Origin of the sequence: Geobacillus sp. DSP4a, from assembly GCF_013096875.1 — a bacterium.
Classification (GTDB): Bacteria; Bacillota; Bacilli; order Bacillales; family Anoxybacillaceae; genus Geobacillus; species Geobacillus thermophilus.
Genome location: NZ_SDLD01000006.1, coordinates 1 through 54847, shown reverse-complemented (window position 1 = coordinate 54847; position 54847 = coordinate 1). Strand labels below are relative to the sequence as shown.

The 54847-nt window shown below is 54.1% G+C and carries 60 protein-coding genes, 1 pseudogene and 1 riboswitch; of the genes and pseudogenes, 17 read left to right on the top strand and 44 right to left on the bottom strand.

The genetic code is table 11. The annotated features are described in order from the left end of the window. Nucleotides 1-89: 89 nt before the first annotated feature. Nucleotides 90-620 carry a YqhR family membrane protein gene (locus ETC02_RS03630; protein WP_050367544.1) on the bottom strand — a complete coding sequence of 177 codons (531 nt, stop codon included), beginning with the start codon at nucleotides 618-620 and terminating at the stop codon, nucleotides 90-92. A gap of 187 nt (nucleotides 621-807) precedes the next feature. Here ETC02_RS03630 and ETC02_RS03625 point away from each other — a divergent pair, with 187 nt between their 5' ends. Next, the gene (locus ETC02_RS03625) at nucleotides 808-1737 is read left to right on the top strand and encodes a DUF1385 domain-containing protein (protein WP_033027765.1); all 930 of its coding nucleotides are present in this window, start codon (nucleotides 808-810) and stop codon (nucleotides 1735-1737) included. Nucleotides 1738-1757: 20 nt separating this feature from the next. After that, nucleotides 1758-2114, top strand: coding sequence for an SA1362 family protein (locus ETC02_RS03620; protein WP_033009672.1), 357 nt, complete (start codon nucleotides 1758-1760; stop codon nucleotides 2112-2114). 25 nt (nucleotides 2115-2139) lie between these two features. Here the strand turns inward: ETC02_RS03620 and ETC02_RS03615 are convergent, their stop codons facing one another. The 3 genes and pseudogenes from ETC02_RS03615 to ETC02_RS03605 form a co-directional block, all read right to left on the bottom strand. Then, nucleotides 2140-3024 carry a patatin-like phospholipase family protein gene (locus ETC02_RS03615; RefSeq protein WP_050367545.1) on the bottom strand — a complete coding sequence of 295 codons (885 nt, stop codon included), beginning with the start codon at nucleotides 3022-3024 and terminating at the stop codon, nucleotides 2140-2142. An 87-nt stretch (nucleotides 3025-3111) separates the two neighbouring features. Further along, nucleotides 3112-3537 (bottom strand): transcriptional regulator MntR, encoded by a 426-nt coding sequence (gene mntR, locus ETC02_RS03610; RefSeq protein ID WP_033009676.1) that lies wholly within the window; start codon nucleotides 3535-3537, stop codon nucleotides 3112-3114. Nucleotides 3538-3664: 127 nt separating this feature from the next. Beyond that, nucleotides 3665-3921 (bottom strand): annotated as a pseudogene (locus ETC02_RS03605) (spore photoproduct lyase family protein); the annotation flags it as partial. A gap of 85 nt (nucleotides 3922-4006) precedes the next feature. Between ETC02_RS03605 and ETC02_RS03600 the strand changes: the two are divergent. Continuing rightward, a complete protein-coding gene (locus ETC02_RS03600; RefSeq protein ID WP_033016412.1) occupies nucleotides 4007-4384 on the top strand; it encodes a coiled-coil domain-containing protein in 378 nt (125 codons plus the stop codon). Between the two features lie 44 nt (nucleotides 4385-4428). On the opposite strand, the gene ETC02_RS03595 is transcribed toward ETC02_RS03600, so the two are convergent. The 3 genes from ETC02_RS03595 to ETC02_RS03585 all read right to left on the bottom strand — a co-directional run bounded on the left by ETC02_RS03595 (nucleotide 4429) and on the right by ETC02_RS03585 (nucleotide 9634). Further along, nucleotides 4429-5841 (bottom strand): glycoside hydrolase family 18 protein, encoded by a 1413-nt coding sequence (locus ETC02_RS03595; RefSeq protein ID WP_050368693.1) that lies wholly within the window; start codon nucleotides 5839-5841, stop codon nucleotides 4429-4431. A gap of 126 nt (nucleotides 5842-5967) precedes the next feature. Continuing rightward, complete coding sequence (locus ETC02_RS03590) at nucleotides 5968-8541, bottom strand: vitamin B12-dependent ribonucleotide reductase (protein ID WP_033009680.1); 2574 nt, start codon at nucleotides 8539-8541, stop codon at nucleotides 5968-5970. 253 nt (nucleotides 8542-8794) lie between these two features. Then, nucleotides 8795-9634 (bottom strand): lipoate--protein ligase family protein, encoded by an 840-nt coding sequence (locus tag ETC02_RS03585; RefSeq protein WP_033010185.1) that lies wholly within the window; start codon nucleotides 9632-9634, stop codon nucleotides 8795-8797. A gap of 149 nt (nucleotides 9635-9783) precedes the next feature. On the opposite strand from ETC02_RS03585, the gene ETC02_RS03580 reads away from it, so the two are divergent. Beyond that, nucleotides 9784-10158: a rhodanese-like domain-containing protein gene (locus ETC02_RS03580; protein ID WP_033016410.1), complete on the top strand. Its 375-nt coding sequence runs from the start codon at nucleotides 9784-9786 to the stop codon at nucleotides 10156-10158. A 298-nt stretch (nucleotides 10159-10456) separates the two neighbouring features. On the opposite strand, the gene ETC02_RS03575 is transcribed toward ETC02_RS03580, so the two are convergent. The 4 genes from ETC02_RS03575 to gcvT form a co-directional block, all read right to left on the bottom strand. Beyond that, nucleotides 10457-11647 carry an ROK family transcriptional regulator gene (locus tag ETC02_RS03575; protein WP_171698061.1) on the bottom strand — a complete coding sequence of 397 codons (1191 nt, stop codon included), beginning with the start codon at nucleotides 11645-11647 and terminating at the stop codon, nucleotides 10457-10459. Nucleotides 11648-11829: 182 nt separating this feature from the next. Continuing rightward, on the bottom strand, nucleotides 11830-13296 hold the full coding sequence (gene gcvPB / locus ETC02_RS03570; RefSeq protein WP_033010187.1) for an aminomethyl-transferring glycine dehydrogenase subunit GcvPB: 1467 nt from the start codon (nucleotides 13294-13296) through the stop codon (nucleotides 11830-11832). After that, nucleotides 13289-14635 carry an aminomethyl-transferring glycine dehydrogenase subunit GcvPA gene (gene gcvPA / locus ETC02_RS03565; RefSeq protein WP_033010188.1) on the bottom strand — a complete coding sequence of 449 codons (1347 nt, stop codon included), beginning with the start codon at nucleotides 14633-14635 and terminating at the stop codon, nucleotides 13289-13291. The genes gcvPB and gcvPA overlap by 8 nt, the downstream gene beginning before the upstream one ends. Before the next feature lie 17 nt (nucleotides 14636-14652). Further along, a complete protein-coding gene (gene gcvT / locus ETC02_RS03560) occupies nucleotides 14653-15750 on the bottom strand; it encodes a glycine cleavage system aminomethyltransferase GcvT (protein ID WP_033010240.1) in 1098 nt (365 codons plus the stop codon). A 189-nt stretch (nucleotides 15751-15939) separates the two neighbouring features. Continuing rightward, nucleotides 15940-16028: riboswitch (glycine riboswitch) on the bottom strand. Between the two features lie 218 nt (nucleotides 16029-16246). Between gcvT and ETC02_RS03555 the strand changes: the two genes are divergently transcribed. Further along, nucleotides 16247-17911 (top strand): DEAD/DEAH box helicase, encoded by a 1665-nt coding sequence (locus tag ETC02_RS03555; protein ID WP_033010189.1) that lies wholly within the window; start codon nucleotides 16247-16249, stop codon nucleotides 17909-17911. Continuing rightward, on the top strand, nucleotides 17898-18692 hold the full coding sequence (locus ETC02_RS03550; RefSeq protein WP_033016406.1) for a YqhG family protein: 795 nt from the start codon (nucleotides 17898-17900) through the stop codon (nucleotides 18690-18692). The genes ETC02_RS03555 and ETC02_RS03550 overlap by 14 nt, the downstream gene beginning before the upstream one ends. A 96-nt stretch (nucleotides 18693-18788) precedes the next feature. On the opposite strand, the gene ETC02_RS03545 is transcribed toward ETC02_RS03550, so the two are convergent. The 8 genes from ETC02_RS03545 to comGA all read right to left on the bottom strand — a co-directional run bounded on the left by ETC02_RS03545 (nucleotide 18789) and on the right by comGA (nucleotide 23204). After that, nucleotides 18789-18968 (bottom strand): YqzE family protein, encoded by a 180-nt coding sequence (locus tag ETC02_RS03545; RefSeq protein ID WP_044743170.1) that lies wholly within the window; start codon nucleotides 18966-18968, stop codon nucleotides 18789-18791. Nucleotides 18969-19107: 139 nt separating this feature from the next. Beyond that, nucleotides 19108-19497 (bottom strand): competence type IV pilus minor pilin ComGG, encoded by a 390-nt coding sequence (gene comGG, locus ETC02_RS03540; protein ID WP_044743169.1) that lies wholly within the window; start codon nucleotides 19495-19497, stop codon nucleotides 19108-19110. Between the two features lie 108 nt (nucleotides 19498-19605). Further along, nucleotides 19606-20007, bottom strand: coding sequence for a competence type IV pilus minor pilin ComGF (gene comGF / locus ETC02_RS03535; protein ID WP_230581369.1), 402 nt, complete (start codon nucleotides 20005-20007; stop codon nucleotides 19606-19608). Nucleotides 20008-20030: 23 nt separating this feature from the next. Next, nucleotides 20031-20357, bottom strand: coding sequence for a hypothetical protein (locus tag ETC02_RS03530; RefSeq protein ID WP_047818694.1), 327 nt, complete (start codon nucleotides 20355-20357; stop codon nucleotides 20031-20033). After that, nucleotides 20341-20784 (bottom strand): competence type IV pilus minor pilin ComGD, encoded by a 444-nt coding sequence (gene comGD, locus ETC02_RS03525; RefSeq protein WP_232721966.1) that lies wholly within the window; start codon nucleotides 20782-20784, stop codon nucleotides 20341-20343. The genes ETC02_RS03530 and comGD overlap by 17 nt, the downstream gene beginning before the upstream one ends. Further along, complete coding sequence (comGC, locus tag ETC02_RS03520; protein WP_100659103.1) at nucleotides 20768-21064, bottom strand: competence type IV pilus major pilin ComGC; 297 nt, start codon at nucleotides 21062-21064, stop codon at nucleotides 20768-20770. The genes comGD and comGC overlap by 17 nt, the downstream gene beginning before the upstream one ends. 41 nt (nucleotides 21065-21105) lie before the next feature. Next, entirely contained in the window at nucleotides 21106-22134 is a 1029-nt protein-coding gene (comGB, locus tag ETC02_RS03515) for a competence type IV pilus assembly protein ComGB (protein WP_063211706.1), read from the bottom strand. Beyond that, nucleotides 22131-23204, bottom strand: a complete 1074-nt coding sequence (gene comGA, locus ETC02_RS03510) for a competence type IV pilus ATPase ComGA (RefSeq protein WP_011231917.1) — start codon at nucleotides 23202-23204, stop codon at nucleotides 22131-22133. Before comGA ends, comGB begins: the two co-directional genes overlap by 4 nt. 192 nt (nucleotides 23205-23396) lie before the next feature. On the opposite strand from comGA, the gene ETC02_RS03505 reads away from it, so the two are divergent. Continuing rightward, a complete protein-coding gene (locus ETC02_RS03505) occupies nucleotides 23397-24095 on the top strand; it encodes a helix-turn-helix transcriptional regulator (RefSeq protein WP_011231918.1) in 699 nt (232 codons plus the stop codon). A 156-nt stretch (nucleotides 24096-24251) separates the two neighbouring features. Continuing rightward, nucleotides 24252-24494: a DUF2626 domain-containing protein gene (locus ETC02_RS03500; protein WP_033010198.1), complete on the top strand. Its 243-nt coding sequence runs from the start codon at nucleotides 24252-24254 to the stop codon at nucleotides 24492-24494. A gap of 34 nt (nucleotides 24495-24528) precedes the next feature. Here the strand turns inward: ETC02_RS03500 and ETC02_RS03495 are convergent, their stop codons facing one another. Together ETC02_RS03495 and ETC02_RS03490 are read right to left on the bottom strand one after the other, a co-directional pair. After that, complete coding sequence (locus ETC02_RS03495; RefSeq protein WP_033010199.1) at nucleotides 24529-25656, bottom strand: class I SAM-dependent methyltransferase; 1128 nt, start codon at nucleotides 25654-25656, stop codon at nucleotides 24529-24531. A 268-nt stretch (nucleotides 25657-25924) separates the two neighbouring features. Continuing rightward, a complete protein-coding gene (locus ETC02_RS03490) occupies nucleotides 25925-26557 on the bottom strand; it encodes an MBL fold metallo-hydrolase (protein ID WP_011231920.1) in 633 nt (210 codons plus the stop codon). A 169-nt stretch (nucleotides 26558-26726) separates the two neighbouring features. Between ETC02_RS03490 and ETC02_RS03485 the strand changes: the two genes are divergently transcribed. Next, nucleotides 26727-26903 (top strand): DUF2759 domain-containing protein, encoded by a 177-nt coding sequence (locus ETC02_RS03485; protein WP_033010201.1) that lies wholly within the window; start codon nucleotides 26727-26729, stop codon nucleotides 26901-26903. Between the two features lie 101 nt (nucleotides 26904-27004). Here ETC02_RS03485 and ETC02_RS03480 read toward each other — a convergent pair whose 3' ends face one another. From ETC02_RS03480 to ETC02_RS03465, 4 genes are all read right to left on the bottom strand, one after another. After that, the gene (locus ETC02_RS03480; RefSeq protein ID WP_050367548.1) at nucleotides 27005-28165 is read right to left on the bottom strand and encodes a M14 family metallopeptidase; all 1161 of its coding nucleotides are present in this window, start codon (nucleotides 28163-28165) and stop codon (nucleotides 27005-27007) included. 183 nt (nucleotides 28166-28348) lie between these two features. Further along, nucleotides 28349-29302, bottom strand: a complete 954-nt coding sequence (locus tag ETC02_RS03475; protein WP_171698060.1) for an ROK family glucokinase — start codon at nucleotides 29300-29302, stop codon at nucleotides 28349-28351. 10 nt (nucleotides 29303-29312) lie between these two features. Further along, entirely contained in the window at nucleotides 29313-29525 is a 213-nt protein-coding gene (locus tag ETC02_RS03470; protein WP_033010242.1) for a YqgQ family protein, read from the bottom strand. A 96-nt stretch (nucleotides 29526-29621) separates the two neighbouring features. After that, nucleotides 29622-31085: a spore germination protein gene (locus ETC02_RS03465; protein ID WP_033010203.1), complete on the bottom strand. Its 1464-nt coding sequence runs from the start codon at nucleotides 31083-31085 to the stop codon at nucleotides 29622-29624. A 125-nt stretch (nucleotides 31086-31210) separates the two neighbouring features. Between ETC02_RS03465 and ETC02_RS03460 the strand changes: the two genes are divergently transcribed. Beyond that, nucleotides 31211-32080 (top strand): hypothetical protein, encoded by an 870-nt coding sequence (locus ETC02_RS03460; protein ID WP_033010205.1) that lies wholly within the window; start codon nucleotides 31211-31213, stop codon nucleotides 32078-32080. On the opposite strand, the gene ETC02_RS03455 is transcribed toward ETC02_RS03460, so the two are convergent. From ETC02_RS03455 to rpmG, 5 genes are all read right to left on the bottom strand, one after another. Further along, complete coding sequence (locus ETC02_RS03455; protein WP_063211702.1) at nucleotides 32077-33249, bottom strand: rhomboid family intramembrane serine protease; 1173 nt, start codon at nucleotides 33247-33249, stop codon at nucleotides 32077-32079. The genes ETC02_RS03460 and ETC02_RS03455 overlap by 4 nt on opposite strands. 204 nt (nucleotides 33250-33453) lie before the next feature. Continuing rightward, nucleotides 33454-33630 (bottom strand): hypothetical protein, encoded by a 177-nt coding sequence (locus ETC02_RS03450; protein WP_167438915.1) that lies wholly within the window; start codon nucleotides 33628-33630, stop codon nucleotides 33454-33456. 75 nt (nucleotides 33631-33705) lie between these two features. After that, nucleotides 33706-34482: a DUF92 domain-containing protein gene (locus ETC02_RS03445; protein ID WP_033010209.1), complete on the bottom strand. Its 777-nt coding sequence runs from the start codon at nucleotides 34480-34482 to the stop codon at nucleotides 33706-33708. Next, nucleotides 34472-35041, bottom strand: a complete 570-nt coding sequence (locus ETC02_RS03440; protein WP_033010210.1) for a 5-formyltetrahydrofolate cyclo-ligase — start codon at nucleotides 35039-35041, stop codon at nucleotides 34472-34474. Before ETC02_RS03440 ends, ETC02_RS03445 begins: the two co-directional genes overlap by 11 nt. A gap of 58 nt (nucleotides 35042-35099) precedes the next feature. Continuing rightward, nucleotides 35100-35249, bottom strand: a complete 150-nt coding sequence (gene rpmG, locus ETC02_RS03435; protein ID WP_011231931.1) for a 50S ribosomal protein L33 — start codon at nucleotides 35247-35249, stop codon at nucleotides 35100-35102. 166 nt (nucleotides 35250-35415) lie between these two features. Here rpmG and ETC02_RS03430 point away from each other — a divergent pair, with 166 nt between their 5' ends. Then, on the top strand, nucleotides 35416-35757 hold the full coding sequence (locus ETC02_RS03430; RefSeq protein WP_033010212.1) for a hypothetical protein: 342 nt from the start codon (nucleotides 35416-35418) through the stop codon (nucleotides 35755-35757). Next, nucleotides 35754-36188: an MltG/YceG/YrrL family protein gene (locus tag ETC02_RS03425; protein ID WP_050367550.1), complete on the top strand. Its 435-nt coding sequence runs from the start codon at nucleotides 35754-35756 to the stop codon at nucleotides 36186-36188. Before ETC02_RS03430 ends, ETC02_RS03425 begins: the two co-directional genes overlap by 4 nt. 144 nt (nucleotides 36189-36332) lie before the next feature. Here the strand turns inward: ETC02_RS03425 and pstB are convergent, their stop codons facing one another. From pstB to sodA, 4 genes are all read right to left on the bottom strand, one after another. Beyond that, nucleotides 36333-37142: a phosphate ABC transporter ATP-binding protein PstB gene (gene pstB, locus ETC02_RS03420; protein ID WP_119878022.1), complete on the bottom strand. Its 810-nt coding sequence runs from the start codon at nucleotides 37140-37142 to the stop codon at nucleotides 36333-36335. Between the two features lie 330 nt (nucleotides 37143-37472). Further along, the gene (locus tag ETC02_RS03415) at nucleotides 37473-39584 is read right to left on the bottom strand and encodes a peptidoglycan D,D-transpeptidase FtsI family protein (protein WP_171698059.1); all 2112 of its coding nucleotides are present in this window, start codon (nucleotides 39582-39584) and stop codon (nucleotides 37473-37475) included. A 72-nt stretch (nucleotides 39585-39656) separates the two neighbouring features. Then, a complete protein-coding gene (locus tag ETC02_RS03410) occupies nucleotides 39657-40949 on the bottom strand; it encodes an MFS transporter (RefSeq protein ID WP_050367552.1) in 1293 nt (430 codons plus the stop codon). 141 nt (nucleotides 40950-41090) lie between these two features. Next, a complete protein-coding gene (gene sodA, locus ETC02_RS03405; protein ID WP_171698058.1) occupies nucleotides 41091-41705 on the bottom strand; it encodes a superoxide dismutase SodA in 615 nt (204 codons plus the stop codon). Between the two features lie 355 nt (nucleotides 41706-42060). Here sodA and ETC02_RS03400 point away from each other — a divergent pair, with 355 nt between their 5' ends. Continuing rightward, entirely contained in the window at nucleotides 42061-42834 is a 774-nt protein-coding gene (locus tag ETC02_RS03400; protein WP_011231940.1) for a DUF1189 domain-containing protein, read from the top strand. Between the two features lie 38 nt (nucleotides 42835-42872). On the opposite strand, the gene pstA is transcribed toward ETC02_RS03400, so the two are convergent. The 3 genes from pstA to ETC02_RS03385 form a co-directional block, all read right to left on the bottom strand. Beyond that, on the bottom strand, nucleotides 42873-43796 hold the full coding sequence (gene pstA / locus ETC02_RS03395) for a phosphate ABC transporter permease PstA (protein WP_011231941.1): 924 nt from the start codon (nucleotides 43794-43796) through the stop codon (nucleotides 42873-42875). 1 nt (nucleotide 43797) lies between these two features. Further along, nucleotides 43798-44685 carry a phosphate ABC transporter permease subunit PstC gene (pstC, locus tag ETC02_RS03390; protein ID WP_020278347.1) on the bottom strand — a complete coding sequence of 296 codons (888 nt, stop codon included), beginning with the start codon at nucleotides 44683-44685 and terminating at the stop codon, nucleotides 43798-43800. A gap of 65 nt (nucleotides 44686-44750) precedes the next feature. Then, on the bottom strand, nucleotides 44751-45641 hold the full coding sequence (locus ETC02_RS03385) for a phosphate ABC transporter substrate-binding protein PstS family protein (protein WP_011231943.1): 891 nt from the start codon (nucleotides 45639-45641) through the stop codon (nucleotides 44751-44753). Between the two features lie 299 nt (nucleotides 45642-45940). On the opposite strand from ETC02_RS03385, the gene ETC02_RS03380 reads away from it, so the two are divergent. Together ETC02_RS03380 and ispG are read left to right on the top strand one after the other, a co-directional pair. Continuing rightward, nucleotides 45941-46255 carry a LysM peptidoglycan-binding domain-containing protein gene (locus ETC02_RS03380; RefSeq protein ID WP_050367553.1) on the top strand — a complete coding sequence of 105 codons (315 nt, stop codon included), beginning with the start codon at nucleotides 45941-45943 and terminating at the stop codon, nucleotides 46253-46255. A gap of 82 nt (nucleotides 46256-46337) precedes the next feature. Further along, on the top strand, nucleotides 46338-47462 hold the full coding sequence (ispG, locus tag ETC02_RS03375; protein ID WP_050367554.1) for a flavodoxin-dependent (E)-4-hydroxy-3-methylbut-2-enyl-diphosphate synthase: 1125 nt from the start codon (nucleotides 46338-46340) through the stop codon (nucleotides 47460-47462). Nucleotides 47463-47529: 67 nt separating this feature from the next. Here the strand turns inward: ispG and ETC02_RS03370 are convergent, their stop codons facing one another. Then, nucleotides 47530-47877, bottom strand: a complete 348-nt coding sequence (locus ETC02_RS03370) for a hypothetical protein (RefSeq protein WP_033010230.1) — start codon at nucleotides 47875-47877, stop codon at nucleotides 47530-47532. A 97-nt stretch (nucleotides 47878-47974) separates the two neighbouring features. On the opposite strand from ETC02_RS03370, the gene ETC02_RS03365 reads away from it, so the two are divergent. Next, nucleotides 47975-48541, top strand: coding sequence for a nucleotidase (locus tag ETC02_RS03365; protein WP_033010231.1), 567 nt, complete (start codon nucleotides 47975-47977; stop codon nucleotides 48539-48541). A gap of 17 nt (nucleotides 48542-48558) precedes the next feature. Here ETC02_RS03365 and ETC02_RS03360 read toward each other — a convergent pair whose 3' ends face one another. From ETC02_RS03360 to ETC02_RS03345, 4 genes are all read right to left on the bottom strand, one after another. Further along, nucleotides 48559-48984 carry a Fur family transcriptional regulator gene (locus tag ETC02_RS03360; RefSeq protein WP_033010232.1) on the bottom strand — a complete coding sequence of 142 codons (426 nt, stop codon included), beginning with the start codon at nucleotides 48982-48984 and terminating at the stop codon, nucleotides 48559-48561. After that, nucleotides 48981-49823, bottom strand: coding sequence for a metal ABC transporter permease (locus ETC02_RS03355; RefSeq protein ID WP_033010233.1), 843 nt, complete (start codon nucleotides 49821-49823; stop codon nucleotides 48981-48983). Before ETC02_RS03355 ends, ETC02_RS03360 begins: the two co-directional genes overlap by 4 nt. A 38-nt stretch (nucleotides 49824-49861) precedes the next feature. Next, nucleotides 49862-50617 (bottom strand): metal ABC transporter ATP-binding protein, encoded by a 756-nt coding sequence (locus tag ETC02_RS03350; protein ID WP_171698057.1) that lies wholly within the window; start codon nucleotides 50615-50617, stop codon nucleotides 49862-49864. 82 nt (nucleotides 50618-50699) lie between these two features. After that, entirely contained in the window at nucleotides 50700-51581 is an 882-nt protein-coding gene (locus ETC02_RS03345) for a YitT family protein (protein ID WP_171698056.1), read from the bottom strand. 98 nt (nucleotides 51582-51679) lie between these two features. On the opposite strand from ETC02_RS03345, the gene ETC02_RS03340 reads away from it, so the two are divergent. Continuing rightward, a complete protein-coding gene (locus tag ETC02_RS03340; RefSeq protein WP_047818712.1) occupies nucleotides 51680-51940 on the top strand; it encodes a DUF2624 domain-containing protein in 261 nt (86 codons plus the stop codon). 21 nt (nucleotides 51941-51961) lie between these two features. Here ETC02_RS03340 and ETC02_RS03335 read toward each other — a convergent pair whose 3' ends face one another. Together ETC02_RS03335 and ETC02_RS03330 are read right to left on the bottom strand one after the other, a co-directional pair. Further along, nucleotides 51962-52861 (bottom strand): deoxyribonuclease IV, encoded by a 900-nt coding sequence (locus ETC02_RS03335; RefSeq protein ID WP_095859673.1) that lies wholly within the window; start codon nucleotides 52859-52861, stop codon nucleotides 51962-51964. Between the two features lie 438 nt (nucleotides 52862-53299). Then, on the bottom strand, nucleotides 53300-54610 hold the full coding sequence (locus ETC02_RS03330; protein ID WP_171698055.1) for a DEAD/DEAH box helicase: 1311 nt from the start codon (nucleotides 54608-54610) through the stop codon (nucleotides 53300-53302). Nucleotides 54611-54847 lie beyond the last annotated feature (237 nt).

Genomic DNA, 54847 nt, shown 5'->3' with positions numbered 1-54847 from the left:
ATCGGCTGCGCCTAAAAAATATGGAAACCTTCTTTATTTTACCATGATCGCAGCAGTTTCCGCCATATGCGCCTGCTTTGGCCGACAGCTTAGCTTCCTTCCTTGGCCGCCTGCGGTTCAGCGCTTGGCGACGGCCGGTTCATTTCCTGCGCCTCGAAAGAAACCGAATACCCGACAAACACGCCGTACAAAATGTACAAGCAGAGCGTTGTAATGACCGTATTCGTCTCTAAATCCGCAACCGGCTTCACGTTCGGAAACAGCGGATTGAGCAAATAAAACACCACTACCCAAAGCGCAGCGCCATACAACATTCCCGCCCACATGCCGCGGATGTTCCTTAGCATTGCATAGTAAAGAAGCGCCGCCGCAATGGAAATGATGCCGATCAACACAATAGCCGCATAATTGCCGGCTCTGCCGTATTTCCAATCGCCGGCGACCCACGGGATGAGAACCATGTTCGGACTGATTTCGCTGAAGTTGAAAAAGTAAGCCAAATAGCCCATCAAGCTCCAAAACACCCCGCCGACAAATCCGGTGATAATCGTTTTTTGCACGAGCGTCATCGGCCGTTCCGTTTTTTCTTGCTCCAGTTTTCCTTTCTGTTCCGCCATCATGCTGCACCTCCTTGTCTGTTAGTATGACCTGCAATTTGCCGCCCCATGAATCAAGCAAAAAAATGACCGCCTCTGTGTAAATAATGGATTTTTTGGAAATCATAACAGTAACATCAACCTAGAGGTTTCCGGACGTTTCTTGTAGAATAAAATAATAAACATAAAAAAATAGGTTGGTGTTTGCCCGATGAAACAAGAGAAACCGTTATACGGCGGCCAGGCGGTTGTCGAAGGGGTCATGTTTGCCGGCAAAACGCATTCTGTCACCGCCATTCGCCGCACCGATGGAACGATCGAGTACTTTTCCGCACCGCGCCGCGCCAATCCGACGCTGGCCGCCTTCAAAAAAATCCCGTTTGTCCGCGGCATCGTCGCCATTATTGAAGCGAGCGCAACCGGGGCCAAACATTTGCAGTTTGCAAGCGAACGGTATGACGTCGCCCCAGGGGAAGAACAGACGGAGGCCGAAAGCAGTTCCAACCTGACGCTGATTCTCGGCGCCGCCGCGATCGGCGTGCTCTCGTTTTTGTTCGCCAAAACGGTGTTCACGCTCATCCCAGCGTTGCTCGCCGCCGCTTTCAAGCCGCTCATCCCGGGAAAAACGGGGCAAATTTTGCTTGAAGGGGCTTTTAAGCTCGCCTTATTGCTCGGCTACATTTACTTTATTTCCTTGACGCCGCTTGTAAAACGCGTCTTTCAATACCACGGGGCGGAACATAAAGTGATCAACGCCTATGAAGCGGGCTGGCCGCTCACTGTCGAACATGTCCAACGCGCCTCGCGCCTTCACTACCGGTGCGGCAGCAGCTTCATTTTATTTACCGTCATCGTCGGCTTGTTTCTGTATTTGTTCGTGCCGACCGATCCGCTTTGGCTGCGGATTGTGAACCGGCTCGCCTTAATTCCGGTCGTGCTCGGCGTTTCGTTTGAGGTGCTGCAGTTTACAAATAAATGGAGGGACATTCCGTTGCTGCGCTGGCTGGGCTATCCCGGTCTATGGCTGCAGCGGCTGACGACAAAAGAGCCGGACGACGACCAAGTGGAAGTGGCCATCGCTTCGTTCCAGCAGCTTCTTCGTTTAGAGGCGGAAGCGGAAGCGAAAAAAGCGGTGCAGTAATCGTAAAGGGGGTGGATTCATTGCGGCGCAGGGCTGTTCACCCGCTCGCCGGACTTATGATTTTGCTTGGGACGCTTGGCATTGTGTATACCCTTTTTGCCCATCCGACGGTGCTGTTTCGCCAGCTGTTGTTTGTTGCGCTGTTTGCAGCCGCGATTTATCTCTTTTACCGTTTCGTCTACCAACGCCGCACTAACAAAGAACGATTGTCGTATCTAAAAGCGGTGCGGCAGTCGAAAAAGCTTCATCCCCGCTCCGCGCGCAAGCAGCCGAAGCCGGCGAAACTAAAACGGCCGTTGAAAAAGCGAACGGCGACTCCGCATTTGACCGTCATCGAGGGCAAAAAAGGCAAAAAAAAGAATCGGGCTTCCTTTTAGCTTGATTCTTTTTTGTTTTGGGCGCTCAAAACGCCCACCGCCGCAAAAACTGCCGCGCCCGCTCGCGCCCATAGTCAATGAGACGCCGGCGCGCTTCCAGGTCGATGGAAAACTCGGTCGCAAGAACGTTTTCCACCGGCAAAAAGATGATGTTTTTTTCATGGCGGCGCGAAATATAGCGGGCGTCATGCGCCTCTTTCATCGCCGCAAACAACGCTTCGTACAAATCAAGCGCGTTGGCAATGCGCCGTTTCGGCCGTTGGCCGGGCTTGGCGCTCAATTGAACGCCGAGCACCGGCCGTTTTTTCGTTTCTTTTTCTTCATCAAAGAGAAACAGCGGAAAGTTGCTGAGCACCCCGCCGTCAACGATGAGGGAGGTGCCGTCCCGTCCGTGAAGGCGGACCGGCTCGAAAAAGTACGGAATGCTCGTGCTCATCCGCACCGCCTTGGCGATCGAAAACGAGCCGGGGTCAATGCCGTATATCGCCAAATCATCCGGCAGCACGACGATGCGCCCGTTCGTCACATCGGAGGCAACGATATACAAACTGTCGGCTGGTACATCCCGAAACGTACGCACTCCGCGGGCAGCGAGCGCCGATTCGATCCACTGTTCAAACACGTTTCCCTTATAAACTCCTAAATGCCAATATAGGCGCACCCACTTCCAAACAGAAAACGGAACCCACGACGCCCGTTCATCCAAAAACTGCTCCAGCCTAAGCTCCTCGAGCAACTGCGTCATCTCACGGGCGGTGTATCCAGCCGCCAGTAGCGCAGCAAGCAGCGCCCCGGCGCTCGTCCCGGCAAGCCGCTTCCAGCGCAGCCCTTTTTCTTCAATGGCCTCATACGCCCCCAGCAACGCAAACCCTTTCACTCCGCCGCCGGAAAAGACGAGATCAATGTTCATCGCCGCCTCCCCTTTCTCGCTGTTTATATATATGTAAGAGAAAGAAAAGGCGTTTAGTACGAAAAACAAAAAAGAGCAAGCAGTCGCTTACTCCCCTTGCTCATTGCGCTTTTGCACGTCGCGCAGCGCCTCAAGACGGCGTTCGTCCTCTTGAAAATATTGCACCAAATCGCCAATCCGGTCGATGGCGTTCCAACTCAAATGGTGTTCAATCCCTTCCACATCGCGGTAAATGTTTTCTTCGTTGACGCCAATGAGGCGAAGAAACTGCTCAAGCAGCTCATGGCGGTACACAAGCCGTTGGCCGATTTTTTTTCCTTTCGGCGTCAAGACAAGGCCGCGGTACTTTTCATACACCAAATATTCATCTTTATCGAGCTTTTGCACCATTTTCGTCACTGAAGAAGGGTGAACGGACAACGCTTCCGCGATGTCCGAAACGCGGGCATAGCCTTTTTCTTCAATCAACATGTAAATTTGCTCAATATAATCTTCCATGCTCGGTGTCGGCAACGTTTGTCCCCTCCTGCAACGTTTGCCTGCCGCCAGCAAATCCCCCGGCCTATACCGTCACTCCGATGCGTCGGCCCTTTTGGCAGACAAAAATAGCAATCATTTCTATTGTACCATAAAAGGGGCATTACGTAAAATACTGCACCTCAGCCGCCGGGAAAAGCGGGCAATGTACGAATGCATCGTTTCCTCCAGCTCCTGCGCCTCCTCGTCACGATACACGTATTTGCCGATGCCGTACCGCCCCCACTTATACTTGCGCTTCGATTCGTCCAAATCGAGCTTGGTTTTCGGGTAACGCTGCTCGATGACCCGCTTGGCCGGCTTGGTAAACCGATGCTGGATGAGCTCAAACGTCAAACTAGATAAATCCACTCCTTTCAAAACATTCGTACTCCTTTGCGATTTGCCATGACAGCTCATAAACGCAATGATACAATAAAACTAAGCTGAAAGGGGGGGATGCAGAATGTCTCACGAGCTTGTCGAATTGCTTCGCTCAGTGCTGAAAGAGGAGTTGCAGCCGATTCATGAACGCCTCGACCGACTAGAAGCCGGACAACAGCGCCTCGAAGAACGGCAACAGCGCCTCGAAGAACGGCAACAACGCCTCGAAGAACGACAACAGCGCCTCGAGGAAAAGTTGGACCATTTCATCATCGAAACGCGCAGCCATTTCAAAAAAATCGAGGACGAGCTGGCTGAGCATCGGCGTATGTTCGAGATACTGTCACATGATTGGCGTAACGCGAACATTGCGATTGAATATTTAAATCATAAGATCGGCCAGCACGATCTGGAAATGTATCAACTCAAAAAGCGGCTCGAACTCCAAGAAACAAAATAAAAGCGCATGCCCGATGACCGGCGCATACGCTCTAACTGCTTAGCTTACCCACGCTTGCGAATGCGGAAATTGTCTTCCAACAGCACCCAGTTTTCCGGATACGGATACCCGAGCACCCAGTAGCTGATTCCGCGCAATCCGTATTCTTTCACCAAGTCAAATTTCGCCAACGCGCTGCGGGCGTCTTCAAACCATACTTCGTGCTGGCGGCCTTGCTCGTCCGTGTACCGGTAAAACGGCGAGGCGGCCGCCGCATCGTATTGGATGGACGCCCCGTAACGAATGGCGCGCTCCACGGCTTCTTTCGGGCTGAACGTTTCCGCCTCTTGCCCTGGCACGTGCGGCAGCACCCAGTCGCGGGCATAAATTTGAAATCCCATCATGATTTTCTCCCGCGGAATCACGGTCACGGCATAATCAAGCACGCGCCGAATTTGGTTCACCGGCGAAATGGCTTGCGGCGGCCCAAACCGATAGCCCCACTCGTACGTCATAAGCACGACGAAATCGGCGATGCGCCCATGGGCTGGATAGTCGTGCGCTTCATACAGCAATCCTTTTTGTTCCGCGCTGATTTTGGGAGCGAGCGATGTCGATAACCAATATCCTTCCGCGTGAAGCCGAGCCGCCGCCCGCCGCAAAAACGCATTGTACCGCTCGCGGTCGGACGGGTAGACATTTTCAAAATCGACATTCAACGCGCGGTACCCTTTTGCTCGCATCACTTGAATGACGTTGTCAAGCAATCGCGTTTGCAGCGCAACGTCGGCCAGAATCGTCTGCGCCAATCTTGAACCCGGATCCTGATACGTAAAGTTGGTGATCGTCATCATCGGCACGACACGGGCGGCAAAAGCGGCCTGAATGATCGCCACATCATTGATGGGATTCAGTCCGCCATCAGCGCGGATCGTATAGGCGAACGGGGCGGCGTACGTCAAATGGCGGCCGACTTCGCGCACTTGCTCCGCCCCTTTCTCCCCTTGGTCCACCGTAAATGCGTTCACCTCGATGAGCGGTTTGGCCGGCGGAATGACGAGCCGCTGTCCGGGAGTGATGACATTCGGATCAGCGATGGGATTGAACTCGATGATTTGCTGGACGCTGACTTGATAAGCGGCAGCAATTTGCCCTAACGTTTCCCCGGTGCGCACCGTATGAATGCGAGCCGGAATCAACAACAGCGCGCCGGGATAAATGAGCGCCGGGTTGGCGATCCGGTTCGCCTGCACGATGGCTTCGACCGTCACTCCATACGCGCGGGCGATCTGCCATAACGTTTCCCCTGCACGGACGGTATGATAGCGATACGGCACCGGAATGACAACCGCCTGCCCGATGGCTAGCCGGTTCGGGTCGCTCAGTTCATTGGCGGCGACAATCCGCTCGAGTGGAACGCCGTAACGCTGAGCCAACTGCCAAAGCGTCTCCCCGCGCTTTACGACATGAACAATCATGACGCTCCCCCTTTCGTTCCCTCCTTTTACCACTATATTTTGGCTTTTGCCTTTTATGTAAAAAAAAAACGCCGGTTCCTCTACGGAAACCAGCGTTTCATCCATCCAAACCCATCCGTATCACCATTACAGGCCGCACTTCAGCTGGGCGCCGCAGTTCGTGCACGTGTTGCAGCCGCCGATCTCTTCGACCGTTCCTTCGCGGCAAATCGGGCAAATGTTGCCGATTTCGGAGCCGATCGTCACATCGGTGGCGCGCACATCTTGAATCGTATCGACAAGCACGACGGCGCGTTTCGTTTCTTTTTCCTCTTGTTCTTCTGGAAGCAGTTCTAGCTGTTCTTCGATCCGGTTTTCTTCCGCTTTCAACGTCAACACTTGCGCATCGCGGCTGCCGTCGACGTAGACGGTGCCGCCTTTCGCGCCGCCGCGCCATAAACGCTCGTACACTTTTTGCACTTGCTCGACGGTGTAGCCTCTCGGCGCGTTGACCGTTTTCGACAAGCTCGAGTCGACCCAGCGCTGAATGATGCATTGCACATCGGCGTGCGCTTCCGGCGGCAAGTCCATCGCCGTCACAAACCAAGGCGGCAAATGGTTCGGGTCGGCTTCCGGATGTTTGTCCAAATATTCTTGCACGATGTCTGCTTTCACTTCGATAAATTTGCCCAAGCGCCCGCTCCGGTAGTACGAGAACGAGAAGTACGGCTCCAGCCCGGTTGACACGCCGACCATCGTCCCCGTCGATCCCGTCGGCGCCACCGTCAGCAAGTGTGAGTTGCGGATGCCGTATTTCAAAATATCTTGGCGAATGTCATCCGGCATCCGTTTCATGTAACCGGTGTTGATGAACGCTTCGCGCAGCTTTTGCGTTTCTTCTTCCGTTTCGCCGACCAAAAACGGGAAGCTGCCTTTTTCTTTCGCCAGCTCGATCGAGGCCCGGTAAGCGGTCGTGGCGATCGTGCGGAACAGTTCGTCCACAAGTTGATTTCCTTCCTCGGAGCCGTACGCTTTTTCGCAGTAAATGAGCAAGTCGGCAAGCCCCATGACGCCAAGGCCGATGCGGCGCTCGCCGAGCGCCTGTTTTTTGTTTTCCTCAAGGAAGTATGGCGTAGCATCAATGACGTTGTCTTGCATCCGCACCCCGATTTCAACCGTACGCTTCAGTTTTTCATAGTCCACGACTTTCCGCTCTTTGTCCACCATGTTCGCCAAGTTAATGGCGGCCAAGTTGCAGACCGAATATGGCGCAAGGGGCTGTTCCCCGCACGGGTTGGTCGCCACGACTTTTTGTCCGTACGCGCGAGCGTTCGTCATTTCATTGGCATTGTCGATGAAGAAAATGCCCGGCTCGGCTGAATACGTCGCACAAATGTTGATCAGCTTCCAAAGCTCGCGGGCGCGGATTTTCCGGTAGACGCGGACGCGGTAGCCCATTTGTTCCCATTCGCGCACATCGCCGACTTCATGCCATTTTTCATTGTAAATGCGCATTTCTTCTTCAGAATACGTTTCTACGTCCGGGAAGCGCAGCGCGTATTCTTCGTCCTTTTCGACCGCTTCCATGAATTCTTTCGTCAAGCAGACGGAAATGTTCGCACCGGTCAAAAAGTCCGGGTTGTGCACCGTGTATGTACCGCCGGTGCGCAGTTTTTCTTCGGCATCTTTGATAATTTCCTCTGTGAAGCCGCCGTAGTCAGGCGCGTTTTTGTACCGGACGATCGCTTCGTACATCGCCCGCTCCCGCTCGGTGAGCGGCGTGAATTTCAGTTTGTCGCGCGCTGCTTTTTTGATGCCCTCGTCTTCCATATTTTCAAGCAGGTAGCGCAAAATGCGCGGGTTTTGCATTTTCGAGACGATGAATTCGATAATGTCCGGGTGCCAGTCGGCCAGCATAATCATTTGGGCGCCGCGGCGGGAGCCACCTTGCTCGACAAGGTGGGTCAGCTTCGCAATGTCGTCAAGCCATGAGACCGACCCGGACGATTTGCCGTTCACCCCGCGCGCAAGCGTATGGCGCGGCCGCAATGTCGAGCCGTTCGTCCCAACGCCGCCGCCGCGGCTCATAATTTCCATCACCTGCTTCCGATGTTCGGAAATGCCTTCGCGCGAATCTTTCACAAACGGCATCACATAGCAGTTGAAATACGTCACTTCCTTGCCTGAACCCGCCCCGTACAACACGCGGCCGGCCGGAACAAAATTCAAGCTGGCGAGCTCTTGATAAAACTTTTCGAACCACTCTTTCCGCTTTTCTTCGGTCTTTTCCACCGCCGCCAGCCCGGTCGCATTGCGCTTGGCGATTTGCTCATAGAAAATCTCGAGCGGCTTGTCGATAATGTCGAGCGATCGAAGGACAATGCCGGTTTCCGCCTCCTCGCCTTCGAGCACGTGCCGGTATTCGTCTTCAATCAACACGCGCGCTTTTTTCGCCTCCCAGTCAATATCGACGATAAAACCGAGACCGCGGGCTGGGAATTTCGGGTCCTCCTTGATCGTCAACACAACGAAATCGCCCGGTGTGAGCGTCAGCTTTTCCGTATCCTTAAACGAATAACGGTCCAACATGACCAAACGGGATACGCCTTTATGGGTGATGTGCATATCCGGCGTAATCGGATGCACTTGCGGAAATAGGCGGATATCCTCGTTCAGCTTGTCAATATTGATTTTCATTTTTTCGGACGACGCCACCGTCATTCTCCTATCTCTCCTCTTTTATATAATTATATAATCTCTCATGTTTTTGCCAATGTTGCCCTGTCTTCTCTACCTTACCATATCAAACAGAAAAAAACAATATATAGTATGATTTTTTATGAAAATCATACTATATATTGTGATTTAGAACAAATCATTTCGTTTTTGTCAAGCAAAAAAAGACAAAAAACGGCGAAAAACGGACCAGCCATGCCGTTTTTGCCAAAACAGGAGCGATGTTCCATATTGCCGCCTAACGCTTAAAGTTCCATTCATCGCTTTCGTATTTCGTCCGCGCCAGCTCTTCGACGTATGCCAACTCTTCGGCGGTGAGCGTGTACGGTTCCAATACGATGTTCAATCCTTTTTCAAATCCTTTGTAAAACGCCTCTTTCGCTTCCTCGATCGTCACCGTGCGGCTCGTCAACTCATTGATCGCGACGGCTTTCTTTTTAAAATCGCGCTGCAGACGCTCTTTCACCCGCTCGTTTGGATATTTAAACAAGCTGAACAGCAAGTCTTCGTCCAAATCGAGCAAAATCGAACCATGCTGCAAAATGACGCCTTTTTGCCGCGTTTGCGCGCTGCCGGCGATTTTCCGCCCCTCAACGACAAGTTCGTACCACGACGGTGCGTCAAAGCAAACAGCCGAGCGCGGGCTGCGCAAATCCGCTTTTTCTTCTTCTGTTTTCGGCACGGCGAAATACGCGTCAAGCCCAAGGAAGCGAAATCCTTCCAAAATGCCCTGGGAGATGACGCGATACGCTTCCGTCACCGTCTGCGGCATCGCGGGATGCGATTCGGAGACGATGACGCTGTATGTCAACTCTTTGTCATGAAGAACGCCGCGCCCGCCAGTCGGGCGGCGGACAAAGCCGAGGCCGTTCCGTTTCACCGCGTCTAAATCAATTTCTTTCTCCACTTTTTGAAAATAGCCGATCGACAACGTCGGCGGATTCCAGCCGTAAAAGCGGACCGTCGGCGGAATTTTTCCTTCGCTGTGCCACTCTAAGAGCGCCTCATCAAGCGCCATATTAAACGACGGCGAGCCCTCGCCGGAGTCAATAAAGCGCCATACTTCCTTTTTAGCCATCGTTCCACCTTCTTTTCAGAATCACCTTTACTAGTTTAGCAAACAACGCCGGCCAAGGGAAGAAAAATGGCATCGCGAAAACACTTTGCTTCCGAGCGGCAACTCTATATAATAGGAAATAGCGGACAAAGCGAAAGGAGGCATGACGGGTGGAAGCATTGCTCATTATTCTCGGGGCGGTCATCGTGTATTCCGTCATTACGTACTTCTGGCAGAAGAGAATTGTCAAAGCATTGACAGAGGAAGAGTTCCGCGCCGGCTACCGGAAGGCGCAATTGATCGATGTCCGTGAACCGGATGAGTTTGCGGCTGGACATATTTTAGGGGCGCGCAACATCCCGCTGACCCAACTGCGCATGCGAATGAAAGAATTGCGCAAAGACCAGCCGATTTATTTATATTGCCAAAACGGGCTGCGCAGCGGGCGGGCCGCACAAATGCTTTACCGGAAAGGGTATCGCGATTTGTACCATTTAAAAGGCGGATTTAAAACGTGGACCGGGAAAGTGAAGAAAAAAGCGTAGCGATCAGCAAAAAGAGGCGCGCTGCCGGACTATATAGATGCAATTTAAAGCTTTAACATTTTTCGTTTTGACCGGTCATTTCATCCAACTGTCGAGTGACCGAACAACACCGCTTAAAGACCCATGAATGGGTCTTTAAGCGAGTCGTTGTTCGGTCTTCCGTCACGCCTTAGCGTGACGGAGGCAAGCCTACGGCTTGCCTTCGACAGTCAAAAATGGATGAGCCACTTTTCCGTCAAGGATATGTTAAACGATTTCGTTGCATCTATATAGGCAGGCGCCTTTGCTGTTGCGGCCGTCAAGGAGCCGTCTCAAATTCCGGCGGCAGGACGACCGCCTCAAGCACCGAAGCAGCCGCACCGATGGCGCAGCTTTTCTCTTTCAGCTTCGAGGCGATGATGGACGGCTCGCTTTCTTTTTTGACGAGAATCCGCTTCCTCACTTCTTGACGAGCCGGGCCGAGCACGTACTCGCCCGCCTGGGCCAGCGGGCCGCCGATAATGATCGCCTCCGGATTGTACGCGTAGATCACCTGCAACAGTCCGATGCCGAGATAACGCCCCGTTTCCGCCAAAATGCCGGCCAACGGTTCATCGCTTTCCGCCGCCAGCGCCATCGCGGCGATGGAAAAGCGGTCGTCCAGCCACTCCGAACGGCCTTCTTCGGCCAAACGGCGTTCAATATATTTTTGTGAAGCGTACATTTCCCAGCAGCCGGTATTGCCGCAAGTACAGCGGACGCCGTTGACATCGATCGTATGATGGCCGATCTCGCCCGCTAGCCCGTTCACCCCGCGATACAGCTGATGATGAAGGACGACGCCGGCGCCGACGCCGATGCCGGCGCTAATATACACAAAATGGGCAAACTCCTTGCCGGCGCCGAACCATTTTTCGCCAAGCGCCGCCAGTTTCGCCTCGTTTTCCACAATAACCGGATATTGCGGCCATCGCTTTTGCAAGGCCGATGCCAACGCCACATCGCCCCAACGCAAGTTCGGCGCAAAAATCACCGTCCCGCTTTCCGTATGGACAACGCCCGGCACCCCGATGCCGATTCCCATTACGCCGTACGGCGTCGTCGGCGCCCGGCGGACCGCGGCTTCAACCAATTCGGCCATCTCGCCGACAATCGCCTCCTGCCCTTCGGACGGGCGGAACGAACGCCGCTGCTCCCATATGATTTCAGCATTTAAGTTCGTCACCACGGCGTACAAATAGTTAACGCCGAGCTCGACGCCGACAAGCGAACCGGCGTCGGCATTAAAGCGGAGCATGAGCGGCCGGCGTCCGCCTGTGGAGACGCCGATGCCGCTTTCATGGACAAAATGCTCGGCGATCAGCTCATCGACGAGCGCTGAAACCGTCGCTTTATTCAGTCCGGTCGTTTTCGCAATATCGGCGCGTGAAATCGGGTGTTGGTCGCGGATCAATTTCAGGACGAGCTGTTTATTCATTTTTTTGACAAGAGTGATGTTCCCTGTCCTCACGTTTTCGGTCATCCTTTTCGTCATGACTTTTAGTATGCACCGCGAATGATGGATCAGCCATTGCTATTAGTTTATATAATAAACTAACTCGACTTTTCTGTCAATGCCGCCATAGCAATGCAGCTGTCCCCAAACGAAACGGCCCGCCCACTGTCGGGCGAGCCGTTTGTCGGTATCACGGATCAGTTTGTCGGCTTTTGATAGCGCAAAATCGGCTTGCGCGCTGCGGTCGTTTCATCAAGCCGCTTGACGACCGTCGTATGCGGCGCTTCTTGAACGATTTCCGGAGTTTCTTCCGCTTCCTTGGCAATTTGAATCATCGCATCGATGAACGCATCGAGCGTCTCTTTCGACTCCGTCTCGGTCGGCTCAATCATCATGCACTCTTCGACGATGAGCGGGAAGTAAATGGTCGGCGGATGGAAGCCGAAATCAAGCAGCCGTTTCGCGATATCAAGCGTTCTGACGCCAAGTTTCTTTTGCCGCTTGCCGGATAAGACAAACTCATGCTTGCAATGGCGGTCATACGGCAAATCGTAATACTCGGCAAGACGGCGCATCATATAGTTGGCGTTTAAAACGGCGTATTCGCTCACCGCTTTCAAACCGTCCGGCCCCATCGAGCGGATGTACGTGTACGCCCGGACGTTGATGCCGAAATTGCCGTAAAACGGCTTGACGCGGCCGATTGACTGTGGACGGTCGTAGTCAAGGTAGCAACGGCCGTTTTCCCCTTTGGCGATGACCGGTTTCGGCAAAAACGGCACAAGGTCAGCTTTCACCCCGACCGGGCCCGATCCTGGCCCTCCGCCGCCGTGCGGGCCGGTGAACGTTTTATGCAAGTTCAAATGGACGACGTCAAAGCCCATATCGCCGGGGCGCGCCTTGCCGAGGATGGCGTTTAAGTTCGCGCCGTCATAGTACAGCTTGCCGCCCGCTGCATGGACGATTTCCGCCATTTCGACGATTTGCTCTTCAAACAGCCCGAGCGTGTTCGGGTTCGTGAGCATGAGCGCCGCTGTGTCAGGGCCGACGACGCGCCGCAAATCCTCCAAATCAACAAGGCCGGCGGCAGTCGATTTGACCGTCACTGTCTCAAACCCCGCAACGGTTGCCGACGCCGGATTCGTACCGTGCGCCGAATCCGGGACGATTACCTTCGTCCGGTTGAAATCGCCGTTGGCCTCATGGTAAGCGCGGATCATCATGAGCCCGGTCCACTCGCCATGGGCGCCGGCGGCCGGCTGCAAGGTGACCGCATCCATGCCCGTGATTTCTTTTAAATGCTCCTGCAAGTCGTACATCAACTCAAGCGCCCCTTGCACCGTTTCTTCCGGCTGCAGCGGGTGGATGTGGGCAAACCCGGCGAGACGGGCGACGTTTTCATTGATTTTCGGATTGTATTTCATCGTGCACGATCCAAGCGGGTAAAACCCGGAATCAACGCCGTGGTTTCGCTTGGAAAGCGCCGTGTAATGGCGCATCAAATCGAGCTCCGATACTTCCGGCAGTTCCGGTTCTTCAGAACGCAAATAATCGGGCGGCACAAGCTCGCTGACATCGACAGCCGGAACATCGAGCGCCGGCAGGCTGTAGGCGATCCGTCCCGGCTTGCTTCGTTCGAAAATAAGCGGTTGATCGTTATGCATGGCAATCCCCCAATTCATTGACGAACCGATCGATTTCTTCTTTCGTGCGCAGTTCGGTGACAGCAACAAGCATATGATTGGAAAGTTCCGGATAATCACCGCCAAGGTCGTAGCCGCCGATGATCCCCTTTTCGAGCAGGCGGGCGTTCACCTCAGAAACCGGACGGTTGAGCCGGATGACGAATTCATTGAAAAATGGACCGGCAAACGGCGACACAACCCCGTGCTGTTCGAATGCCTGTTTCGCATAATGCGCCTTTTGCATGTTCATCGTCGCCATCTCTTTTACGCCCCGTTTTCCGAGCGCCGAGAGCGCCACCGAGGCGGCGAGGGCATTCAGCGCCTGGTTCGAGCAAATATTGGATGTCGCTTTATCGCGGCGGATATGCTGCTCGCGCGCCTGCAGCGTCAACACAAACCCGCGGCGCCCGTCTTCATCTTTCGTTTGCCCGACGAGCCGGCCTGGAATTTTCCGCATCAGCGGCGCTTTGACAGCGAAATACCCGCAATGTGGGCCGCCGAACTGCATCGGGATGCCAAACGGCTGCATATCGCCGACGACGATGTCCGCCCCCAATGCGCCGGGCGGGGTCAAAATGCCAAGGGCAAGCGGATTGCTCGCGACAATGAACAGGCTTTTCTTTTCATGGACGAGCGGCTCCATCGCCTTGAGCGGCTCGATTTGCCCGAAGAAGTTCGGGTATTGGACGACCACACACGCCACGTCATCCCCCATTTCCGCTTCAAGCGCTTGAAGATCGGTAACACCGCCGTCGTACGCAATTTCTTTTACCTCTAATCTCTGCCCTTTCGCATACGTGCGCACGACATCGCGGTATTGCGGGTGAACGGCCGCGGAAATAAGCACTTTCGTCCGCTTCGTATGAGCGGCAGCAAGCAGCACCGCTTCCGCGAGCGCCGTGCCGCCGTCGTACATCGACGAATTGGCGACATCCATGCCTGTCAGCTCGCATACCATCGTTTGGAACTCAAAAATGGCTTGCAGTTCGCCTTGGGAAATCTCCGGCTGGTACGGCGTATACGCCGTATAAAATTCGGAGCGCGACAGGACGTGGTCGACCACGGCCGGAATATAGTGGTCATACACGCCCGCTCCTAAAAAGGAAACATATTGCTTGGCGTTGGCGTTTTTGTCCGCTAACGCGCTTAACTCTTTCCATAGCTCCGGCTCCGACTTCGCCGGTTTCACGTTCAACTCGCCTCGAAAACGCACTTGTTCTGGAATGTCGGCGAACAGCTCATCAATGGATGCAACGCCGATCGTTCGCAACATTTCCTGCTTGTCTTCTTCCGTCATCGGCAAATAACGATGGAGCACCGTATTTTCCTCCTTGCTTATGACTTCGTCCGCTTGTAAAACGGGATCGGTACAATCTTCGCCTTCAAGCGCTTGCCGCGAATGTCCACCTCCACGACCTGACCGGCTGCGGCAACATCCGCTGTCACGAGCGCCAACCCGATGTTTTTCTTCAGCGTCGGCGACTGCGTGCCGGTCGTAATGAATCCGACTTCAGCGCTCCCGGCAAATACCCGGTAGCCATGGCGCGGAATGCCGCGGTCCATCATCTCGATGCCGACAAGCCGCCGCGGCGGTCCGGCTTCTTTTTGCCGCTTTAACGCGGCCTGGCCGATAAACGGCGATTCTTTTTCCGTTTTGACGGCAAACCCGAGCCCGGCTTCAAGCGGGGAGATCGTTTCGGACAATTCTTGGCCGTAAAGCGGCAGACACGCCTCAAACCGGAGCGTATCGCGCGCTCCCAGTCCGCATGGGAGGACGCCGTCTTCGGCCCCGGCTGTTAAAATGGCCTCCCATAACGTGATGGCATCCTCTGCCTGGCAATAGATCTCGAACCCGTCTTCGCCCGTATAGCCGGTGCGCGAGACGAGCGCCTTTACGCCGGCCACTTCCACATTGTCTTGGAACGAAAACGGACGCATCGCCGGCAAATCTAGATTGGTTAATTTTTGCAGCACGCGTTCGGCCGCTGGTCCTTGCAGAGCAAGCTGCGCCGTTTGCGCTGAAACGTTGTCAAGCTCGACATCCGCATCGATGTGCTCATTCAGCCAGGCAAAATCTTTTTCCGTATTGGCGGCGTTGACGACAAGCAAATAGTCGCTCTCTCCTTTTTGATAAATAAGCAAATCATCGACCGTGCCGCCATCTTCGTTGCACATGAGCGTGTATTGCGCCCGCCCTGGACGAAGCTTGGCGACATCGTTCGTCATCAGTTTTTGCAAAAAGGCAAGGCTTCCGCGGCCGCGGACCGCAATTTCCCCCATGTGGGAGACGTCAAACAGTCCGGCGCGCGTCCTTACCGCTTCATGCTCTTCCTTGATGCTTGAAAACTGCACCGGCATTTCCCAGCCGCCAAATTCGACTGTTTTGGCGTTGTAACGGGCGTATACCGGAAATAGCGGCGTGCGCTTTAACAAGGCGATTCCCTCCCTCATCGAAATGCATGACGCAAAAAAGGACAGACTCCCCCCTTTGCGAAAAAAGAGAGGCTCTGTCCTGGCACCTGAAAGTTTCCCGTCGGCCGCTTGCCTGCGCCTTGGCGGCAGCGAGGTCCCGACGGTTTCCCCTTGGGTGGCCCGCCGATAGGCAGGCGCTCTCCAGAGCTGCGTCAAGCAAGAGTCTTTTTGCCTGAGAGATTCGCGTTTCCGCTTGCTCCTTCGGCGCTACATTCCGTAGTCTCTCCCCTTGCCGTCATCCGCCGATCAATAAAATTTTCCAAAGCGGGCATACTAAGAAACGCCCTTGACCGCCATTCATGCGAATGTTCTAAATTTATACTACCATTAACCACTCAAAAAGGGCAATAGGAAATGATCGAACTTTTATAGAAATTAGCCGTCAAAATGTTCTTGTTTTGTCTAACAAAGAGGATTTTTACGGAATAAACATTCGTCACAAGGGAAGGGGATGGACATGAACATTGCGATCGAAATGGACGAGACGTGGAAAAAGGAATTTCTTGAGCGCATTGAAAAAGACGGGCCGTGGGCAAGCTGGGAAATGTATGAGCTGGCGTTAGAGGCGGCCCATCATTTAAGCGTGCCGGAATTTGACGGCCTGCAGGCGCCTAAGCACTTGCCGCATTTGACGATCCTCCCGCACCAGCTCGAAGTGGCGCGCCGCGTCGTTGAAGAGATGAACGGCAAAGCGATTTTGGCCGATGAAGTCGGACTTGGCAAAACGATTGAAGCCGGGCTCGTCCTAAAAGAGTATATGATTCGCGGCCTTGTGAAAAAAGCGCTCATTCTCGTTCCCGCCTCCCTTGTTTCACAATGGGTGAAAGAATTGAACGAAAAGTTTTTCATCCCGGCCGTCCAGCAAAAAAAGAGCTACGTCTGGGAACAGTGCGACATTGTGGTTTCTTCGATCGATACAGCGAAAAAGGAGCCGCACCGCTCCATCATTTACGAACAGCCATACGATATGATCATCATCGACGAGGCGCACAAACTGAAAAACAACAAAACGAAAAACTACGAGTTTGTGCAAAATTTAAAAAAGAAGTTTTGTTTGTTGCTGACGGCGACGCCGATTCAAAACCGGATTGAGGAAATCTTCAACCTCGTCTCACTTTTGAAGCCCGGCCATTTAGGCAACGCCGAGCAGTTTGCCAAAACATACGGCAAAACAAGGGCGGTGCAGGCGAACGAGCATTTAAAAGCGCTCGTCAACAAAGTAATGATCCGCAACCGCCGCGCCGATACACCGATCGAATGGTCGAAGCGCCATGTCGAGCCGGTGTTGATCGAGTTTACGGATGAAGAGCGCGAACTGTACGAAGCAGTGAGGGCGCTCCGCCATGAGCCGTTCGCCGGTTCGTTTTCGCTCATCACGCTGCTTCGCGAGGCGTGCAGCAGCCGTGAAGCGCTGTTTTTAACCATAAAAAATATGATGGAGAAATGCGAAGGAGCCATTCCTGAAGCGCTTGAGCAGGTGCTGGAAAAAATCAACGCCGTCACGACGAATTCAAAGGCGGAAAAAGCGCTTGAACTGATCCGCTCCATTAACGATAAGGTGATTATTTTTACGGAATACCGGGCGACACAGCTGTATTTGCAATGGTTTTTAAAACAGCACGGCATTTCATCCGTCCCGTTTCGCGGCGGCTTCCGGCGCGGCAAAAAAGACTGGATGCAGGAACTGTTTAAACACCACGCCCAAGTGTTCATCGCCACCGAAGCGGGCGGCGAGGGCATCAACTTGCAATTTTGCCGCTATGTCATCAACTACGACTTGCCGTGGAACCCGATGCGCCTTGAGCAGCGGATCGGCCGCGTCCATCGCCTCGGGCAGACAGATGACGTTTACATTTACAACTTCGCCGTCAAACAGACGGTCGAAGAGCATATTTTAACGCTTCTCTATGAGAAAATCCGCTTGTTCGAGCGGGTAGTCGGCGAGCTGGACGACATTTTGGCGAAAATGAACCTCGCCAACTTGGAACGCTACTTCGAAGACGCCTTCGTTCATTCACGGAGCGAAGGGGAGATGAAAATCAAAATGGAAAACATCGTCGCGATGATCGAGCTGGCGGAGCAGCTCGGAAAGGAAGGAGGCAAACGGCATGCAGCAACATGAAATCCGTCGTTTTGTGGAGCGTTATTTTGCCGCCAACGGGTGCACGTTGTTGGAAGCGAATGACGACTATATGACGGTCCAGCTGACGCCAGAAATGGATAAAGAGCTGATGAACCGGCCGTTTTACTGGCATTACATCGAACGGACGGGCGGCGTCCCGCAGCCGATGCAGCTCACGCTGATTACCCGCCCGAGCGAACGGACGGAAAAGCTGAAAGGCGACCGGCTTCATTTCGGGGCGCCGCGGCTGCACCAGCTGTTCCGCTCGGCGCAAAAACGCGGCAGCTTCATTCGTTTGTACGAAGAGCCGGACGCCCCGCTCGCCAGCCATGCCGCCCTTCATCCATGGCTTGGGATGAACGTTGTCATTTCCTACGAATGCGACCGAAAAAAAGATGCCATCGTCTCTCTCGGCCTTCATCTCATCAGCGGCACGATCATCGAATCGTTCCACGAGCGGCTCCGCGCGCGCCGGCTGACGCCGAAAATCCCGGACTATTGTTTTACAATTTCGCCGCTCATTAAGCCGCCAAGCGGCATCGCCCGCCTCGAGCAATATATCCGCGGCCGCATTGCCGCCGACGATCATGCATGGGCCGAGGAAGCGCGCCGGCGCTGGGCCGACGATTTAGCTTTGCTTGATGAGTTTTACAAAGAGACGGAAGAAAAGCCGGAGTGTTATTATATCGAGAAAGAAGCGCTTGAAAAACAGTACAAGCCGCGCATCACCGTTTCCGTCATTAACGGCGGGCTGTTTTACTTGCTGCCTCGCACATCGTGAGCTGCCGTGCGGAAAGCCTGCAGCCTGAGCCCGGCGCGGATTCCGCCATCCCTCTCCATCAAAAACGCCCGCCGGCTGCAAGCCAGCGGGCGCCCATTACGGGCGGCGCCGAAACAACAAACGGAGTGAAAGCGGCACGATGCCGAACAAGCGGTAAGAGAGCGGCGGCCGCTCTTGTTTGCGCGCGCTCCGCCGCCGCGCCCGCTCCTCTTTTGGCATATCCATATACGTGACGAACCGCTGGGTGACAAATTTGACATAGTCGTTGACTGCCATCGAAGCCCCCCTTTTTTCTTTTAGTTTTTCCTCATCTTTCCTTTTTTAACCGTTTTCCGAAAGAAGTCCCCTCCTCAAGAAACGTAAATGGCACAGCCCGATGAGTAGGCGGGAGATGAATTTCGGCCGGCGGAGCAGTTCACCCGTTTTGCTCCGTCCATTCCGTAATATCGAGCGATGGAAGGGCAACGGTGAAGGCGACCGTCCGCTGCAGTCCGGCCGCCGAGCGAACCGTCAAGAAAACCCGGACGCTCGCCTCCGTTTCCTTTTGCCACCGGCAGACCGCCTCCCCGCGCGGATACGTCCACTTTCCTTCCTGTTTCGTTGTCACAGCAGCCGTTGCTGCAATTTGTTCCTTTACATCAAACACCGCCATTTGCACGAGCTCGTCCGCCTCAGCCGCCTGCCGGACGGCGTGCGCCGCCTGCTGCTCCGCCTCGTATAAAAGTGCGGCATTCGTCATAAAAAACGCTAGCAGCAACGCGACGACCGCGACAAGCGGGAAAATCACCCCATCTTGGCGGCCCATTTGTCCTCCCCCCTTGCGTCTTTTCCTCCTTGCCGACACCGCGCAAAGCATGAGGCCATAAAGCCTCAATGATGCGCTCGCCTCGTTCCAGGCTTAGCGCCGCCTTGCCTAAAACATCCGCGCCACAAACGCGTCGCACACCTTGCCGTCATCGGCTGTCACTTGCAAAAACAAGCCATGGGCGCCGATGCGATAGGACACCGCCCGCACATGGCGGAGCGCCGTCTCGTAGCCTGCTCCGTTCACTTGACGAATCAGTTCCGCTTTTGGTGCAACCAACGAGAAACTGACCGTCTCGCCATTCCATTTGTGTAAGTACAGCACACGGCCATCCGTCGACCATTTTTTCGCTTCATTCAACTCGATTTGCAGCTGCTGCAAAAACAGCCTCCATTCCAAGCGCGCAAACCCGTCGCTCGGCTCTGCGGCGAGCGGGCGGACAGCAAGCAGCGCCGGGATGACCGCGGCCACCGCTAAAGCAACAGCCAAGGCCATCAATGCCTCAAGCAATGCAAACCCGCCTTCCTTACTTCCTATCGCTTGCTGTACCCGCACTGCTCCTTTTCGCGGCCGGCATAATCGTTCCAACGCACACATACTTTCCACATCCGCCCTCCTTCCTCATACGCCCGAAGCCGAAACACCGTCCGCCCAATCGATGCCTTCGTTTCACCAACAAGTGGCTCCTCATACAGCGCAATGGCCAGCAGCCGCTGCGCTTGTTCTTCAAGAGCGAGGTTGTTCCGTTCAAGCTCCATTTGCATCAACATAGGCAGAAAAACGGCGGCCGCCGTCCATAACAGCGCCAACGCGAACAACGCTTCCATGAGCAAAAATCCGCGGCTACATTTTTTGCACATAAAACCGCCCCTTCCCGAGCAAAAACGTCACCTTGTAGCTGCCCCGGCCGCTTTTCACCCAAACAGTTCCCGCTTGCTCGATATTGCCATTATCGGTAAAGATGAGCGGATTACGGAGCGTGCTGAGCTGAAACCGCCAAGGCGCAGGAAGCGAGCGGACGACGACCGTCCGGCCGCTTCCTCCTTCGACCGCCCTATACTCACCGCGTCCATTGCTGAAAAAGACGGACACCTTCCTCCGATGGGCGATGGCGTGCTGCTGCGCGCTGTACAAGTCGGCGCGCAGCACGGCCAGCATATGCGCTTCCTCCTGCTGGCGCACCGCCCCGCCGAACGCCGGAACAGCCAACACCGACAGCAAAAGGACGACCGATAAAACGACCAGCATTTCAAGCAGCGTAAACCCGCCGTTACGAGCCACTTTCACTCACATCGCCGTTCGCGCTGATTTGGATGGCATGACCGTTCGGACATTTGTCCGACTTGATATAGCGGCCAGCGAGCAATTCCTGCACCGTCGGAATTTTGTTATGTTCCATCTCGTATGCCTTCACTTGCGCCTGCACGGTGTTCAGAAACGCTTCGCACCCTTTTTCGTTAATCATGCTGTTATGTTTCGCAATGTTCGGAATCGCAATGAACAGCAGCACGGAAATGACCATCAGGACGATCAACATTTCAATGAGCGTAAACCCTTTTTGGTTCACAACTATTCCTCCTCGCTCGACAAATGTAGTTATCGCTTGTTTTACAAGCTGTTCAACATCGAAAACATTGGCAGCAAAATGGCCAAATACATGCCGACAATCAGCGCCCCGACAACCGACAGCAAAAGCGGCTGCACGAGCTTCAGCGCAGCCTCGGCCCGTTTTTCGATCATCTGCAGCAAAAACTCGCCGTAATGTTCAAGCTCCTTGCCAAGTTCGCCGTTCGACTGGCCGTGGCGGATGACAAGCGCCAGCTCCGGCTCATAATAGCGGGCGGCGCCGACAAGGACATCGAGCGCCATGCCGCCTACGAGCCCATCGCGGATACGCCGGCCTTCCACTTGCAGAAACGGCCCAGAAGCAGGCTCGCTAAACACTTCGAGCGCCTCATAAACCGACAACCCGGCCTGCAGCAAGCGCCCGAGCTGTCGGGCAGTCAGGCAGGTGAGGAACAGTCTCAGAAACGAAGCAAGCCCTGGAATTCGCAAGGCGAATTGAAGTTTTCGGGAGACCGGCCAGCGGCGGAAATAAGCGGTGTAAAACAGCCCGGAGAACACCGCCAAGACGGCGATGGCCGCCATCGCCATAGGGGCATGGGCGACCACCGCAAGCAGCCAAGCGGTGTGCCCGCGTTGTGGAGAAAACGCCGCCGCCGCCCGTTCAAACTGCGGCAGCAGCCACCATTCCATCAAGACGAGCATGATGATGAGCAAAGAAAGAAGGAACAGCGGATAGCGGCTGAAGCGGTGAAGCTGCTCGTAGAAGCGTGCTTTTTGCGCCAGCGCTTCCCCTGTCTCTGCCATGCCGCGCGGTAAATCGCCATGCCGTTCGGCAAAAAAGAGAAGGTTAACCGCCATGCGGTCGACCGACAGCGCTTCGACAGCCGCAAACAGCGGCAGCCCGGCGCGCAGCTGCTGCAGACAGCGTTCCACTTCCATCCGGCGGTGTGTGGGAGCCTGAATGGCCAAAAACTCAAGCGCTTGCCCAAGGGGGTAACCGCGCTCGAGCAACCGGCCGAGCCGAGTGAAAAACAACGCCTGTTCAGCGAGCGGCCACATTTTGCGTTTCATCTTTCTCCCCCTCCGACGAGCTCAAGCATGCGAACGGGCAGGTAGCCGAGCGCAATCCCCTTGCGGATCAAGCGCGCCAGCGTCATATAAGAGCGCTTTGGCTTCCCTCTCCCATTGGAGAGGGAACGAATCACGTCCTCCAGCGCTGAACCGCAAAGCAACTCATAAACAGCCGTGCGCCGGCGTCGTCCAAGACGGCCGCACGATGGATGGCAATCGTCGCCGCACAGCGGGCAGCACAGCTCGACAAGCCGCTGTGCAGAGACGGCAAGCAGCGTCTCGGCCAAATCGCCGAGCGGAATGCCGAATTCATGCAGCCGGTAGACGGCGCCGACTGCATCGGCGGCGTGCATCGTCGAGACGACCAAATGGCCGCTCAACGCTGAACGGATGGCAATGGCCGCCGTATCATGATCGCGGATCTCGCCGACCATCAACACATCCGGGTCATGGCGCAGCGCCGCTTTTAACCCGGCGGCGTATGTGATGCCTGCTTTTTCATTGATTTGCACTTGCAACAATCGTTCGTTCTGTTTTTCGATCGGATCTTCAAGCGTGATGATGTTGCGTTGCCTTTCAGCTTGGCAAAGATCAAGAAGGGTGTAGAGGGTCGTCGTTTTTCCCGACCCCGTCGGGCCGGTCAACAGCACAAGCCCTTGCGGATGCTGCATGAAGGAAAATAATCGTGCGGTGGAGCGGAAGAATAAAGATAGTTCGCGAAGCGGCAGAGAGAAGCGCTGCGGCAGAAGCCGAATGACGAGGCTTTCATCGTAGAGCGTCGGCAATGTCGATAAACGCAAATACACCGTTTCCCCAAACTCAGCCACTTCCATGGCGCCGCTTTGCGGACGGCGTCGTTCCCCGATGTCCATGCCGGCTAAAAATTTAAAGTGGGCGATGAGACGTTCCGCCGTTTCCTTCGAAAGCACGCCAACGTCGACAAGCATGCCATCAAGCCGAAGACGAACAGCGGCATCGCGGCGGCGCGGAACGAGGTGAAGATCCGAGGCGCGGCGCTGCACCGCTTCGGCGAGAAGGCGGTTTGCCGTTTGTTCGATCTCGTTCAGCACATATTCCCTCCTTTCGACAGACTGCTTTGTATTTCGACGAGCATGAGTCGTTATCCTGCTTTTGGCGCAGCTTTTTTGTGAAATTTTTTTGAATGTCAGTCCACTCACTGCCAATAGTGACAAAAATCATTCCTCGCTTTGGACGATTTCATTATAATAACCATATCAATGATTCATTTAGGAGGGAAACCAATGGAACAAACGCTGAAAATCACAAGCGTATTGTCTGACCCGACAAGATTTCATATTTATGAATATATGGCAAAAGTGCATCGCGAAGTTTCTGTTCAAGAAATCGCAGAAAAATTTCATATCCATCCAAACGTTGCCCGCTTGCATTTAACGAAGCTTGAAGACGTTCGCATGGTCGTATCGGATACGCAAAAAACGGGAAAAGGCGGGCGGCCGAGCCGGCTGTACCGCCTGTCCGACGAAGTGATCGGGCTGTATTTTCCGTTCCGCGATTATCAACTCCTCGCCCGCATCGCCATTCAAACGATGGCCAAACTCGGTCCCATTGGAAGCGAGGCGTTGCGTGAAACAGGAAAGCGGTTCGGCCGTGAGCTCATCGCCAGCCGTTTGCCGCATAACGGCACAGCGAGCGCGCTCACCATGGCGGACAAAATCGCCATAATGGAAGAGGCGGCCGAAGCGGCTGGATTTTTGCCGCAATTGCACTATGATGAAGAAAAAGGAGTGCTATACCTCGATATTTTCAACTGCCCGTTCAAAGAAATCGCCGCGCAAGCACCTGATACCGTCTGCGGCATGCACCACGCTTTTTTGGAGGGAATGGTCGAGACGCTGTTTGCCGGTGCTGAAGTAACGGAAACGGAAAATATGATGGAAGGCAGCCACCGCTGCGCCTACCGCACCATCATCCGTCCGTGACAGCGTCCCTCCTTCCTTCTTTTTTGTCTGAAGCAAGCAACGGCCGGCATTGGCATCATTTCTTACCACTTGTCCGAAAGCGTTATTTACATTCCCAATCATTGTACATTATAATAAGTAAAGACCAATGGATTGCTCAAAAAGGAGGGATACATAATGGATCGCATGTTCCGCGTCTTGGCTTTTTGGACTGGCATTTTTGCCGTCATGTTTTATCTTGGCCATATGCATACGACATCGCTCATCTTCTTTGGCCAAACCGTGTTTTTCCTTTTCGTCGGCTTTTTGAAACTGACCGAGCGAATGTACATTTACATTTTCGGGGCATATTTGACGATTTTCTTCGCGGCATTTACGTATTGGACGACTTTTATGATGGTGCCCGGCATGGGTGAATGAAAACAGGCAGAGCCCGTTCTCTGCCTGTTTGTCTTTATGGCAAAAATTCCGGCGCCGCCCAAATGTCCGGGATGGGAAGCTTCACGCCTTTTTGTCCGATGAGCACATCGAAAAAACGGCTGATGCCGTCATCGGCGACCAACGCGCGAAGCATCCGGTCTTCCCGGCTCGGCGGGGCAAACAACTCCGCGCTTTTGGAAACTGCCCATTCGTCCAAGAGACCGGCAGCAAGCAAAAACCGATCTTGGCGGAGAAACGCCACCTCCTCCCACCCGGTCTGCCGGGCGTACAAGCGGATGGCATCCCATTGTACATGGGCCGTCAAATCCATCTCCCCAGGACGGTGAAGCGGGTCGGGGACGAGCCGATGGCGGAAATAACCCCGCAAGCTGCCGTGCCGCCGCGCCGGCGCCCGCAGCTGTTCGTCCGTATAACCATAATCAATCGTCACCATCACCGCCTGGCGAAACTGCGGCCCGATGTCAAGCCAAAATGATCTTGCCGCGAGCGGCACTTCCAAGCGCTGCCCTTCGGCAAGCGAGAGGCCGCGCTCAGCCAAGTAGCGAGCAATATCCAAGTTGCAAAGCGGCTCCTTTTCCTCGACGAGCCGGCCGTCACGGGCGGCGACGAAACATTCATAAAGAATCCCTTGTTCCTTTGCAATCACATGAATCGGGAGTGCGTCAAAAAATTCATTGCTGAATACGATCCCAGAAAACGGCCCACGCTCGGCGAGCCAGCGGGAGACGTTGTCATATTGCTCCACTTTATCGGCAGCCGCGCGAAGCGTTTCCCGCTGCCTTTGACGGTGGAACAGGCTTTGATCGATGATCGTATACGACAACTCACGGTATGTATCAGGGCTTTTTTTCTCCCATTCTTCCAATATCGCCAGCGCCAAACGTCCATCCCCGCCCCCCCACTCGCAAATCGCCGGCGGCAGGCCGCCCCGCTCAACAATCCGAATGAAAAACGAAGCAAGCGCTTTTCCGAATACGGCAGCGAACGAGCTGTTCGTAATGAAATCTCCCTTCCTGCCGATTTTCGTCCGCTCGCGCATATAATAGCCCGCCTGTGCGTCATAAAGCGCCATGTTCATATAATCGGCGTATGACACACGCCCTCCCGGCGCCGCGGCAATTTGTTCGTACAGTTGTCCCATGATGGTTTCCTTCCTTAAATTTTTTTGTTTTTACTATTGACATAGTGAAAACAATGGTATATGGTTATAATAGTAGCTTAACTATATCCCCTCCCATTATTATGGATAGAACATCCCCCAAAAACCCTTCTTGGCGCGGCTAAGAAGGGTTTTTTTGTGTGTTCCGGCGCCAGGAGGCCTTCCGTTGCGCTTTTCCTTGCCCAAAGGAGCCGCCTGCGTTTGCCCGAGGGAATTGCTTGTGTGAAGCCGACGTAGACGGCTTTTTTTCTTACGAAAACCCATGCAAAAACGGATTTGCATCCATCTCCGCGGCGATCGTCGTCTCTGGCCCATGGCCTGAAAGAACGATCGTTTCCTCCGGCAGCGTAAGCAGTTCGTCATGAATGCTTTTCAACAGCTGCTGATGGTTGCCGCCTGGCAAATCCGTGCGTCCGATGCTGCCGGCAAACAGCGCATCGCCGGAAAACACAATATTGGCTTGTTTGCAATAATACGAGACGCTGCCCGGGGAATGCCCCGGCGTTTCGCGGACATCCAACGCAAACGGACCAATGTTCAGCACCGTCGGTCCTTTCAGGCATGTCGGTTCGCAGCGGACAGCGACCGGACCGCCGAAATAAAGCGAGCCATTCAATGCCGGATCTTGCAGCCATTGTTTTTCCTTTTCGTGCACATACACTGGAATGTCCCAGCGGGCAAGCACGTCCGGGATGCCGCCAATATGGTCAAAATGCGCATGCGTCAGCAAAATCGCCAACGGGGTCAGCCCTTTTTCCTCGATCCGGCGGACGAGCGCCGCGCCTTCCGCGCCGGGGTCAACGATTAGGCATTGTCGATCTGCAGACGACAACAAGTAAGCGTTGGCCTGAATCGGGCCGACAGGGATGCGCGTCCATTCCATGGCCATCTCCTCCTTTCCTTGACATGTCCAATATTTAACTTTATTTTACTGCTTTTTTTCAAGCGATGGAAGAGAAAAGAGAAAGGGACCTCGACAAATGGAGGAAAAAAGATTACAATGAAAAAGAATGGACACGTTTGTACATACTGTTTCATGAGGGGGTAAAACGATGGGTACGGTCATTATTTTTGCACTTGTAACGCTGCTTGCCCTTTATGGAATGCTCCGTACATTGCGCGAGAAAAACGTGCTCGGATTTTTATTTGGGCTTGGCACAGCGGCGGTTTTCGGCTGGTTTACAGTGATGACGATTTTGCACCACGGCATTCCGACAGGCACACACTGAAAACGCAAGAGGCGGACGGAGCCTCTTGCGTTTTTTCACGCCTTTCAGAGCATTGCGATGCAATTGGCAGCCCATGCGGCATTTCTCCGCAAACGCCGCCTTCAAGCCATTTCGAGCGCAGCCAAAAACAAACCGAGGCTGTCGCGGTATATTTGCGCAAATTGCGAGAGCGGCAGCGGGTTGACCCCTTCTCCGAGTTCGACCGTATAGCCTCTGCGCCGCCATGTCTGAATGAACCAGTCGCGGTAGCCGGCGTGGCTGTCAATATAGCGAATCGCTTGGTATCCGCTCGCTTCGGCCATCGCCTTGACGGCCGCCTCCGCTTCTGGCGGCTCCAATCCTTCGTACCCCCAATAAATCTCCTTTCCTTGTGTATGAAACGCAACAACCATTGCAAAATCCCCTTCTTCAGCCAGCGCTGCCATCGCTTTCGCCTCCGGCTCCGTAAGCGGGGCGAATCCTGGAAAATCACGCGGTGCCGGCGCTTTCGGCGGTTTGCGGGTCTGTTCTATTTCCCAGTTAGCTGGGAATTGATTGTTTAAATCAACGCCGCGGATGTTCGCTTTCCATTGCGAAAAGTCGAGCGATCCACCGTTGATGCAGACGACTTCGCTCCGATGCGGCTCTTCTTCCGGCGGGCCGTTCAGCACAAGGTTGACGCCGTCGGGATTGACCATCGGCACAACGGAAAGAGTCACTTTACGGTAATAATCAAGCACCCGATGGCCAGCAAGCTCGTCATCGTTAACCAACGCCCTCGCGTACTCGTCGATGAGCGCCATTAATACTGCCGTTGTAATCCATTCGTTGGCATGGAACGATCCGTTCATATGGACGCGCACCGGGCCGCGGCCGATTTGCAGTTCAACGAGCGGCAAGCCGAGAACGCTATGGCCGATCGTCCGCTGGCGCACAAACGGATAGCGACAGACGAGGGCGGTGATATCCTCCATCAAAGCGGCAAAATCGTACGGACGGACGCTGCGGACGACCGGGGACGAAATCCGCTTCGGCAGCGGCGCTGTTCCGTTGATGACCGCCATCGCCCCCGGCAGCCGCCGCAGCACCTCCGTCGGCAGCGATAGGCGGTCAGCGAGCGCTTCCCACGTATCGATCGTCGCGTATCCCGGGATGGCAACGGTCTGCCCAGGGCGCAATCCCTCTTCCACATGCGGATTCGAATCGATGATCAGTTCAGTCGGCACCGAAAACCATCGTCCATATGTTTCAAACGTATCGCCGGGCCATGCTTGAAGGTGCATGCGCCGTCTCCCCTTCCCATTTCTTTACCTTAACATATGTCGGCAGACGGCAAAAAATGAGCGCCTGGCAGGCGGCAGTGCACGAATGTTCGCAAACATCTCCTTCTTTAAAGTTCGTTCCAATCTCATATCATCCAACAATAAGAAAAGGCGCCCCAACCTTTTTGGGACACCTTCCGTTGTTTACGCGCCGACAAGCTCTTTCGCCAGCCAGGCGGCGCCGATGACGCCGGCATCGTTGCCAAGCGTCGCTAAAACAAGCTTCGCCCCAGCGGCGACGCGCGGGAACGCGAAGCGGCGGAAATGGGCGGCCACGCGCTCGACAAGCATGTCACCCGCCTTGGACACGCCGCCGCCGATCACGATTTTCTCCGGGTTCGTCACATTGGCGGCATTCGCCAACGCCCAACCAAGATAGTACGTTGCTTCATCGACCACTTCCAATGCCAGCGCATCGCCCGCTTTGGCGGCGTCAAACACCGCTTTGGCCGTCACATCCCCATTGCGAAGCTCACTCGGACGCTCATCTGCGGTCAATTTCTCCTTGGCGATCCGCACGATGCCGGTGGCGGACGCAATCGTTTCCAAACATCCGGTTTTGCCGCAGTTGCAACGGGCGCCGCCATCAGGGATCATCGTCATATGTCCGATCTCTCCGCCGGCGCCGTTTATGCCGCGCACAATGGCTCCGTTGGCAATCACACCGCCGCCAACGCCGGTGCCAAGCGTCACAAACAGCAAATGGCGCGCCCCTCCCCCGGCCCCTTTCCACATTTCGCCGAGGGCGGCGATATTCGCGTCATTGTCGACGGCCACCGGCAGCCCTGTCTCTTCTTCGAGCTTTCGTTTTAAGGGGTAGTGTTTCCATCCTAGATTGACCGCTTCATACAGCATTCCTGTTTCTTCCTGAACCGGCCCGGGGGCGCCGATTCCGATGGCGAGCAGCTGTTCTTTCGTTCCGCCAAGCCGGGCGAGCGTTTCATCCAACGACCGGGCGATATGGGCGACGATCCGTTCGCCGCGGTTGGACGTGTCTGTTGGGATTTCCCATTTGTGTACAATGATTCCGTCTTCTGTAATAAACGCCATCTTCGTCGTCGTGCCGCCAAGATCGATGCCTGCCAACCATTGTTCCATCGCCATTCCCTCATCCTTTTCTCATTCGTTTTTCCCGCTCGATTTGCGCTTCCTGCCGCAAAACAAATAACGCAGCCTGCAATTGTTTGACATCGATGAGCTGAGACTCGTACAGCTCTTTCACTTCCTCCTCCATCAGCTCCAAATCGGCGAGCCGGTCGCCGACATAAATGATCGTGCCAAACTGTTTGAGCAGCTGTTGCACATCGTATACTGTCTTCATCGTCATTGATTCTCCTTTTCTCCCTTTTTAATGTATCGGCAAATATCCGCATCCGTCAAGACAAAAAAGCAGGCGCCGGGAAATAGAGCGCCTGCGTCAACGGTCAGGGTCGCGCGGATGAAGAATGGCCGGCCGCCGGTTTTTCAGCGGCATCGGCGAGCGGATGAGCACATCGCGCATCGCCCGATAAGAAAACGGAATAAACGGCCATAAATACGGGATGCCAAACGACGACATCCGGGCCAAGGAGATGATCCAAACGGTAAGGCCGAGCACATAGCCGTACAGGCCGAACAGGCCGGACAAGATCAGCAAAGCAATGCGGACGAGCCGGTTCGCCAAGCTCATCTCATAGCTTGGCGTCGCAAACGTGCCGATGGCGGCAACCGAGAAATATAAAATCACTTCGTTGGAAAAGAGGCCGACCTCCACGGCAATGCCGCCGATCATAAGCGCCGCCACCAAACCGAGCGCTGTCGCCAGCGAGGACGGCGTATGAATGGCGGCCATTCGCAGCATATCCATGCCGATTTCGATCATCAAAATTTGGGCAAAAAGCGGAATATCGCCTAATTTCGCCTTTCCTAAAAACTGCAGCGGCCCCGGCAGCAGTTCCGGCTCCGTCATCAATAAATACCAAAGCGGCAACAAAAACACCGACGCCCAGACAGCCAAAAAGCGAACGAGCCGCAAATACGCCCCGACGATCGGCTTGTTCCGGTATTCTTCGGCATGCTGCAAATGATGCCAAAACGTTGCCGGGGTGATCATGACGCTTGGCGACCCGTCAACGATGACGAGCACATGCCCTTCGTACAAATGGGCGGCCGCCGTATCAGGACGCTCCGTATAACGAACGACCGGGTACGGGTTCCAATGCCGCCCGGAAATAAACTCTTCAACCGTCTTTTCCGCCATCACGAGCCCGTCCGTATCGATGGCGGAAATCGACTGCCGGACGCGGCGGACAAGTTCCGGGTCGGCAATTTCTTCAATATAGCAAATGCAAATGTCCGTTTTCGAGCGGCGCGCCACCTGTACATATTCCATCCGCAGCGACGGGTCGCGGACGCGGCGGCGGATGAGAGCCGTATTAAAGATGATCGTTTCCACAAACCCGTCGCGCGCCCCGCGCACTACCCGCTCAGTGTCCGGCTCCTGCGGGCCGCGCACTGGATAGGTGCGGGCGTCAATTAAAAGGATGCGATCCACGCCATCAACGACGAGTGCCGTCGGTCCGGCAAGCACGGCGGCGACCGCCTCCTCGAGATCGTTCGTTTGCCCGATTTCTACATAAGGAAGATGCCTTTTTAACAGTTTTTCGAGCGGATCAGCGTCCAGTTCGCCCTCGTCTAGATGGGACAAATTTCTCATTAAATAATGCAAAATATCGTCTTTCACAAACCCGTCAATCATAAACAATGCCATCGCCCGGCCGCCATACTCGACGTCGAGGCGGATGACATCAAAGCTTTTGCCGACCCCAAGCCGCTCGGCTAAGTAAGCCGCATTGTCTTGGAGACGGCATGAAGCTGGCCGTTTCGGCACACGTTTGTCCATCGCCATCCCCCTGCATCTCGTGTCACTGTATACTCCCCATCATAGACAACCAGCAGGAAATTCATACATAAATGTCCCTTTCTATGCATATATTGGTGGAAACTTGTCCGCTCAGGGAGGATGCCATGAGACGATGGTTGTTGGCCGCCGTAGGAGCAGCGTTTTTTCTCGCCGCTATAGCTGCGCTGTTTTCGTGGTGGGAGCGTCAGCGCACCGAGGAAACGATTAAATTTTTCCCGCTTGACCGCGAGGCGGTGTTCACCGAAGCGAAAACCACTCTTGCGCTTGCAACAAACAAAGAGCGCGGGCGCTATTCGCTGCGTTGGTCCACTGTCTCCACGCTGAACCGCCGCGCCTATTTGCGGCAAGACGTTTCATTGCTGTTTGCTGACGGCCGATTGGTGGATGTATTGTCCCGATGGGAGACGAACACCGGAACGATCGCCATGGAAAAAACAGCAATTATGCATGATAGCCGTTTTTTCCAAGCCATTTCGTTCCATCATGGTGAACTGCACAGGGGCGAAACGATCACAAGCAGCCAAACGATGTCAAGCGCGTATTTGTATGTCATCGACTCGCCATACCATCCGCTCGCATCATTCCGCCGGCCGAAAACGGACGCCGAGCGCGAATGGCAGCGCGTCTTGAACAAGGCAACGAACGAATTTCTCCGCCATAAGGCGGACGAGCTGCTTTCCCATTTTTCGCTATCGAAAGAAGACTACTACGCCCTTTATTTGCCGGAGCTTGTCGCTTATACGGAACAACCGCTGCCCGGCTTGTCGATGACAAAAACACAGACGATCATCGGCCGCCTATGGGAGGGGATCTATAAGTCGTACGTTCTCGGCATAAAAAAAGAGGATGGCTCCATCCTCTCGCCGATCGGCAGCACGGTGCCCCTTATTTTGATCCGGAAAGATTACGGTCAAATCCTTGTTTTGCTTGAAGCGAAAAATGGAGACAAAGTCATGCTCATCCAAGTTCCTTAGCGGAAACCAAGCCATAAGCCGGACGCTGCCAATAACAACGCGGCGGCCAATGCGCCGGCCTGCCGCCCCGAAGCGGTCTGCTTCGGCAAATGGACAGCACCCGCTGCCAGAAAGCCGCCGACAAGCCCGCCGATATGGCCGGCGTTGTCAATGCCGGGAACAAGCAGGCCAAACAGCAGGTTGACGACGATTAAGCTGATTACGTTCATGCCCATCGTCCGAAAAAATAGATGCCGGTAAACCGTCCCAAAATAAAGAAGCGCCCCAAACAATCCGAAAATGGCGCCGGACGCCCCGGCCGAAATCGATGGAGTGAACAAAAAGCTCGACAGCGTTCCGAAAAAACCAGCCGTTGCATAAATGATCAAAAAGCGAAGCGAACCGTATAACCGCTCTGTCATCGTCCCTAAATAATACAGCGCAAACGTGTTCGTCAACAAATGCAAAAACCCGATATGCAAAAACATCGGCGTCAAAAATCGCCACCATTCCCCCGCCTCAATGAGCGGATTGAATTTGGCGCCATACCGGATCAAGACGTTGGGGTCCGTGCTGCCACCGCTCCACTCGAGAACAAAAAACATAGCGACTTGCACGATCATCAGCAGCCGAGTGAACACCGGCCTGCCGTATTCAAAAATGCGCCGCTCTTCCTCCCGTTGGCGGCGCCATTCCGTCAGCACTTGATGTTTGAAACGCTCAGCGGCGGCGAACGGGTCTTCCTCTTCCGCAGATGGAGCCGGGCGGAGCGCCGCCCCGGTCATCTCCTCGAGCCGCGGCAGCATGTCATTGATGTTGCCGCTATGAATGAGAAGCGTATGAAACGCGCCATCGCCCGTCCCTAAAAGCGGCAGCGGTTCGTCAATGAGAAACTCCCAGTCATCAACCGGCGGATACGCCATGATGTATACGTTGACAACCTGGCCTCCTCTGCCGGTTGCCCGTCCGTCCATCCGCCGAATGAATTGCCACGTATATTCCATATCAAGACGCAGCGACCGACTCCAGTCGAAATCGGCGCGGACGAGGCGGATGAGTGTCGGCCGCCGCCAGCGGGCCGATTCGAGCCATACTTCATCCCCGCGTTCGGCCATCCGCGCGATGCGGTAACCGCCGCGAAGCAAAAGATGAACAAGCTGCCAAAACAATACATCCATCGTTCCAACCATGTTCTCCTCTCCCTTTCTCCGGCAGGCCGAACCCGGCGGACAGCAAAGCTCCGGCTGTCTGGATGATCCAGCGCAATCCAGAGGGAGGCTGTGCCGTTCCCGCCCCAGGCGCGCTTTTTCCACCCGCCCGCTTTGAAATCGACGATAAGGGTGGCCAGCTTCCCGTTCGCGGCATCATAAAACGGCCAGCCGGCCACCGCCTCTCTAGCGCAACATTTGCGACACAACCGCGTTGCGCACCGCCGGAATGTTGAGCGCAAAGCGAACAAGCTGCTTTCGCAGCGGCGGAATGCGCAACGCCCAGTCAGCCATTCGGTAACGATAACGATAGGCGAGCCATCCGGCTGCGACCGCCAACAGCGAGTACGACCATTTGTTCATTGGTGTTCCCCCTTCATCATATGACATGCTCGTTATTCTTTTTCCCTTTTTCCCCTTAATTATGAAGCAGACGGCCTAACGCCCCAGCACAAGGGCGGCGGCAAGCACCGCACCGGCAGCCGACAAGACGTTGACGGCATCGTTGTCAAGCCAGCGCCATCCTTTCACCTGAACGGTCATCCGCCCGCAATGCTGTTTTCGCTCGGTGGCGATCCCGCATACCGGACAGCGGTAAACGGTCTGCCAGGCGGCGCCAAGCCATGTATCCAGCCAGCTGCCAAACCAGCCGAACAGTGCAAGGGGGAGCCACGGTGCAGCGGGAAGGAGCAACGCGCCGCTGGCGGCGATGAACAGCGCCCCAGCAAGGGAAGCGGCCGTGCCAAGGAGCGTCACCGCTCCGGAAGTGCCGGCCTCGACCGGCTGAAAACTCGGCCATGTCCGCGGCGGACGCCGGCTCAAGGCACCGATTTCCGACGCCCATGTATCGGCGTTCGCCGCCGCGACCGCGACGACGAACAGCTCGTTCCAAACCGGGTCAGGGAGCAGCGCCGCCAGCAGTCCGAGCGCAGCCGGCACTCCACCGTTGGCCAGCACTTGGACCGCATCGCGCCGCCCCCCTTTTGCCACTTTTTCGGCGAGTTTCTCCTTTTTCCGCCTCCCGATATGGCTGAAAAAGCTGGAGCTGGCAAAAAATAATCCCAGCAACCATAGCCCGCTCCATGAAAAACCATACCCAACCAAGGCGCCGACAACAACGGTCGCCGCCGCTCCCGAGGCGGACAGCAAGCGCAGCAGCCACCCGCCGCCGGCTGCGATGGCGGATGCAGCAATATACGCCCATTCACCGCTCACAGCGAATGACCCCTTTATCGGTAATAATGAACTCTACCGGCACGTCATGTTCTTCTGCTGGGATGTCGTCCACCACTTGAAACGAATAGGCAAGCGCCGCCGTCACTGCCGCCGCCCCCGGCAAGTACCGGTCATAATACCCGCCGCCGTAGCCGATCCGAAAGCCATTTTTGGCAAAACACACTCCTGGAACAATAATGAGATCAAACTCCTCGCGATCCATCGCCGTCGTTTGTTCCTCGATCGGCTCAAGCAGCCCGGCATACGCCTCTTCAAGCTGGGCAAACGACACGATCCGCCGAAACGTCATCGTTTTCGCCGCTGGGTCGCATTTTGGCACGCCGACTTTTTTTCCTTCCCTCCAAGCTTGTTCAATGATCGGCGCCGTATCCACTTCCGTCTCCCGCGCCACCGTGATGGCGATCGCCCGGGCTTGTTTCCACGGCGTCCATTGATATAAATAACCGGCAATTTGCCGGTCGCAAACTCGTTTTTCAGGCGCCGGAAGCTGCCGAAGCCGGCTGAGCATATGACGGCGCAGTTCCCGTTTGCGGTCCATCGTCGCTCCCCTCTCTGCCCGAAAGATAAAAAAGCAGCAGGAATGGCGTTCCTACTGCTTACTTCGTTTCGCGGTGCAACGTAACTTTGCGGTCCCGCGGGCAATATTTTTTCAGTTCAAGACGTTCCGGGTTGTTGCGTTTATTTTTGGACGTAATATAGTTGCGTTCGCCGCATTCTGTGCATGCCAGTGTAATGTTCACACGCATCCTTTTTCCCTCCAAACGTGCTTTATATAATCAGACCTTTCTATGATAGCATTTTTCTGCGACGATTTCCACCTCTAAATTTCATTTCCCTCCATTTTATCTTTTTCCACAAGACCGGCCACAAATAGAATACGATATGATATAGTGAAAAGAGGAGGGATTCATGATGGTAGAATACACGATCATCGCCTTGGCGGCCTTATCGATTCTTTTGCTTGTCCTTTCCTTTTTCGCCAAAGACGAATGGAAGCCGCTCGAAGAACAAATTGACCAGCTGGCTGTCTCGTTGGCGCAAGAAACGTATCAAATGAAAAAACGGCTGCAAGTCATCGAGGAGGAACTGCTCATCCCTGAGCGCCGGCGCCCGCCCCGCCGCGGTCCTTTTTCCGACACCGAGCGGCGCATCTTCTTTTTGCATAAACAAGGATTTCCGCTCGAAGAGATTGCGCAAGAGACCGGTTTGACGGTTGCCGAGGTCGAGCGGATCGTGAGGAGATTGTTGCGATGAAGAAACGGACGATGCGCGCCTTTGCTCTCGGCCTGCTTGTTGCCACGTCATTCATCGGTGTCTCGTATTATCATTCCGCCCCCGATGCGCCGACGGAAGCGGAAGTGCAAGCGTTTCTCGAACAACGCGGGCTTGTTGCCATTGCGAAAAGCGAATACAATCAACTTCGCCGCGGCCGGCAAACGTCGGCTGAACAGCCGGCTGCGCAACCGGCGAAAACAGTATACATATACCGCCTTGTCATCCAAAAAGGCGACACTCCGGAAACGTTCGCCAAAGAGCTTGAGGCTGCCGGCATTATTCAAAGCGCTCGCACGTTTCGCGAGTATTTGCAACAGCACGGGCTGACGCGCTCGATCCGCCCCGGCGTCTACAATGTGCGAAGCGATATGGACTACGCAGCCATCGGCCGTTTGATTGCCGAACCATAACGAAAAAAGGTGTCCCTCCCAAAGGACCGGGACACCTTTTCTTAAGGCTGTGTCTGCGCATCAAACAGCGTTTTTTGAAAGAAACACATCTTTTTTGAAACGAACTTTTTGTCCGTCATGCCTGACGCCCTCCGGCCGCTTTTATCATCCGAACCGCCCGGCGATATAATCCGCCGTCCGCTGATCAGCTGGACGAGAAAACAACGTTTTTGTCTCGCCGTACTCAATCACTTCTCCGTTTAAGAAAAACGCTGTCCGATCGGAAATGCGAGCCGCCTGCTGCATATTATGCGTGACAATGATGATGCTGTATTTTGTTTTCAGCTCGCCCATCAACTCCTCGACCTTCGCTGTCGAAATCGGATCGAGCGCTGATGTCGGTTCATCCATTAAAATGACATCCGGCTCGACGGCCAAACAGCGGGCGATGCACAGCCGCTGCTGTTGGCCGCCCGATAAACCGAGGGCATTTTCATGAAGCCGATCTTTGACTTCCTCCCAGAGCGCCGCTTGGCGCAAGCTTTTTTCGACGATCTCATCGAGCCGCCGCCGGTCGCGGATCCCATGAATGCGCGGCCCATAGGCGACGTTGTCATAAATCGACTTTGGAAACGGGTTGGGCTTTTGAAACACCATGCCCACTTGCGTCCGCAGCTGTTCAACAGGGTATGACGTGTCAAAAATGCGGCGGCCGCGATACAAAATCTCCCCTTCGAGCCGGACGTTTGGAATGAGCTCGATCATTCGATTGAGCGTTTTGATATAGGTTGACTTGCCGCATCCTGACGGGCCGATAATCGCTGTAATCTCGCGTTCATAAAAAGACAGGTGAATATGTTTTAACGCATGATGCTCGCCATACCATACGTTCAGTCCATTCGTTTCGTAAACAACCTCTTTTTTCACCAACTGGGCCGAAGGAATGTCCTCTTTTCGGCGCTCCACCACCGCCATCGTACTCATCGGCGTGACTCCTTTCATTTCCTTCCGCCCTCACTGGCAGCGGAAGATCGAGTTTTTCCTATCATAAGCATACAAAACGATCGTTAACGCTGTGTGGACGGTATGTAAAGTTTTTGTAAACGAACATCATTTTTTGGCTCTTCACCACAACATGTACTTGACAAGCAATACGGTTTCCGGCACAAAGATATGCAAAACGTGCTGACTTTCCCTCACAAGCGTAAATAGGGTATGTTCAGAAAAAATCAAGTACAACTTTTAGTGAAGAGCCATTTTTTTGCAAGCGCAAAAAAAGAGGCGCCTGGCTAGGCACCTTTCATGTCAGCGCGCATCGGCGGCCTCCGCACCGCCTTGCGCATCGAAGCTGCTCCCGCCTCCGGCCGCCCGCTTCGCTTTCAATTCAAAATAGGCGTCCAAAATACGGCGGCCGATGCGGTTGTTAATGCCGTCGCTTTCCCCTTGCGTCGCCCATGGGACCACAACGGCGAACGATACTTGCGGATCATTATACGGCGCATAGCCGACAAGCGTCAAATTGTAGGTCGAGTCATTGCGGCGGCTTTTGATCGGTCCATCGTAATACGCCTGTGCCGTCCCCGTTTTGCCGGCCGGCTTGTACGGGGCATTGGCGAAATACGCATACGCCGTTCCGCCCGGCTCTTGCATCACACGGCGGAATCCTTCTTGCACCCGTTCAATGTACTCGGTTTTCATATCGACGCGGTTTAAGACAACCGGTTCAAACCGTTTGATGACGCGGCTAGGTTCTTTTCCAATGGACGGCTCACGAATTTCTTTGACGAGCTGCGGCTTCATCCGATAGCCGCCGTTGGCGATCGTCGACACGTATTGCGCCAGCTGCATCGGCGTATACATATCATACTGGCCGATCGCCAAGTCAAGCAAAAGACCAGGAATTGTACTTTGTCCTTGGAAGCCGCCGAGTTCATTCGGCAAGTCAATGCCTGTTTTGACGCCCAAGCCAAATTGGCTGAAATAGTGGCGAATCGTCGTAAATGCCTCTGGATTGATGCGAAGCGGCGCGTGCGGACGATACACACCGCCCCCGATGGCGATCGCTGTTTTGAACATATAGACGTTCGATGACTGCTTGAGCGCCGTCAGCTCGTTGATCGTCCCCATCGTTTTCCACGATTTTTTCACCGGGGTATCTTTAATATACAGCGGCTCGTCCTTGATATACGTATTCGGATGGAGCACTCCCGTTTGAAAACCGGTAAGGATGGTCGCCCCCTTCACCGCCGATCCCATTGTATAGGCGGACGTAATGTTGCCGATGGCAAAGTCGACAAATTTGCCATCTTGAAGAAGCTTGCCGGCCATCGCCAACACTTCGCCCGTCTTCGGGTTCATCATGACGACAAACGCCCGGTCCAAGAGCGGCGACCGGCCTTTGCGCTTCGTCGCCAAAATCTCCTGCTGAATGATCTCTTCGACTTTTTGCTGCAATTCGGCATCGATCGTCAGCACAAGGTCTTTCCCGCGCTCGCCCGGGTACACTTCCTCAACCGAAACGACGCGGCCCGACTTGTCGACCACGTTTTTCACTTTCGCCTTTTTGCCGTGTAGCACTTCTTCATACTGCATCTCCAAATAGCTTTTGCCAACGCGGTCGTTGCGGCTGTAGTCGCGGGCCAAAAAGTAGTCGAGCCGCTCGCGCGGAACGCCTTCATCTTCTTCCGTCACACTGCCGAGCACGGAGCGGAATGTATTGTCATACACGTATTTCCGGTCCCAGTCAACGGTCGTATTGACGCCAGGCAGCTCGCTTAAGTGTTCGCTGACGACCGCATATTCGCGGTCGGTCACCCCTTTGCTTTTGACCGTCTGCGGCGTCAAGGCGTAGCCGCTCTCCATCTCATGTTTAATGGCGATCACTTCAAGCTCCGACTTCGAAATTTGCGCCAAATCTTGCTTGGTGATGCGGTCAAGCGTCCATTCATACACCTTTTTGTCGATCTCTTTTTGTGTCAGCCCTTGGTCAGCGAGCTTTTTCCGTTCTTGTTCGCTCACTTTCTTTTTGGCTTCTTCCGGATGGGTCAAAATCCAATAATCTTTCATGTCTCGCTCCGTCACTTTTTCCTCTGCATCCGGAATGTCGATGTATTGGGCGAGTTTCCTTGCTACGTCCAATATTTCTTCCGGCTGAGTCGTTTTGGAGCGCGTGTACGTAATCGCCTTTTTCGGCGTGTTGTCGACGATCACTTGGCCGAACCGGTCGTAAATTTTACCGCGCGGCACCGGTGTGCTGACAATCTCATCCTGCGTCCGCTCGACTTCGCGCCGGTAGTCCTCCCCATACACGATTTGCACGACCCCAAGGCGCAAAATCAGCGCCGAAAACAACAAGAAGACAAAGAAAAACAAAATGTTCAACCGAATCGGCACTTGTGCCCGTTTCTTCCGTTTCATCCCCCGGCCCTCCTTTCCCCCCTATTGTAAAAGAAAAAGAAGGGGTTGGCTAGGGAAAAACATGGGCGACTTTTATGCTGTCGGGCCGCCCCGTTCATTGGCCAGCTTCGGCCGAAGCAAAAGCCGCCCTTGCCGCTCCCGCTCCGGATGGCCATCAGTCAAGCGGATGCGGCGGACGAACCAATAAATGATCAAATGCCCGGCGCCGCACACAAACATCAGCACACGAATGCCCGTCTGCTCGTTAAAGAGCTCCACCGCCGCCAAAAAGACAAGAATCGACGCCACCCGTCCGGCGTTTAAAAACAGCTCGCGGACGACGATATATTCGACGCGCGCTTCCGCTGATTTCCAGCTTTTCCCGATCACGTCAAACGTCAACGATGAGTACGGAACAAGCAAAATCGGATAAGCGATGGCAATCGTGACGGCATAAAGAAGAAGGCGCGGGTACGAAGGATGAAAGACGATGAGAAAAATGGCTGCATACAGCAAAAGACCGCCCAACAAAATGGCTTTCATCCGGTATTCCCGCTTCATCAACCGGGAGACGACGTAATAAGCGATAAACGATGTGAAGGAATTGACCAATCCGTACTTGCCAAGCGCCCATTCGCTATGGGAGCTGACGTAGACAAGCACGGAAATGACAAAAACGAACGAGCCTTCACGCAGTCCTTGAAAAAAATGGGCGTTCGTAATGAGCCGCCAGTTCCGGTTTTCATTCCGTTCCTTTAAAATGCGGAAAAATAAATATTTCCCCGCTGCCGGACGGCGCTTAAGGAAAAAGCTGAGCAGCACCGCAACAATAAACAAACCGAGCGACAACGAAAACGTCACCGTGTACCCCTTTGCCCCGGCCAGCGACGAAATGATGTAGCCGGCGGCAATCGGCCCGATCATACCGGCTGATGAGGTCAACACCCCGAAAAAACCGTTAAAAAAGTCGCGCGTCTCCGGTTCGGTAATTTCAAATGTCAGCACGTTAAAAGCGAGCCAGTAAAAACCGTAGCCGACGCCGAGCAGCGCGCCGAGAACGAGCAAATATTGATGGGCGCGGGAGCCGACCAGCAAAACCGTGACAAAAAAAACGGCTAAACACGACACACCAAGCCGTAAAATCAAAATGCGGTCGATCTGTTTCGCCAGACGGCCGGCAACGATAAACGTCAGCGGCTGCATCGTGACGACCGCCAAGTTGTACAATGCCAAATCGCGAAAATCGCCGGTCTGTTTCCACAAATAAATGTTGACAAACGTGTTCGACAGGGAAACACCGAGCGCATAAAATCCTCCAATGCAAAGCAGCAGCAGTAAATCACGGCCTACTTGTTCTTGGCCGGTCAATTTTTCGAAAAATGCCATTGCGAACTCCCCTTTTCGTCTATCCGGTAGTGTGGCCATTTCCGCTGCCTCTATGCACCCGGCGCAACGAAAACCGCTCCCTTTGCCTGACCCCTCCGTCGCTAAAAAAGCGGGGCGTTTTGTTTCGCCCCGCTTTGTTGATTACTTCGCTTTCGCTTCGCTGTACCGTTTCGCCACTTCGTCCCAGTTGACAATGTTCCAGAATGCGACAATGTATTCCGGACGGCGGTTTTGGTATTTCAAGTAGTACGCATGCTCCCAAACGTCCAAGCCGAGAATCGGCGTTTTGCCTTCCATAATCGGCGAGTCTTGGTTCGGCGTGCTCGTAATTTCCAGCTCGCCGTTGTTCACGACAAGCCATGCCCAGCCAGAACCGAAACGGCCGGCCGCTGCTTTCGAAAACTCGTCTTTAAACGCGGTGAAGCTGCCGAATTTTTTGTTGATCGCCTCAGCCAGCTCACCCGTCGGCTCACCGCCGCCATTTGGCGACAAAATCGTCCAGAAAAGCGAGTGGTTTGCATGACCGCCGCCGTTGTTGCGCACCGCCGTGCGAATGCTTTCCGGAAGGGCTTCCAAATTGCTGAGCAATTCTTCGAGCGATTTGTTTTGCAAATCCGGATGCCCTTCAAGCGCCGCATTCAAATTTGTAACGTATGTGTTATGGTGCTTCGTATGGTGAATGTTCATCGTTTCTTTGTCGATGTGCGGCTCAAGCGCATCATACGGATACGGCAATGCTGGCAATTCAAATGGCATACTGATCTCCTCCTTTTTGATTTATGTACACGAACGCCAAAGCGTTCGCTTGAGATTAGCTTACCAAAGTTGGCACAATGTTTCAATCGATTTGCTTGTCCTCGCTTTTTGTTTACATATTTTCAACACACCGTTGACCGTTTCTTCATAATGACAAGCTATAGTATATGGCTGCCATTCGTTCCGAAGCCGATGCACTAAATGAACGGGTGTTGCAATGGCGCGCCTTGCTTGAAACCTTTCATTTGCCTTCTGACTAAAGCGGGAAGATGCCCGCTTTTTTCTTCGTCCCAAGTTGAATTCTTCCTCTTTCCCGGCTACAATGGAAAAGGAGACAAAGAAAGGTGTGTCTGCGATGAACGTATTCGTCCAGCTGTGGAAAAGCTTATATTCTCCGAAAGACATCGCCCGCTTTCGATTTCAGGGAATTGGGAAAACGATCGGGTATTTGTTTTTGCTGACTTTGCTGTCCATTCTTCCGACGTTTTACTATGTCTCCTCGTCGCTCACTGAAGGCATCCGCACAACGAGCGCCTTATTGAATAACGAGTTGCCGCCGTTTTCGATTGAAAACGGCGAACTTCACTCGGAGGCGGCCACGCCGATTCATATTGATCAAGGCGGATTTACGATCATTTTTGACAGCACCGGCAAAGTGACGAGTGAGAACGTCGAGCAGTTTCCGAACGCCATCGCGCTCTTGAAGCATGAGGCCGTGCTCGTCGCCGGCCATCAGGCGCAGCATTACAGCTATGCCACGTTTCCGGATGTGACCATTACCAACGAAGACGTTCGCGCGTTCATCGCCGGTCTTCAGTCGCTTCTCCCTGTCCTCATCCCGCTTTTTGGGCTCGTTTTATACGTGCTCGCCTGCGCCGGGAAATTCATCAGCGTGTGCATCTTTGCCTTTTTCGGCCTGATTCTTGCCGGCGTGCTCGACAAAACGCTGCGCTACCGCCATACATGGGTGATGTCGGCTTACGCCATTACGCTGTCGACCGTCTTTTTCACCGTGATGGAAACGGTGCAAGCGGTCGTGCCCTACGGCGCGTTGATCCATTGGTTCGTTTCGCTTGTCGTTCTCTTTTTGGCAGTCAAGGAAGTGCCATCAGCCAAACGGGAAATATAAAAAAGCTGCCTGTTGATGCAGGACAGCTTTTTTTGTGCTTACGCTGCTTTGCTTCTTTCTCCTCGTCCTCGACGCGCGCGCCGCCCCCCGGAGAAATGCCGCGCAAGCAAGGAAGAAGCGAGCCGTGCGGCCAAATTGAATAAAAGAACGGCCACCATCAACACAGCCGCCGATTTGGCCGCGATCAGCTTTGCGTCTGGGACAATGCCTTCCGAATTCAATTTCCAAATATGCACCGTCAGCGTTTCGGCCGGCCGGAACACGTTCAGCGGGTTGGCCTGGCTGCCCCAATCCGCATCCCAACGAAGCATCGGAGTCGTCAGCCCAGCGGTATAAATGAAAACAGCCGCTTCGCCGAAAATGCGCCCAGCCGATAAAATGACGCCGGTGACAATTTGCGGGATGGCGGCCGGAAGCACCGCTTTGACCAACGTCTGCCAGCGCGTCGCTCCAAGGGCAAGACTCCCCTCTTTAATGTTGGCTGGAACATCCAAAATCGCCGTTTCGCAAATGCGCGTCAATCCAGGCAAATTGATGATCGTGACGGCTAACGCTCCGCCGAGCAGCGTATAGCCCCAACCCGTCAAGGTGACAAACGCCAACAATCCAAACAACCCGACGACAATCGACGGCAATGATGCCATCGTTTCCAAGCAAAGGCGAATGAACCCGACGATCCGCCCTTGTTTGGCGTATTCGGCCAAATAAATTCCAGCTCCCAACGAAAGCGGAACCGACAAAAGCAATGTCACAACCAACATATAAAATGAATTGATGAGCTGCGGACCAATGCCGCCGCCCGCTTGCGTATTGCTCGGCCGTCCGAACAGAAACTCAGGTTGCCAAAACCCCGCTCCTTTCGACAACACAACGGCAAAAAAGAACATGAGCAACCCGATGACTGCAGCAGCCACCGCATAGAAAATGCCTGTCCAAACTTTATCGATCATTCGCGCTGTCATCTTATCGCTCCTTTCTCGGGCCGACCAAACGGATCACGGCAATGAAGAAAAACGAGATCAAGAGCAAAATGAGCGCCAATGTCCATAACGCGTTGTTCCATGGTGTTCCGTTGATCGTATTTGCCATATCCATCGTCAATACACTTGTTAACGTCGCCGTCGGGCTGTCAAGGCCTGAAGGCAGCTTAATCGTATTGCCGATCACCATCTGCACAGCAAGCGCCTCGCCAAACGCCCGCGCCAAGCCGAGAACGACGCCGGTGGCAATCCCGGCTTTCGCCGCCGGAACGATGACGCGGGAAATCGCCTGCCAACGCGTAGAGCCAAGCCCGTATGATGCTTCCATATACGTCATCGGGACATTGGCCAAGGCGTCGGCCGCAATGCTGGTGATGGTCGGCAAAATCATCATACTAAGGACGATGATCCCCGCCAACAGACTAAAGCCGGAGCCTCCGAACCATTCGCGCAAGAGCGGAACGAGAATCGTCACCCCAAGCCAGCCATACACCACCGACGGAATGCCGACAAGCAGCTCCAGCACCGGCTTGAGCAACGAAACGAACCATTTGGGAGCGATAAAGTTCATGAAAATCGCCAACGCCAACGCGATCGGCGCACTGATCAACAAAGCGCCAAGCGAGACGAGCATCGAGCCAACAATAAAAATGAGCGCCCCATACTTCGGCGGCGTGCCGTTTGGATCCCATTGCATCGAAAGCAACATGTCGGAAAGCGAAAGACCGCTGTCCGTAAAGGACTGAATTCCCTTTACCGCCAAAAAGATGATCATCGTCACCGTAATCAGAACGATCAGCCAGCCGCAGATGACCGCAAACGTGCGGCCGATGTACTCTTCAAGCCAGCGATTCCGCCGTTTCGTATGCATTTGTTGCATGGCTTCATCCCTCCATTGTCAAAGGCCGGCCTAACGAGCCGGCCTTCCGCCCTTCTCTACTCCAATTCCGTCATCGGGATATACCCCATCTTTTTAACGGTCGGCGCAAATTCTTCGCTCTTGACAAAGTCGATAAACGCTCGCACTTCTTCCTTCGCTTCCCCTTTGGTAATCATGTATTCATACGACCAAAACGGGTACTTTTCCGTGCGGATGTTTTCCACCGTCGGTTCCGCGCCGTCAATTTTGACCGTTTTCAAGTTTTTCTTTTCCCCAATTAAATACGACATGGCTACATAGCTGACAGCGCCCGGCGTCGAGCTGATCGCCTGTTCGACCGCTCCGTTCGAATCTTGCACCGTACCGATGGAATCATCGATTTTTACGCCTTTCATGATCGTTTTCTCAAATGTCGCCCGCGTACCCGATGACGCCGGACGGTTGATCACGTGAATGGCTTCATCTGGTCCGCCGACTTCTTTCCAGTTTTTAATCTTTCCGCTGAAAATATCTTGAATTTGCTTCGTCGTTAAATTATCGACCTTCACATCGTCGTTGACCACAATCGCAAAGGCGATGCCGGCCACTTTATGGTCAACAAGCTCTGACGCTTTCGATTTGTCGTCCAGCTTCTCCGCCGCCGGCACATCCGAGTTGCCGATTTGCACGGCGCCGGCTGCCACTTGGTTGACGCCCGTACCGCTGCCGCCGCCTTGAACGGTGATCGATACGTCCGGATACTTTTCCATAAACGCGTTTGCCGCTTCCTCTGCCAGCGGCTGAAGCGCTGTAGATCCCGCTAGTGCAATGGTGCCGGAGTAGGTTTCTTCTTTCTTTGCCGTTCCTTCATTGCCGCCCGCGTTGTTCTTTTCAGTCTGCCCGCAGCCGGCCAAAACGCCGGTCATCAACAAGGCGGCCAATCCCAATTTGACTCGTTTGCTCCACATTCAGAAATCCCCCCGTTTTGTTTTCGTACTTTCAACGTACAAGACCATTGTAGCGAGACATTGTTAGGCCCTTATAAAGCAGTTGTTAAGTTTCTGTAAAGACAAAAAACAGGAATATTTTCAAAAAGCCGTCAAGCGAGCCTTGAAGGCAAAGAAGAACGGTGATGCCGTTTTTCAAATTGGAGACATTCTTTTGTTGAAGTGTTTTCCTCATGAACTCAACGACCTTGCTAAGGAAGACATATTTTCGCTGGACAAGCATACATATGAAATAGATATACGCATGCGGAGGAAGCGTCATGAAAAAATTCATTCTTCTCCTATTTCTCATTCTTTCCAGTTATATCGTTTACCGCGATCTTGCCATCGGAACGCTTCACCCTTCGTCTGAAGCAGCAGCAGCCGTTGTCCAGTCGAAACAGGCGGCCATCCCGTACCGGACGGTGACCATTCGCCCTGGCGATACGTTGTTGTCCATCATCGAGAAAGAACTCAACGGTCCATTGCCCGTTCCGCTCGAGCAGCTGATCCGTGATTTTGAACGGTTAAATCCAGGCGAACATGCGCAAACATTAAAAATCGGGAAAACTTATAAAGTGCCGATCTATCGCTAACCGGCGAATCGCTTGTCAAACGGCGGATGGCACTGTTACAATAATGCAGAAAGCGACTTGAATGTTAAAGGAGCGAATTCCCGTGGGTGAAATCATCCATCGTTCAAAAACGCGGCCCGTCCGCGTCGGTCCGCTGACGATCGGCGGCAGCAATGAAGTAACGATTCAAAGCATGACGACGACGAAAACGCACGATGTCGAGGCGACGGTGGCGCAAATCCGCCGGCTTGAGGAGGCGGGCTGTCAAATCGTCCGCGTCGCCTGCCCGGACGAACGGGCCGCCGCGGCGATACCGGAAATTAAAAAGCGAATCAACATCCCGCTTGTCGCCGACATCCACTTTGACTACAAACTGGCGCTGAAAGCGATCGAAGGCGGCGTTGATAAAATCCGCATCAATCCAGGCAACATCGGGCGCCGCGAAAAAGTCGAAGCGGTCGTGAAAGCGGCGAAAGAGCGCGGCGTGCCGATCCGCATCGGCGTCAACGCCGGATCGCTGGAAAAACGCATTTTAGAAAAATACGGATATCCAACAGCCGACGGCATGGTCGAGAGCGCCTTATACCATATCCGCATCTTGGAAGAACTCGATTTTCACGACATTATCGTTTCGTTGAAAGCGTCCGATGTGCGCCTCGCCATTGAAGCGTACGAAAAAGCGGCGCGCACGTTCGACTATCCGCTCCATGTTGGCATCACCGAGGCGGGAACGCTTTTCTCCGGCACGATCAAAAGCGCCGTCGGGCTTGGCGCCATTTTAAGCAAAGGGATCGGCAACACGATCCGCGTTTCGCTAAGCGCCGACCCGGTTGAAGAAGTGAAAGTAGCGCGCGAAATTTTAAAAACGTTCGGGCTCGCCTCCAATGCGGCGACGCTCATTTCCTGCCCGACGTGCGGGCGGATTGAGATCGATTTGATCAGCATCGCCAATGAAATCGAGGACTATATCGCCAAAATTAAGGCGCCGATCAAAGTCGCCGTGCTCGGTTGCGCGGTCAACGGCCCGGGCGAAGCGCGCGAGGCGGATATCGGCATCGCCGGCGCCCGCGGCGAAGGCTTGTTGTTCCGCCACGGCAAAATTGTCCGCAAAGTACCGGAAGAACAAATGGTAGAAGAGCTGAAAAAAGAAATCGACAAGCTGGCGGAAGAATATTTTGCGAAACAAAAGGAAAAAGAAGCCGCCCTGAAAAGCGGCGCCCCGGAATAAACGGGGCGCGTCAACGGGCGGACGCCGAAAATAGGGCGTCCCCGCCTTGGGGACACCCTCGCTTTTTTTACGTATAAAACGGCATAATAAACAGGCGGACGAGAATGGCGATGACGCCAATCCCGATGGCCCAAGCCCCAAGCGTTTCCGCCCCGCGCCGGCGTGCAATAAAACCGACGATGATGCCGGCGGCTCCTAACAAAATCGGCCAAATAAACAAGGCGATGATCGACAACGCCAGGGCGAGCCATCCAAGCCCGGCGCCGCCTGCGCGTTCTTCATCCCGCTCGTCGCGGCGGCGAATCGGTTCAGCGACTTCCGCCGCTGTTTCTTCCATGAAAGTGCGTTCTGGTTCCTCTTTTCCGATCGATTGCACGTAACTTCCATTATACGTGCGCTCGCGATCATCTGCCATATGCTTCCCTCGCTTTCCTAAAGTAAGGAGCATTCTTAGTATGAGAAACCGGTGTCATTTTATCAGTGTGAATATTTTCTAAAAGGGGGATGCGACGATGAAACACCGGCTCGGGATCGACATTGACGGCACGGTTACGTGTCCGAGCACATTTATTCCGTATTTAAACGAGGCATTTGGCAAACCACTCACATTAGGCGACATTACACAATATAATTTGGCGCCGCTGTACGGGACAACGGAGGAAGAAATGGACCGGTGGCTTGCGGAAAATGAGGCGGGCATTTACGAACGTGCGCCGCTGGCTCGCTACGCGCTTGAGGTGATTGACAGCTGGAAAGACAAATACGAGCTGTATTACATCAGCGCCCGCGGCCGCCATTTGTACGAGCTCACCGAACGCTGGTTTCAACGGCACGGCATCCATTACCACCATATTGAGCTGATCGGGTCCCACGATAAAATCGCCGCCGTCCGCCAATACAGGCTGGCCGCCTTTTTTGAAGATAAATACGATAACGCTTGTGAGATCGCAGAAGCATGCGGCATCCCGGTCATTTTGTTTGACACGCCATACAACCAAGGCCCGCTTCCTGACAATGTCATCCGCGTCCGGCATTGGCTCGAGGCCAAGCGTGAAGTCGAGCTGCGCTTGGCGCCATAAGAAAAACATCTCCCGCCTTATATCGGGAGATGTTTTTGGCATTGCGGACATGTTCCGTAAATTTCAAATTTATGGTCGGCGATTTCGTAGCCGTCGAGCTGCGTGGCCAGCCTTTCCATTGGACATATATCGATTTCTTTTGTTTTCCCGCACTCGGTGCAAATGAAATGATGGTGATGGCGGCGGGCGTCGCAGGCGAACCGAAACCGTTTCTCTCCTGACAACTCGGTCATCTCCAAAATGCCAAGCGCAGCAAAGAGCGACAAATTGCGGTACACCGTGTCAACGCTTAAGCCCGGATAAGCGGGACGAAGCGCCTCAAGCACTTCTTTTGCCGTCAAATATTTGTCGCGGCCGGCAAACAGCTCGAGCATTTGTTTCCGTTTTTCCGTATATTTAAACCCTTTTTCCTTCATTAACTGCAACGCTTCGCCGACGTTCATCGCGACCGCCCCCTTCTCCATTTTTTCCATCCTAATACGAGAAGCAAAATGGCCACGGCCATCATGACAATCGTTCCGCCCGGCGCCCAATCGAGTTCGTATGCCGCCAGCAAGCCGACGATGACGGAAAGCTCCCCGAAGAAAACGGAATATGCGATGGCTTGTTTAAAGCTTTTGGCGATGCGGATGCTCGCGGCCACCGGCAGCGTCATGAGCGAAGAAACGAGCAGCACGCCAACGATGCGCATCGACGCCGCGATGACGAGAGCGACAAGCACGATAAACAAAAAATGAATGAGCTTGGCGCGGACGCCGGAAACGCGAGCATATTCCTCATCAAACGAGAGAAGAAACAATTCCTTGTAAAAAGCGAAAATGACGGCGGCAGCAACAATCGCGACGCCGAGCGCCGTTCCGACATCAGAGCGGCTGACAGCGCTCACGCTGCCGAACAAGTACGAAAACAAATCAGTTGTAAATCCGTTGGCCGCTGAAATCAAAATCACACTTAAGCCGATGCCGGCCGATAAAATGATCGGAATGGCAAGCTCCTCATAATGCCGGTACACAGCACGCAGCTTTTCGATAAACAGCGAGCCGATGACGGAAAAGCCCATGCCGATGTACAGCGGGTTCCATCCGGCTGCCGCCGGCACGGACTTCCCGAGCAGCAGCCCGGCGGCAATGCCGGCAAGCGTGACATGGCTCAACGCATCCGCGATGAGCGAGAGCCGCCGAACAACGATAAACACGCCAAGCAGCGGCGCGGCAAATCCGGTCAATACCCCGGCCCAGAAGGCGTTGCGCAAAAACTCGTACTGCCATAAGGCTTCCCACACGTGTCATTCCTCCAACGTCAATCGTTTATATGGCCCCTCTAGTGCTCGTGGGAGAGAACGTGAAGCGGATGCCCGTAAAACTGCGAAATGGCTTCGTCGCCAAGCTGTTCAAACTCCTCCGCTTTTCCATGGAAATAGAGGCGTCTGTTCAAACAGGCGATATGGGTGACCCGCTCCGTAATCGTCCCGATGTCGTGCGTCACTAAGATAAGCGTCAAACCGCGGCGGTTCAAATCGCCAAGCAGCTCATAAAACTCGTGCACATGGCGGGCATCCACGCCGACCGTCGGCTCGTCTAAAATGAGCAAATCCGGTTGGCTCGCCAACGCCCGGGCGATAAACACCCGCTGCTGCTGGCCGCCGGACAGCTCGCCGATATTGCGCTTCGCCAACTCGCTCAGCCCAACAGCCTCAAGCGCCGCCGTGACCGCCCGCCGGTCTTCTTTCGTCAACAGGCGGAACAAGCCGCGTTTCGCCGTCAATCCGCTCGCCGCCACTTCCTCAACCGTCGCCGGGAAACCGCGGTTAAAACTGTTGGCTTTTTGCGATACAAAGCCGATTCGATGCCATGCCCGGAACGATTCAACCGGTTCACCGAACAACAAAATGCGGCCATGCGACGGCTTGAGCAAACCGAGCACGCATTTCAGCAGCGTCGATTTTCCCGAGCCGTTCGGGCCGACCAATCCTAAAAATGCTCCTTTCGGCACCGTTAAACTAACATGCTCAAGCACGTTCTCGTTTTCATAGCGGAACGACACATCCTCAATTTGCAAAACAAGCCCACTCTCCATGGCGGTTCTCCCTTGCTAATTCAGAATCATTCTGATTTGCTTCACTATGCAAGTATACCCCGCCATCCGCGTTTTGTAAACCTCAATGAATCGCTGATTTAAAGCGGGCGCCGCGCACTTCATGCGTCGGCATAATGGTGATGAACGCATCCGGGTCGATTTCATTGACGATCGATTTTAGTTTTGTCACTTCCAAGCGCGTGACGACCGCATAAATAATTTCTTTTTCTTCATCGGTGTAGCCGCCTTTGCCGATCAAATTCGTCGTTCCGCGGCCGAGGCGGTGCAAAATGGCGTCCGAAATCTCCGCATAATAATCAGTGACAATAAAAGCGGCCCGCGTCTCATCAAGCCCTTCGATGACTGCGTCGATCGTCTTGGAAGCAATATAGTACGTCATGACCGAATACATCGCCGACTCGACCCCGAGCACAAACGCCGCCCAGCCGAAAATAAAGACGTTGACAAACATGACGAACTCCCCGACGGAAAACGGGATTTTTTTCGTCAACAAAATTCCTAAAATTTCCGTCCCATCGAGCGACCCACCATGGCGAATGACCAACCCGACGCCAAGCCCAAGCGCCAAACCGCCAAACACCGTTGCCAAAATCGGCTCGGCCGTCAGCGGGGAAAAATGATGAAATGCCCGTTCAGCGGCTCCGAGAATGACGACGCCTAAAATCGTCGACAACATAAACGTTTTGCCGATGTGCTTGTAGCCGAAATACATAAACGGGGCGTTTAAGAGGATGACAAGCGTGGCAAAATTGAGCAGCCGCCATTCATCTGGGATCAAGTAATCGAGGATGAGCGAAACACCGATAATGCCACCATCGATCATTTTATTCGGAACGAGCAGCCGCTCGATGGCAAACGCCGCCAAAGAGGCGCCGATGGCGATCATGACCACCCGGTACAACACATGGTTCAACGGTTCCTTTTTATGCTGTTTTGCCGCCAAATTACCACCCTTTCTCCCTTTGCTTTCATTTCCATTATATCATACACCCCTTTTCTGTTCACGCCATATGATGGAAGAGAACGAAGGAGGCGGTGGCAATGAATTTTTATCAACAGCTTGTCAAGCAAAAGTTGAAAACGATCACCCCAGAGGAATTGGCGGCCTACAGCCGGGACTACGGCCTGCCGATTACCGTCAGCCAGGCGAAAAAAATTCTCCATCTGGCCCGGACGAATGATATCAACGTTTTCGATCCGCAAGAACGGAAAAAATGGGTGCGCGAGCTGGCGAAAATCACCTCGCCGGAGATCGCCAAAAAAGCGAACGAACTGTTTTTGCAATTTGTGCAAAAAAAGTAAAAAAGGGCGGAACGCCCTTTTTTATTGCTCGTCAGCTGCAATTTTCTCAAGCAATCGATCATCAAAGGTCTTTGCCCGCAGCATCGCAATTTCATGCTTGTACGGTGGTTTTTTGTTGTTTTTCTCCTCACCGACATACGGCGTTTCTAAAATTTTTGGAATATCCTCCAGTTGTGGATGATGGACGATATAATTGAGCGCAGCAAATCCGATATGGCCGAACCCGATGTTTTCATGGCGGTCTTTTCGGCTGCCGCGCGGGTTTTTGCTGTCGTTAATGTGCAGTACTTTCAACCGCTCAAGACCGATGATGCGGTCAAATTCATCAAGCACGCCGTCAAAATCATTGACAATGTCATAGCCGGCGTCATGCGTATGGCACGTGTCAAAACAGACGGACAACTTGTCGTTATAGGCGACGCCATCAATGATGTACGCCAGCTCTTCGAACGTGCGCCCGCATTCCGATCCTTTGCCGGCCATCGTCTCAAGCGCGATTTGCACGGTCTGCCCGCGCGTCAACACTTCATTCAGCCCGCGGATGATTTGCCGGAGCCCCGCCTCCGCCCCGGCGCCGACATGAGCACCCGGGTGCAGCACAAGCTGGCTCGCCCCTATCGCTTCTGTCCGCTCGATTTCAGCGCGCAAAAAGTCGACGCCCAGCGAAAACGTATCGAGATTGGTCGTATTGCCGATATTGATGATATACGGGGCGTGGACGACAATCTCTTCGATGCCGTGCGCTTGCATATGCTTGCGCCCGGCTTCGATGTTGAGCTCTTCAATCGACTTGCGCTTTGTGTTTTGCGGCGCCCCGGTGTAAATCATAAACGTGTTGGCCCCGTAGGAGACAGCCTCTTCACTCGCGGCCAGCAGCATTTTCTTTCCGCTCATGGAAACATGTGAACCGATTTTTAACATCCTCTTCTCTCCCTTTTCGTTTCATCCTATTTCGCGCAGGAGACTCCCACTTCAACGACCAAAGGGAGTAAGTGGGAGAGGAATGCGCGTTCCCCTTTTCTTTTGTGTATGATAGAATAAAGGCGTGGAGAAAACCGTTTAATAAAGGCACTCCAATAACTGCTACTCGATGTATGGAGTTGGTTACAGGAAACGTTGTAACCGTAAAACATCGAGCGTAGATCCGTCTGTTGTGTGTGGAAGCCAAGTACTGCCAACAGACACACCGAGAGAATCGGTAACGATGCAGGCATGACCTGCGTCGTTGGGTAGTTGTCAACCTGCCCAGATGCAACCCCAAGTCAAGGAAGGAGGACGAAGTCCGCTTGTACTTCTGGGGAGTTGCAAGCCCCCACTTCAAGCGTTAGCTAAGTGGGGGTAGTTGACTCCGGGCCAAGACTACAATTGTTTGAAACGGCCAAGCCGCTTTTTCTTCTTTTTGAGCTCGGCGCGCAGCTTTTTCTTATAGCCCGGCTTCACTTTCTTCGCCTTTTTCAGCTTGGCGATCACCGGCGCGAGTTCGTCTTTCTTTTCGCCGGCCCGCTTGCTCCGCCGGTTCCATGGCGGGAGCTCTTTCCATTCGCCGCGCACAAGATCGCGGTGGACGAACGAAATGCCCATTTTCTCCAGGCGGGCGATCGCATCTTGGTCAGACGGCTCGTAAATCGTCGCCGCAATGCCGTTGTAGCCGGCGCGCGCCGTCCTTCCAGCGCGGTGGATGTAAAACTGCAAATCATCCGGCAGTTCGTAGTTGACAACATGGCTGACTCCTTCGATGTCGATGCCGCGCGCCGCCAAATCGGTGGCGACCACGTATTGAAACTCGAGATCGCGGATTTGGTTCATCACTTTTTTTCGTTCGCGCGGCGTCAAATCGCCGTGCAGCACGCCGACTTTCAGCCCTTGTTCCGCAAGAAGGTCGGCGACTTCATCCGCCATCTTTCTCGTGTTGACGAACACGATGGCCAAATACGGGTTGTAGCTGACAAGCACATCATGAAGCAGCCTAGCCTTCTCGCGCCCACGCAGCGGAATGAGCACATGCTCGATGTTTTCGTTTGCCGCCTGTCTCGGCTTGACCTGGACGAATGTTGGATTTTCCATATATTTTTTCAAAAACGGCTTCAGCTTTTCCGGAATGGTCGCTGAAAAGACGAGCATTTGCAACTCTTTCGGCATCCGGGCGGCGATTTGGTCGACATCCGTGATAAAGCCCATATCGAGCATCAAGTCAGCTTCATCGACGACAAGGATGTGGGCCGTATGCACATCAAGCGCCTGCTCGCGGATGAAATCGTTGATGCGCCCCGGCGTGCCGATGACGATGTGCGGCTGCACCGTCAATTTCTCGAGCGCTTTTTGCTTATCCGTCCCACCGATGAAACAGCGGGCGATGATCATGCGGTCTTTCGGGCAAAATTTTGTAATCTTCAATGTCTCATGATAAATTTGCGTCGCCAGCTCGCGCGTCGGCGCCGTGATGACAGCCTGCACTTCCGCACGCTCCGGATCGATCTTTTCGATGATCGGCAACAAATAGGCATGCGTTTTCCCTGTCCCGGTTTGCGACTGGCCGACCATGCTTTCGCCGCGCAGCGCCCCCGGAATGATGCGTTCTTGAATTTCCGTCGGTTTATAAAAACGAAGCGCCTTAATGGCTTCGATGACAAACGGTTGAAACGAAAAACGGGCAAACTGCGTCTCCGTCATTCCACCACAACTCCCTTCTGCCTGAGCCGCTCCATTCGCTTCACCATTATAGCGAATGTCGGAGGTCGGCCGCAACTAAAGACCACGGCAGCGGGAAAAACCTTTCCCGCCCCGCCCGCATATTGTATGAACGAGGACGATTGTTCATCCGCACAGTGGAAAGGAGGCAACTGTCATGAGTGCCATGAGATACAGCCGGCCCCCGATGATGCCTTCTCCATTCATCGGTGCCCCGCC

What these genes read in the sequence shown, in the direction of transcription:
- ETC02_RS03630 (WP_050367544.1), bottom strand. Translation starts at nt 620, where the DNA reads ATGATGGCGGAACAGAAAGGAAAACTGGAGCAAGAAAAAACGGAACGG.
- ETC02_RS03625 (WP_033027765.1), top strand. Translation starts at nt 808, where the DNA reads ATGAAACAAGAGAAACCGTTATACGGCGGCCAGGCGGTTGTCGAAGGG.
- ETC02_RS03615 (WP_050367545.1), bottom strand. Translation starts at nt 3,024, where the DNA reads ATGAACATTGATCTCGTCTTTTCCGGCGGCGGAGTGAAAGGGTTTGCG.
- ETC02_RS03600 (WP_033016412.1), top strand. Translation starts at nt 4,007, where the DNA reads ATGTCTCACGAGCTTGTCGAATTGCTTCGCTCAGTGCTGAAAGAGGAG.
- ETC02_RS03595 (WP_050368693.1), bottom strand. Translation starts at nt 5,841, where the DNA reads ATGATTGTTCATGTCGTAAAGCGCGGGGAGACGCTTTGGCAGTTGGCT.
- ETC02_RS03590 (WP_033009680.1), bottom strand. Translation starts at nt 8,541, where the DNA reads ATGACGGTGGCGTCGTCCGAAAAAATGAAAATCAATATTGACAAGCTG.
- ETC02_RS03585 (WP_033010185.1), bottom strand. Translation starts at nt 9,634, where the DNA reads ATGGCTAAAAAGGAAGTATGGCGCTTTATTGACTCCGGCGAGGGCTCG.
- gcvPB (WP_033010187.1), bottom strand. Translation starts at nt 13,296, where the DNA reads ATGCATAACGATCAACCGCTTATTTTCGAACGAAGCAAGCCGGGACGG.
- ETC02_RS03555 (WP_033010189.1), top strand. Translation starts at nt 16,247, where the DNA reads ATGAACATTGCGATCGAAATGGACGAGACGTGGAAAAAGGAATTTCTT.
- ETC02_RS03550 (WP_033016406.1), top strand. Translation starts at nt 17,898, where the DNA reads ATGCAGCAACATGAAATCCGTCGTTTTGTGGAGCGTTATTTTGCCGCC.
- ETC02_RS03545 (WP_044743170.1), bottom strand. Translation starts at nt 18,968, where the DNA reads ATGGCAGTCAACGACTATGTCAAATTTGTCACCCAGCGGTTCGTCACG.
- comGG (WP_044743169.1), bottom strand. Translation starts at nt 19,497, where the DNA reads ATGGGCCGCCAAGATGGGGTGATTTTCCCGCTTGTCGCGGTCGTCGCG.
- ETC02_RS03530 (WP_047818694.1), bottom strand. Translation starts at nt 20,357, where the DNA reads ATGTGCAAAAAATGTAGCCGCGGATTTTTGCTCATGGAAGCGTTGTTC.
- comGB (WP_063211706.1), bottom strand. Translation starts at nt 22,134, where the DNA reads ATGAAACGCAAAATGTGGCCGCTCGCTGAACAGGCGTTGTTTTTCACT.
- ETC02_RS03505 (WP_011231918.1), top strand. Translation starts at nt 23,397, where the DNA reads ATGGAACAAACGCTGAAAATCACAAGCGTATTGTCTGACCCGACAAGA.
- ETC02_RS03500 (WP_033010198.1), top strand. Translation starts at nt 24,252, where the DNA reads ATGGATCGCATGTTCCGCGTCTTGGCTTTTTGGACTGGCATTTTTGCC.
- ETC02_RS03495 (WP_033010199.1), bottom strand. Translation starts at nt 25,656, where the DNA reads ATGGGACAACTGTACGAACAAATTGCCGCGGCGCCGGGAGGGCGTGTG.
- ETC02_RS03490 (WP_011231920.1), bottom strand. Translation starts at nt 26,557, where the DNA reads ATGGAATGGACGCGCATCCCTGTCGGCCCGATTCAGGCCAACGCTTAC.
- ETC02_RS03485 (WP_033010201.1), top strand. Translation starts at nt 26,727, where the DNA reads ATGGGTACGGTCATTATTTTTGCACTTGTAACGCTGCTTGCCCTTTAT.
- ETC02_RS03480 (WP_050367548.1), bottom strand. Translation starts at nt 28,165, where the DNA reads ATGCACCTTCAAGCATGGCCCGGCGATACGTTTGAAACATATGGACGA.
- ETC02_RS03475 (WP_171698060.1), bottom strand. Translation starts at nt 29,302, where the DNA reads ATGGAACAATGGTTGGCAGGCATCGATCTTGGCGGCACGACGACGAAG.
- ETC02_RS03470 (WP_033010242.1), bottom strand. Translation starts at nt 29,525, where the DNA reads ATGAAGACAGTATACGATGTGCAACAGCTGCTCAAACAGTTTGGCACG.
- ETC02_RS03465 (WP_033010203.1), bottom strand. Translation starts at nt 31,085, where the DNA reads ATGGACAAACGTGTGCCGAAACGGCCAGCTTCATGCCGTCTCCAAGAC.
- ETC02_RS03460 (WP_033010205.1), top strand. Translation starts at nt 31,211, where the DNA reads ATGAGACGATGGTTGTTGGCCGCCGTAGGAGCAGCGTTTTTTCTCGCC.
- ETC02_RS03455 (WP_063211702.1), bottom strand. Translation starts at nt 33,249, where the DNA reads ATGGTTGGAACGATGGATGTATTGTTTTGGCAGCTTGTTCATCTTTTG.
- ETC02_RS03450 (WP_167438915.1), bottom strand. Translation starts at nt 33,630, where the DNA reads ATGAACAAATGGTCGTACTCGCTGTTGGCGGTCGCAGCCGGATGGCTC.
- ETC02_RS03440 (WP_033010210.1), bottom strand. Translation starts at nt 35,041, where the DNA reads ATGGACCGCAAACGGGAACTGCGCCGTCATATGCTCAGCCGGCTTCGG.
- rpmG (WP_011231931.1), bottom strand. Translation starts at nt 35,249, where the DNA reads ATGCGTGTGAACATTACACTGGCATGCACAGAATGCGGCGAACGCAAC.
- ETC02_RS03430 (WP_033010212.1), top strand. Translation starts at nt 35,416, where the DNA reads ATGGTAGAATACACGATCATCGCCTTGGCGGCCTTATCGATTCTTTTG.
- ETC02_RS03425 (WP_050367550.1), top strand. Translation starts at nt 35,754, where the DNA reads ATGAAGAAACGGACGATGCGCGCCTTTGCTCTCGGCCTGCTTGTTGCC.
- pstB (WP_119878022.1), bottom strand. Translation starts at nt 37,142, where the DNA reads ATGGCGGTGGTGGAGCGCCGAAAAGAGGACATTCCTTCGGCCCAGTTG.
- ETC02_RS03415 (WP_171698059.1), bottom strand. Translation starts at nt 39,584, where the DNA reads ATGAAACGGAAGAAACGGGCACAAGTGCCGATTCGGTTGAACATTTTG.
- ETC02_RS03410 (WP_050367552.1), bottom strand. Translation starts at nt 40,949, where the DNA reads ATGGCATTTTTCGAAAAATTGACCGGCCAAGAACAAGTAGGCCGTGAT.
- sodA (WP_171698058.1), bottom strand. Translation starts at nt 41,705, where the DNA reads ATGCCATTTGAATTGCCAGCATTGCCGTATCCGTATGATGCGCTTGAG.
- ETC02_RS03400 (WP_011231940.1), top strand. Translation starts at nt 42,061, where the DNA reads ATGAACGTATTCGTCCAGCTGTGGAAAAGCTTATATTCTCCGAAAGAC.
- pstA (WP_011231941.1), bottom strand. Translation starts at nt 43,796, where the DNA reads ATGACAGCGCGAATGATCGATAAAGTTTGGACAGGCATTTTCTATGCG.
- pstC (WP_020278347.1), bottom strand. Translation starts at nt 44,685, where the DNA reads ATGCATACGAAACGGCGGAATCGCTGGCTTGAAGAGTACATCGGCCGC.
- ETC02_RS03385 (WP_011231943.1), bottom strand. Translation starts at nt 45,641, where the DNA reads ATGTGGAGCAAACGAGTCAAATTGGGATTGGCCGCCTTGTTGATGACC.
- ETC02_RS03380 (WP_050367553.1), top strand. Translation starts at nt 45,941, where the DNA reads ATGAAAAAATTCATTCTTCTCCTATTTCTCATTCTTTCCAGTTATATC.
- ETC02_RS03370 (WP_033010230.1), bottom strand. Translation starts at nt 47,877, where the DNA reads ATGGCAGATGATCGCGAGCGCACGTATAATGGAAGTTACGTGCAATCG.
- ETC02_RS03365 (WP_033010231.1), top strand. Translation starts at nt 47,975, where the DNA reads ATGAAACACCGGCTCGGGATCGACATTGACGGCACGGTTACGTGTCCG.
- ETC02_RS03360 (WP_033010232.1), bottom strand. Translation starts at nt 48,984, where the DNA reads ATGAACGTCGGCGAAGCGTTGCAGTTAATGAAGGAAAAAGGGTTTAAA.
- ETC02_RS03350 (WP_171698057.1), bottom strand. Translation starts at nt 50,617, where the DNA reads ATGGAGAGTGGGCTTGTTTTGCAAATTGAGGATGTGTCGTTCCGCTAT.
- ETC02_RS03340 (WP_047818712.1), top strand. Translation starts at nt 51,680, where the DNA reads ATGAATTTTTATCAACAGCTTGTCAAGCAAAAGTTGAAAACGATCACC.
- ETC02_RS03335 (WP_095859673.1), bottom strand. Translation starts at nt 52,861, where the DNA reads ATGTTAAAAATCGGTTCACATGTTTCCATGAGCGGAAAGAAAATGCTG.
- ETC02_RS03330 (WP_171698055.1), bottom strand. Translation starts at nt 54,610, where the DNA reads ATGACGGAGACGCAGTTTGCCCGTTTTTCGTTTCAACCGTTTGTCATC.